The organism is Sutterella sp. KLE1602 (assembly GCF_001578585.1).
GTDB lineage: Bacteria > Pseudomonadota > Gammaproteobacteria > Burkholderiales > Burkholderiaceae_F > Sutterella > Sutterella wadsworthensis_A.
In genome coordinates this window covers 56908-112792 of the sequence record NZ_KQ968496.1, presented here as the reverse complement: position 1 = coordinate 112792, position 55885 = coordinate 56908, and the positions used below count along the sequence as shown (strand labels likewise).

57 protein-coding genes and 1 tRNA gene (2 of these 58 running past the window's edge) are annotated in these 55885 nt (G+C 62.9%); 39 read left to right on the top strand and 19 right to left on the bottom strand.

What is annotated here, in order from left to right; genetic code table 11:
- The 3 genes from fusA to aspS all read left to right on the top strand — a co-directional run.
- Positions 1–1562 carry the 3' portion of an elongation factor G gene (gene fusA, locus HMPREF3036_RS02295; protein WP_005433894.1) on the top strand. Its footprint begins 490 nt before the window's first position, so 1562 of the gene's 2052 nt are visible here — the last part of the coding sequence; its start codon lies off the left edge, out of view; it ends in the stop codon at positions 1560–1562.
- A 139-nt stretch (positions 1563–1701) separates the two neighbouring features.
- On the top strand, positions 1702–1932 hold the full coding sequence (locus HMPREF3036_RS02290; RefSeq protein ID WP_005433896.1) for an FmdB family zinc ribbon protein: 231 nt from the start codon (positions 1702–1704) through the stop codon (positions 1930–1932).
- Between the two features lie 331 nt (positions 1933–2263).
- Positions 2264–4075, top strand: coding sequence for an aspartate--tRNA ligase (gene aspS, locus HMPREF3036_RS02285; RefSeq protein ID WP_062331179.1), 1812 nt, complete (start codon positions 2264–2266; stop codon positions 4073–4075).
- A 101-nt stretch (positions 4076–4176) separates the two neighbouring features.
- Here aspS and HMPREF3036_RS02280 read toward each other — a convergent pair whose 3' ends face one another.
- Genes HMPREF3036_RS02280 through mtnA form a run of 5 tightly spaced genes read right to left on the bottom strand, consistent with a single transcriptional unit; the run spans position 4177 to position 7775 of the window.
- The gene (locus tag HMPREF3036_RS02280) at positions 4177–5217 is read right to left on the bottom strand and encodes a DUF7146 domain-containing protein (protein ID WP_062331176.1); all 1041 of its coding nucleotides are present in this window, start codon (positions 5215–5217) and stop codon (positions 4177–4179) included.
- Positions 5218–5226: 9 nt separating this feature from the next.
- Positions 5227–5736, bottom strand: coding sequence for an outer membrane protein assembly factor BamE domain-containing protein (locus HMPREF3036_RS02275; protein ID WP_062331173.1), 510 nt, complete (start codon positions 5734–5736; stop codon positions 5227–5229).
- 2 nt (positions 5737–5738) lie between these two features.
- A complete protein-coding gene (locus HMPREF3036_RS02270) occupies positions 5739–5993 on the bottom strand; it encodes a hypothetical protein (protein WP_062331171.1) in 255 nt (84 codons plus the stop codon).
- Positions 5990–6682: a class II aldolase/adducin family protein gene (locus HMPREF3036_RS02265; protein ID WP_062331168.1), complete on the bottom strand. Its 693-nt coding sequence runs from the start codon at positions 6680–6682 to the stop codon at positions 5990–5992. Before HMPREF3036_RS02265 ends, HMPREF3036_RS02270 begins: the two co-directional genes overlap by 4 nt.
- A gap of 4 nt (positions 6683–6686) precedes the next feature.
- Complete coding sequence (mtnA, locus tag HMPREF3036_RS02260) at positions 6687–7775, bottom strand: S-methyl-5-thioribose-1-phosphate isomerase (protein WP_062331165.1); 1089 nt, start codon at positions 7773–7775, stop codon at positions 6687–6689.
- A 162-nt stretch (positions 7776–7937) separates the two neighbouring features.
- Here mtnA and HMPREF3036_RS02255 point away from each other — a divergent pair, with 162 nt between their 5' ends.
- From HMPREF3036_RS02255 to rapZ, 14 genes are all read left to right on the top strand, one after another.
- Positions 7938–10634, top strand: coding sequence for a bifunctional acetate--CoA ligase family protein/GNAT family N-acetyltransferase (locus HMPREF3036_RS02255; protein WP_062331162.1), 2697 nt, complete (start codon positions 7938–7940; stop codon positions 10632–10634).
- Between the two features lie 46 nt (positions 10635–10680).
- Complete coding sequence (locus HMPREF3036_RS02250) at positions 10681–11439, top strand: enoyl-CoA hydratase-related protein (RefSeq protein ID WP_156469716.1); 759 nt, start codon at positions 10681–10683, stop codon at positions 11437–11439.
- A gap of 288 nt (positions 11440–11727) precedes the next feature.
- Positions 11728–12624, top strand: a complete 897-nt coding sequence (locus tag HMPREF3036_RS02245) for a transporter substrate-binding domain-containing protein (RefSeq protein WP_062331156.1) — start codon at positions 11728–11730, stop codon at positions 12622–12624.
- Positions 12625–12718: 94 nt separating this feature from the next.
- Positions 12719–13453 carry an amino acid ABC transporter permease gene (locus HMPREF3036_RS02240; RefSeq protein ID WP_005433912.1) on the top strand — a complete coding sequence of 245 codons (735 nt, stop codon included), beginning with the start codon at positions 12719–12721 and terminating at the stop codon, positions 13451–13453.
- Between the two features lie 15 nt (positions 13454–13468).
- Entirely contained in the window at positions 13469–14152 is a 684-nt protein-coding gene (locus HMPREF3036_RS02235) for an amino acid ABC transporter permease (RefSeq protein WP_005433913.1), read from the top strand.
- 34 nt (positions 14153–14186) lie between these two features.
- Entirely contained in the window at positions 14187–14915 is a 729-nt protein-coding gene (locus HMPREF3036_RS02230; RefSeq protein WP_038006417.1) for an amino acid ABC transporter ATP-binding protein, read from the top strand.
- 136 nt (positions 14916–15051) lie between these two features.
- The gene (locus tag HMPREF3036_RS02225; protein WP_005433915.1) at positions 15052–16041 is read left to right on the top strand and encodes a KpsF/GutQ family sugar-phosphate isomerase; all 990 of its coding nucleotides are present in this window, start codon (positions 15052–15054) and stop codon (positions 16039–16041) included.
- A 22-nt stretch (positions 16042–16063) separates the two neighbouring features.
- Complete coding sequence (locus HMPREF3036_RS02220) at positions 16064–16597, top strand: KdsC family phosphatase (protein WP_005433916.1); 534 nt, start codon at positions 16064–16066, stop codon at positions 16595–16597.
- On the top strand, positions 16597–17223 hold the full coding sequence (lptC, locus tag HMPREF3036_RS02215; protein ID WP_005433917.1) for an LPS export ABC transporter periplasmic protein LptC: 627 nt from the start codon (positions 16597–16599) through the stop codon (positions 17221–17223). The genes HMPREF3036_RS02220 and lptC overlap by 1 nt, the downstream gene beginning before the upstream one ends.
- Entirely contained in the window at positions 17220–17789 is a 570-nt protein-coding gene (lptA, locus tag HMPREF3036_RS02210; protein WP_005433918.1) for a lipopolysaccharide transport periplasmic protein LptA, read from the top strand. The genes lptC and lptA overlap by 4 nt, the downstream gene beginning before the upstream one ends.
- Positions 17790–17801: 12 nt before the next feature.
- Positions 17802–18575, top strand: a complete 774-nt coding sequence (gene lptB / locus HMPREF3036_RS02205) for an LPS export ABC transporter ATP-binding protein (protein ID WP_005433921.1) — start codon at positions 17802–17804, stop codon at positions 18573–18575.
- Positions 18576–18579: 4 nt separating this feature from the next.
- Entirely contained in the window at positions 18580–20013 is a 1434-nt protein-coding gene (gene rpoN, locus HMPREF3036_RS02200) for an RNA polymerase factor sigma-54 (RefSeq protein WP_062331152.1), read from the top strand.
- Between the two features lie 70 nt (positions 20014–20083).
- A complete protein-coding gene (locus HMPREF3036_RS02195) occupies positions 20084–20590 on the top strand; it encodes a PTS sugar transporter subunit IIA (protein ID WP_062331149.1) in 507 nt (168 codons plus the stop codon).
- 29 nt (positions 20591–20619) lie between these two features.
- Entirely contained in the window at positions 20620–21522 is a 903-nt protein-coding gene (rapZ, locus tag HMPREF3036_RS02190) for an RNase adapter RapZ (protein ID WP_005433927.1), read from the top strand.
- Between the two features lie 9 nt (positions 21523–21531).
- On the opposite strand, the gene HMPREF3036_RS02185 is transcribed toward rapZ, so the two are convergent.
- The gene (locus HMPREF3036_RS02185; RefSeq protein WP_062331146.1) at positions 21532–22608 is read right to left on the bottom strand and encodes an A/G-specific adenine glycosylase; all 1077 of its coding nucleotides are present in this window, start codon (positions 22606–22608) and stop codon (positions 21532–21534) included.
- Positions 22609–22683: 75 nt separating this feature from the next.
- On the opposite strand from HMPREF3036_RS02185, the gene HMPREF3036_RS02180 reads away from it, so the two are divergent.
- The 14 genes from HMPREF3036_RS02180 (at position 22684) to HMPREF3036_RS02115 (ending at position 37231) form a co-directional block, all read left to right on the top strand.
- A complete protein-coding gene (locus HMPREF3036_RS02180; RefSeq protein WP_082897317.1) occupies positions 22684–24402 on the top strand; it encodes a tetratricopeptide repeat protein in 1719 nt (572 codons plus the stop codon).
- Complete coding sequence (locus HMPREF3036_RS02175; protein WP_005433932.1) at positions 24399–24896, top strand: outer membrane lipoprotein LolB; 498 nt, start codon at positions 24399–24401, stop codon at positions 24894–24896. The genes HMPREF3036_RS02180 and HMPREF3036_RS02175 overlap by 4 nt, the downstream gene beginning before the upstream one ends.
- A 1-nt stretch (position 24897) precedes the next feature.
- Positions 24898–25764, top strand: coding sequence for a 4-(cytidine 5'-diphospho)-2-C-methyl-D-erythritol kinase (ispE, locus tag HMPREF3036_RS02170; RefSeq protein WP_005433934.1), 867 nt, complete (start codon positions 24898–24900; stop codon positions 25762–25764).
- An 11-nt stretch (positions 25765–25775) separates the two neighbouring features.
- Positions 25776–25853 (top strand) — tRNA-Gln (locus HMPREF3036_RS02165).
- Positions 25854–25999: 146 nt separating this feature from the next.
- Complete coding sequence (locus HMPREF3036_RS02160) at positions 26000–26950, top strand: ribose-phosphate pyrophosphokinase (protein WP_038006427.1); 951 nt, start codon at positions 26000–26002, stop codon at positions 26948–26950.
- Positions 26951–27026: 76 nt separating this feature from the next.
- Entirely contained in the window at positions 27027–27638 is a 612-nt protein-coding gene (locus tag HMPREF3036_RS02155) for a 50S ribosomal protein L25/general stress protein Ctc (protein ID WP_005433946.1), read from the top strand.
- A gap of 291 nt (positions 27639–27929) precedes the next feature.
- Entirely contained in the window at positions 27930–29780 is a 1851-nt protein-coding gene (locus tag HMPREF3036_RS02150; protein WP_062331140.1) for a DEAD/DEAH box helicase, read from the top strand.
- Between the two features lie 90 nt (positions 29781–29870).
- A complete protein-coding gene (gene pth, locus HMPREF3036_RS02145) occupies positions 29871–30497 on the top strand; it encodes an aminoacyl-tRNA hydrolase (protein WP_038006429.1) in 627 nt (208 codons plus the stop codon).
- Positions 30494–30988, top strand: a complete 495-nt coding sequence (locus tag HMPREF3036_RS02140; RefSeq protein ID WP_062331136.1) for a 2-thiouracil desulfurase family protein — start codon at positions 30494–30496, stop codon at positions 30986–30988. The genes pth and HMPREF3036_RS02140 overlap by 4 nt, the downstream gene beginning before the upstream one ends.
- Positions 30989–31051: 63 nt before the next feature.
- Positions 31052–32146, top strand: a complete 1095-nt coding sequence (gene ychF, locus HMPREF3036_RS02135; protein WP_062331133.1) for a redox-regulated ATPase YchF — start codon at positions 31052–31054, stop codon at positions 32144–32146.
- Positions 32147–32262: 116 nt separating this feature from the next.
- On the top strand, positions 32263–32634 hold the full coding sequence (locus tag HMPREF3036_RS02130; RefSeq protein WP_005433960.1) for a helix-turn-helix domain-containing protein: 372 nt from the start codon (positions 32263–32265) through the stop codon (positions 32632–32634).
- Between the two features lie 147 nt (positions 32635–32781).
- A complete protein-coding gene (gene ahpC, locus HMPREF3036_RS02125) occupies positions 32782–33345 on the top strand; it encodes an alkyl hydroperoxide reductase subunit C (protein ID WP_005433961.1) in 564 nt (187 codons plus the stop codon).
- A gap of 88 nt (positions 33346–33433) precedes the next feature.
- Positions 33434–34984, top strand: a complete 1551-nt coding sequence (gene ahpF / locus HMPREF3036_RS02120) for an alkyl hydroperoxide reductase subunit F (protein WP_005433966.1) — start codon at positions 33434–33436, stop codon at positions 34982–34984.
- Positions 34985–35086: 102 nt separating this feature from the next.
- Complete coding sequence (locus HMPREF3036_RS02115; protein ID WP_062331131.1) at positions 35087–37231, top strand: AsmA family protein; 2145 nt, start codon at positions 35087–35089, stop codon at positions 37229–37231.
- Between the two features lie 6 nt (positions 37232–37237).
- Here the strand turns inward: HMPREF3036_RS02115 and HMPREF3036_RS02110 are convergent, their stop codons facing one another.
- Genes HMPREF3036_RS02110 through HMPREF3036_RS02100 form a run of 3 tightly spaced genes read right to left on the bottom strand, consistent with a single transcriptional unit; the run spans position 37238 to position 38616 of the window.
- Positions 37238–37516 (bottom strand): YfhL family 4Fe-4S dicluster ferredoxin, encoded by a 279-nt coding sequence (locus HMPREF3036_RS02110; RefSeq protein ID WP_369818381.1) that lies wholly within the window; start codon positions 37514–37516, stop codon positions 37238–37240.
- Between the two features lie 12 nt (positions 37517–37528).
- Complete coding sequence (coaD, locus tag HMPREF3036_RS02105) at positions 37529–38020, bottom strand: pantetheine-phosphate adenylyltransferase (protein WP_005433975.1); 492 nt, start codon at positions 38018–38020, stop codon at positions 37529–37531.
- On the bottom strand, positions 38017–38616 hold the full coding sequence (locus HMPREF3036_RS02100) for an RsmD family RNA methyltransferase (RefSeq protein WP_197457919.1): 600 nt from the start codon (positions 38614–38616) through the stop codon (positions 38017–38019). Before HMPREF3036_RS02100 ends, coaD begins: the two co-directional genes overlap by 4 nt.
- A gap of 102 nt (positions 38617–38718) precedes the next feature.
- Between HMPREF3036_RS02100 and ftsY the strand changes: the two genes are divergently transcribed.
- From ftsY to trmL, 6 genes are all read left to right on the top strand, one after another.
- Entirely contained in the window at positions 38719–39669 is a 951-nt protein-coding gene (gene ftsY, locus HMPREF3036_RS02095; protein ID WP_005433978.1) for a signal recognition particle-docking protein FtsY, read from the top strand.
- 24 nt (positions 39670–39693) lie between these two features.
- Positions 39694–41163 carry a Ppx/GppA phosphatase family protein gene (locus HMPREF3036_RS02090; RefSeq protein WP_005433979.1) on the top strand — a complete coding sequence of 490 codons (1470 nt, stop codon included), beginning with the start codon at positions 39694–39696 and terminating at the stop codon, positions 41161–41163.
- Between the two features lie 8 nt (positions 41164–41171).
- Positions 41172–41849 carry a cell division ATP-binding protein FtsE gene (locus HMPREF3036_RS02085; RefSeq protein ID WP_005433981.1) on the top strand — a complete coding sequence of 226 codons (678 nt, stop codon included), beginning with the start codon at positions 41172–41174 and terminating at the stop codon, positions 41847–41849.
- Positions 41846–42736 (top strand): cell division protein FtsX, encoded by an 891-nt coding sequence (locus HMPREF3036_RS02080; RefSeq protein WP_005433983.1) that lies wholly within the window; start codon positions 41846–41848, stop codon positions 42734–42736. Before HMPREF3036_RS02085 ends, HMPREF3036_RS02080 begins: the two co-directional genes overlap by 4 nt.
- Before the next feature lie 104 nt (positions 42737–42840).
- Positions 42841–43767 (top strand): RNA polymerase sigma factor RpoH, encoded by a 927-nt coding sequence (gene rpoH, locus HMPREF3036_RS02075; RefSeq protein ID WP_005433985.1) that lies wholly within the window; start codon positions 42841–42843, stop codon positions 43765–43767.
- Positions 43768–43775: 8 nt separating this feature from the next.
- Positions 43776–44246: a tRNA (uridine(34)/cytosine(34)/5-carboxymethylaminomethyluridine(34)-2'-O)-methyltransferase TrmL gene (trmL, locus tag HMPREF3036_RS02070; protein ID WP_005433986.1), complete on the top strand. Its 471-nt coding sequence runs from the start codon at positions 43776–43778 to the stop codon at positions 44244–44246.
- A 91-nt stretch (positions 44247–44337) separates the two neighbouring features.
- Here trmL and HMPREF3036_RS02065 read toward each other — a convergent pair whose 3' ends face one another.
- The 3 genes from HMPREF3036_RS02065 to HMPREF3036_RS02055 form a co-directional block, all read right to left on the bottom strand.
- Positions 44338–45000, bottom strand: coding sequence for a response regulator (locus HMPREF3036_RS02065; protein WP_038006433.1), 663 nt, complete (start codon positions 44998–45000; stop codon positions 44338–44340).
- A 204-nt stretch (positions 45001–45204) separates the two neighbouring features.
- Positions 45205–45717 (bottom strand): protein-export chaperone SecB, encoded by a 513-nt coding sequence (gene secB, locus HMPREF3036_RS02060; RefSeq protein WP_005433990.1) that lies wholly within the window; start codon positions 45715–45717, stop codon positions 45205–45207.
- A 112-nt stretch (positions 45718–45829) separates the two neighbouring features.
- Positions 45830–46231, bottom strand: a complete 402-nt coding sequence (locus tag HMPREF3036_RS02055; protein ID WP_005433992.1) for a rhodanese-like domain-containing protein — start codon at positions 46229–46231, stop codon at positions 45830–45832.
- 207 nt (positions 46232–46438) lie between these two features.
- On the opposite strand from HMPREF3036_RS02055, the gene HMPREF3036_RS02050 reads away from it, so the two are divergent.
- Together HMPREF3036_RS02050 and HMPREF3036_RS02045 are read left to right on the top strand one after the other, a co-directional pair.
- Positions 46439–47701, top strand: a complete 1263-nt coding sequence (locus HMPREF3036_RS02050) for a murein hydrolase activator EnvC family protein (protein WP_005433994.1) — start codon at positions 46439–46441, stop codon at positions 47699–47701.
- A gap of 55 nt (positions 47702–47756) precedes the next feature.
- A complete protein-coding gene (locus HMPREF3036_RS02045) occupies positions 47757–49286 on the top strand; it encodes a S41 family peptidase (RefSeq protein ID WP_062331128.1) in 1530 nt (509 codons plus the stop codon).
- A gap of 70 nt (positions 49287–49356) precedes the next feature.
- Here HMPREF3036_RS02045 and slmA read toward each other — a convergent pair whose 3' ends face one another.
- The 7 genes from slmA to dapF all read right to left on the bottom strand — a co-directional run.
- Positions 49357–49968 carry a nucleoid occlusion factor SlmA gene (gene slmA, locus HMPREF3036_RS02040; protein WP_005433996.1) on the bottom strand — a complete coding sequence of 204 codons (612 nt, stop codon included), beginning with the start codon at positions 49966–49968 and terminating at the stop codon, positions 49357–49359.
- 45 nt (positions 49969–50013) lie between these two features.
- The gene (gene sppA / locus HMPREF3036_RS02035; RefSeq protein WP_062331125.1) at positions 50014–51792 is read right to left on the bottom strand and encodes a signal peptide peptidase SppA; all 1779 of its coding nucleotides are present in this window, start codon (positions 51790–51792) and stop codon (positions 50014–50016) included.
- On the bottom strand, positions 51755–52495 hold the full coding sequence (locus HMPREF3036_RS02030; RefSeq protein ID WP_005434004.1) for a pyrimidine 5'-nucleotidase: 741 nt from the start codon (positions 52493–52495) through the stop codon (positions 51755–51757). Before HMPREF3036_RS02030 ends, sppA begins: the two co-directional genes overlap by 38 nt.
- A 131-nt stretch (positions 52496–52626) precedes the next feature.
- Positions 52627–53046 carry an RNA polymerase-binding protein DksA gene (gene dksA, locus HMPREF3036_RS02025; RefSeq protein ID WP_005434006.1) on the bottom strand — a complete coding sequence of 140 codons (420 nt, stop codon included), beginning with the start codon at positions 53044–53046 and terminating at the stop codon, positions 52627–52629.
- A gap of 165 nt (positions 53047–53211) precedes the next feature.
- Positions 53212–54204, bottom strand: a complete 993-nt coding sequence (locus HMPREF3036_RS02020) for a CobW family GTP-binding protein (RefSeq protein WP_038006334.1) — start codon at positions 54202–54204, stop codon at positions 53212–53214.
- Between the two features lie 70 nt (positions 54205–54274).
- On the bottom strand, positions 54275–55498 hold the full coding sequence (locus tag HMPREF3036_RS02015; protein WP_062331122.1) for a class I SAM-dependent rRNA methyltransferase: 1224 nt from the start codon (positions 55496–55498) through the stop codon (positions 54275–54277).
- Positions 55499–55501: 3 nt separating this feature from the next.
- Positions 55502–55885 carry the 3' end of a diaminopimelate epimerase gene (gene dapF, locus HMPREF3036_RS02010; protein ID WP_005434026.1) on the bottom strand. It continues 492 nt past the right edge of the window, so 384 of the gene's 876 nt are visible here — the last part of the coding sequence; its start codon lies off the right edge, out of view — the gene reads right to left on this strand; its stop codon occupies positions 55502–55504.

The following is a 55885-nucleotide window of genomic DNA, read 5'->3' as shown; positions in this document are numbered from 1 at the left end:
TCCCGATCAACCTTCCCGCCAACAACCGCTCCATCGTCATCGACTGCTTCGACAAGGACGAAGGAGAAGCCGACATTCTCAGCGTCGGTGAAGTCCATCGCGCCTTCATTGAAAAGATCATCGAGCAGGACGACGAAATGCTCGAGCACTATCTCGAGGAAGGCAGCGTCGACCCTCGCACCCTGCACCCGCTCATCACGAAGGCCCTGCGTGAAGGCACGGTCATCCCCGTCTGCTTCGTCTCCGCGAAGAACCTGATCGGCATCCGCGACTTCATGAAGGTCATCATCCGCCATCTTCCGAGCCCGGCCGAAGCCAACGACGCTCTCTTCATCCATGCCGACGGCACGCCGTTCATCACGCGTCCGGAAAAGGATCTGCCCGTCGTCGCCCAGGTCTTCAAGGTCGTCAATGACCCGTACATCGGCAAGATCGGCATCTTCCGCGTCCATCAGGGCACAATCCAGAAGGACACCACGCTCTACGTCGACGACAACAAGAAGGGCGTGAAAGCCGCTCACCCGCTGCTCCTCCAGGGCAAGAACACGACCGAAACCGACTTCCTCAGCCCGGGCGACATCGGCGCCCTCGCCAAGATCGATGAACTCACCTACGGCTCGATCCTTCACTCGGATCCGAACCTCTGCGACGTGCGCATGCGTCCGATCAACTTCCCGAAGCCGATGTTCGGCCTCGCGATCGCACCGTCCCGCCGCGGCGACGAAGCCCGCATGGGCGAAGTCCTCAACAAGATGCTCTCCGAAGATCCGACGATGGCCGTCGACCATGACGCCGTGCTCAACGAGACCGTGATCCGCGGCCTGACCGAAATGCACGTCCGTTCGATCCTCGACCGCATGAAGGTCAACTTCAAGCTTGAAGTCGTCACCGGCACGCCGAGCGTTCCGTACCGCGAGACCATTACCGCGCCGGCCGAAGGCCATGCCCGCCACAAGAAGCAGACGGGCGGCGCTGGCCAGTTCGGCGAAGTCTACCTGCGCATCGAGCCGCTCGAACGCGGCGCGGGCTTCGAGTTCCACGACGAGGTCAAGGGTGGCGTGATTCCGTTCAACTTGATCCCCGCCGTTGAAAAGGGCGTCCGCGAAGTGCTCGACTCCGGTTACCTCGCCGGGTACCCGATCCAGGACGTCAAGGTCACCGTCTACGACGGCAAGAGCCACCCCGTCGACTCGAAGGAAGTCGCCTTCGTCGCCGCCGGCCGCAAGGCTTTCCTTGACGCGCTCGCCAACGCCCAGCCGAAGATCCTCGAACCGATCGTCCGCATCGAGATCACGGCGCCCGACATGTACATGGGCGACCTTGCAGGCGACCTCGCCAGCCGTCGTGGCCAGGTGTCCGGCACCGACTCCCTGCCCGGCGGCCTGATGGAAATCACCGGCGTCGTGCCGCTTTCCGAACTCGACGGCTACGCCACCCGCCTGCACGCCCTCACGCAGGGCACGGGCAGCTGGTCCATGGAGCTTGACAGCTACCAGCCGGTTCCGGCCCAGAAGCAGGCCGAACTTGCAGGCAAGTTCCACCGCGAGGACGACGAGGAATAATCCTCTTCGCTGAATCCGGCCACTGACAAGGCCGCCGTATCTTTGATGCGGCGGCCTTTTTCCCGCTTTTTCAAGCCTCTGCCGCCGTCACTTCCTTATAATCTGTTTCCTCCACGTTCACTTTCCAAACTTTCATACCATGCCTATCTACGCTTATCGATGCACGAACTGCGGCTTTGAAAAGGATTTTCTTCAGAAGATGAGTGACAAGCCTCTGACGAAGTGCCCTCAGTGCGGCAAGGATGCGTTGGTGAAGGAACTCTCCGCCCCCGGCTTCGAGCTCAGGGGCACGGGCTGGGCCGCCACAGACTTCAACGGCGGGCACAAAGCCCTTCCGGCCTCTCACCGCAAGCCTGACAGCTCGAAGTAAGCAGTGCGCCAACGCCGCCCGTCAAAACGATAAAAGGCCGGATGTCCAGGACTGTCAGTCCGAGGCAACGGCCTTTGTGCGTTTTCATGTGAGCGGTTCTAGATAAAATACCCCAAACTGCCGCGTTTTCTCGTCTTTCGACATTCTTTGGCAGTAAACTTAATCATTGTGCGCTTTCGCCCCCTTGAGGCGGCGCGGACTGATTCAGCAGCGGTGCGCCCGTCGCGCCGCCGCATGCACCATTGCGGCTCTGCAAAGCCATAGCATTGTCGTTGTAATCGTGTGGCCAACAGCTCTCGTATCGCGCGTTGGTCTTTTTCTCGGAGCTTATATGCGAACCGTATATTCTGGCCTGGTTGATGAATCCTTCATCGGTCAGACCGTGACTCTTTTCGGCTGGGCTCATCGTCGTCGCGACCACGGCGGCGTGATCTTCATCGACCTTCGCGACCGCGAGGGCATCGTTCAGGTCGTCTGCGACCCGGACCGTCCCGAAGTCTTCGCCACGGCCGACAAGTGCCGCAACGAATTCTGTCTCAGGGTCGTCGGCGTCGTGCGCGCCCGTCCGGAAGGCACGAAGAACGAAACGCTCGTCTCCGGCGGCATCGAAGTTCTCTGCCATGAACTCGAGATCCTCAACCCGTCGGTCACGCCTCCGTTCCACCTCGATGACGAAAACCTCTCCGAAACCACGCGTCTGACGTACCGCGTGCTCGACCTTCGCCGCGGTGTCATGCAGAAGAACCTCCGCACGCGCTATCGCGCTGCCATGGCCTTCCGCAAGTTCCTCGACAAGAACGGCTTCATCGACATCGAAACCCCGATGCTGACGCGCTCCACGCCTGAAGGCGCCCGCGACTACCTCGTTCCGTCCCGCGTTCAGGACGGCTGTTTCTTCGCCCTGCCGCAGTCTCCGCAGCTCTTCAAGCAGCTCCTGATGGTCGCCGGCTTCGACCGCTACTATCAGATCGTCAAGTGCTTCCGCGACGAAGACCTTCGCGCCGACCGTCAGCCTGAATTCACGCAGGTCGATATTGAAACGTCCTTCCTCAACATGGACGAAATCCGCGCCCTGATGGAAGAACTCATCCGCACGGTCTTCAAGGAAGTCCTCGACGTCGACCTCAAGAACCCGTTCCCCGTCATGAACTGGGACGACGCCATGGCCCAGTACGGCTCCGACAAGCCCGACCTTCGCGTCAACCTGAAGCTCGTCGAAGTGACCGACGTCGTCGAGAACTCCACGTTCAAGGTGTTCTCCGGCGTCAAGTCCCTGCACAACGGCAAGGTCGTCGCCCTGCGCGTTCCGGGCGCCGCCTCCATGCCGCGTTCCGAAATCGACGCCTACACCGAGTTCGTCAAGATCTACGGTGCCAAGGGTCTCGCCTACATCAAGATCAACGATCTCTCCAAGGGCCGCGAAGGTCTCCAGAGCCCGATCGTCAAGAACCTCTCCGATGAAGAGCTCAACACGATCATCGAACGCACCGGCGCCCAGGACGGCGACGTCGTGTTCTTCGGCGCCGACAAGGCCAAGATCGTCTGGGACAGCCTCGGCGCTCTCCGCCTGAAGATCGGTCACTCCGAATTCGGCAAGTCGCACGGCCTCTTCACCCCGGGCTGGCAGCCGCTCTGGGTCATCAACTTCCCGATGTTCGAGTACTCGGAAGAAGACCAGCGCTGGGTTGCCTGCCACCATCCGTTCACCAGCCCGCTCGACGGTCATGAGGACCTCCTCGTCTCCGATCCGGAACATGCCTACGCCAAGGCCTACGACATGGTCCTCAACGGTTGGGAAATCGGCGGCGGCTCCATCCGTATCCACCGCGAAGAAGTCCAGGAAAAGGTCTTCGAAGCCCTCAAGATCGGTCCGGAAGAAGCCCGTCAGAAGTTCGGCTTCCTGCTCGACGCCCTCCAGTTCGGTGCTCCTCCGCACGGCGGCCTCGCCTTCGGTCTCGACCGCATCGTCACGATGATGTGCGAAGCGGACTCCATCCGTGACGTCATCGCCTTCCCGAAGACGCAGCGCGCCCAGTGCCTGCTGACGCACGCTCCGGCTCCGGTCGACGAAAAGCAGCTGCGCGAGCTCCACATCCGCCTGCGCAACGAGCAGAAGAAGGAACTCGAAATCGCCGGCCAGTAATCCGCTGACCTGAACATTCGGTTCTGACACAGAAGGGCCGCTTCCTCACGGAAGCGGCCCTTCTTGTTCATGGGCACGCGGAGGTGCGGAGCGACCCGCCCTCAGGCCTTCGTCCCGGCCCCCGAGGGACGGCGGCTGCCCGTCCTGCGCCGCATCCACACGTCGCTCCAGTCCAGTCCTTCAGTCTTGGGAATCTCGACCTCGATCTCAAGGGAGGGATTGTCCCTGCGCAGCCTGGCGGCCAGCGCATACGCGCCCGCCTGCCCCGCAAAGCTCCTGTCGTTGTCTCCGAAGACGACGACCTTCCTCACCCCATCGGGCACCTTCGTGAAATTCTGAAATCCGCCGACGCTCACGGCGCTCCAGACGGGAATCTTGAAGAGCGTCCTCGCCGACAGCGCCGTTTCAATCCCCTCGGCGATGCCGAGCACGTCTGAGGGTTCGCCAAGCCTGATGAGGCCGCCGCGTGCGCCGCCCGCATAAAGCTTCTTTGGAGCCTCGACGGGCGCCTTGACGCCCTCGGGCGTCAGATAGGTCCTGTGCAGCGTGACGATCCGTCCCTCGTCGTCGGTGACGAGCGCGAGCATCGCGGGCCATCGCTTATGCGTTCTATCTCCGTCATCGAGCTCCTCCCAGTAGTCCAGAAGCGGATGACTGCGAAGCTCGCAGATCGAGCCGCAGTAAAGGCCGCGGGACGCAAGATAAAGCCTGACGGGATCGCTCGGCGGGACCTTGGAGAGCGCCTGCGCCTCCTTCCAGACCGCCTCGATCCTGTTCTGACGGCGCTTTTTCGCGGCCGCCTCCGCAGTCTGCACGGAGTCGGGCCCAGTGTCCTGCCGCTTGTATTCAGGAAGTCCGAGAACCCTCTCGAGATAGACGAGCGTGTCCGTGAAGCGCTCGCTGCGCCACTTCTGCAGAAGGCTCAGTCCGTCGCCGTAGCCGCATCCCCTGCAGAACCAGTGGCCGTCGGGCTTGTTCCTGTAGAAGGAGAAGCGGTCCCTGCCGCCGCAGAGCGGACACGGCCTGTTCAGGCGAAGAAGCATGGCCTCGGGCACTCCTGCGCCGATCAGTATGTCCAGCCAGCGGCCGGAGGCCGCCTCCTGAACGCGCTGCACTCTCGCCATGAACTGCGGGTCCCGCATGTCCGCCTCCTAGTTGAATCCCCAGAAAAGACCGTCCCTGTCCTTCCAGGGATCAGTCGTGAAGCCCACCTCGGTCACGACGCCGTTGACGTCGAACTGAACCCAGCAGGCCATGTCGAAAAGACCGTCGTCCTTGAACCGGTACATCCAGGCCGTCTGGTCAATGAGCGAAAAGGTGTACTCCTGAGCACACTTGCCGAAAAGGTTCCAGACGTCCTTCTTCGTGCTCACGCCCGGCTTGATGAGCGCCATGCGCGCCCTGTCGAGCACCTCCTCGCGCCGCACGATCCTGCCGTCCGCATCAAACTCGATCCACCAGACCTCCTGACCGAAGGGCTGCATGGAATAGACCCAGCGCTGCGTGCCCTCGCCCGTATCAACGGCCGCGTGCGGCGCGCCGAGCTCCGTCCTGACCTGTGACTCGGTCATGCCGGGATCCATGAGCTGAGGATGGCTGCAGGCCGTCAGAAGAAGACAGGCCGCTGATGCCAGCGCGTAGCCCAGTGCTCTGATTCTCATGGTCAGTCCCCCTTGACTCCCTTGGCCTCGACGGGCTGAAGGAGCTCCTTGTAGTCGCAGTCAAGGCCGTCGATCAGACGGCGGAACTCCGCCCTGAAGGCCTCCTTGCCGCAGCCGAGAAGCACGGCGTCCTCGAACATCTCCTGAAGCATGTCGCGGGCCTCGTGCCAGTTTTCATTGAGCACCTTGACGCTCTCCGTGCAGGAGACGACGGAGCCGTCGACCCTGAGCCACCTTTCGGGCGCCTTCGTCGTCACTTGGACTCTCCCTCAACGGACTGCTGCCCGTAGGTCCTGAAGCTCCTCAGCACTTCGTTCATCTCCTCGTAGGAAATGAGCTTCGGCTTGCCGAGCTGGCAGACGACGACGTACTGATGGGCCAGGTTCTCGACCTCGGTCGCAAGCGTGAGCGCCGCCTGAAGCGACTTGCCTGCGGCGAGTACGCCGTGGTGCGAAAGCAGGCAGGCGTTCTTGACGGCGAGCGCCTCGGCGGCGACGCGGGCAAGCTCGGGCGTGCCGAAGGTCGCGTAGGGCGCCACGTCGATCGAATGGCCGCCTGCCGCGGCCACCATGTAGTGGAAGGGCGGGATCGGCATGTCCTGGCAGGCAAGCGCCGTCGCAAAGCACGAATGCGTGTGCACGACCGCATCAATGTCGGGTCGGCGCAGATACACGCGCGCATGCATCTCCCATTCGGAGGACGGACGCCGTGCGCCGTCGGCATCGCGCAGCGAAGGCGGATTCACCAGAGGGATCCAGACCAGATCGTCGGGCGTGAGCGACTCGTACGGCATGCCCGTCGGCGTGATCAGGAAGCCCTCGGCGCCGTCGGCCCTGCAGGCGCGCGCCGAGACGTTCCCCGACTTGTTCACGTTGATCCCGCGCAGATTCATCCCGCGGGCGGTTTCAATCAATTCGGCGCGCAGCGCCGTCGTATCCTGCTTCATTTCTTCAGGCCTTGGGTAATAAGTCGGCAAATACCGTTGTCAGATCCGTCGGTTTCACGATGCCGCGCTCGGTGATGATGCCCGTCACGAAACGGTTGTGCGTGACGTCGAACGCGGGGTTGGCCACGGCGACTTCGGGTGCGGCGATCTGGACGGTGCGCGTTTCGCCGTCGCTGCCCACGCCGTTGACCACGAGAAGCTCGCTCGCGGCGCGATTTTCAATGGGGATCTCGCGCTTTCCGTCGTTGAGCGTCCAGTCGATGGTCGAGGACGGCGCGGCCACGTAGAAGGGGACTTCGTTGTCGACGGCGGCAAGCGCCTTGAGGTAGGTGCCGATCTTGTTGGCCACGTCGCCGCGGCGCGTGATGCGGTCGGCGCCCACGATCACGAGGTCGACGTCGCCCTGCTGCATGAGCTGGCCGCCCGCGTTGTCGGCGACGAGCGTGTAGGGCACGCCGTGCTGGCCGAGCTCCCAGGCCGTGAGAAGGCCCTGATTGCGGGGGCGGGTTTCATCGACCCAGACGTGCAGCGGAGTGCCCTGCTCGAACGCCATGTAGATCGGCGAGAGCGCCGTGCCGTAGTCGACGGTGGCAAGCCAGCCCGCGTTGCAGTGCGTAAGCACGTTCACGGGACGGCGCAGTCTGGTGTAGAGGTCGGAGATGAGCGTCATGCCCGCCTCGCCGATGGCGCGGCAGGTCATCACGTCCTCCTGCGTCATCGCCTCGGCCGTCTTCACGGCGGCCTCGAAGCGAAGCGCGGGGTCGCGCGGCAGAAGCGTGCTCATCATCCTGCGCACGGCCCAGGAAAGATTCACGGCCGTCGGACGCGCATTGGCGATGACCTCGGCGGCCTTGAGCAGGGCGTCGTTCTCGGGATTCTCCTTGACGGCGAGCACGACGGCCCACGCACCGGTGATGCCGATGAGCGGAGCGCCGCGGACGCGCATGGTGCGGATGGCCTCCACGCAGTCCCGCCAGTCGCCCAGCACCCGCTTTTCAAAGCGATACGGCAGGAGCGTCTGATCGACGATCTCGACGGCCGTGCCGTTGTCAAGGGAGCGGATGCTTCTTGTAGGTTCACCGTAAACTTTCATATGTCTTCACCTTTCTGACGGGACTGGCGGGTCGGAACGCACCTCGCCCTGATTCCTAGTGTACCGAATTTCGCATCAGCAGCCTCCTTTGCCTTCACCCGCCGGTTCGTAGCAAAATTGAACGCAAACGCATACGGATCAACCACCGCCCGGGAGGTCACCTTGAACCCCATCCGCCCCACGCTCAAGCGAGCCCTCTGTCCTGAAAACATCGCCGTCATCGGCGCAAGCGACAGAACCGCCAGCCGCGGCTCCTTCGTCTGGCGCGCGGTCGCCCGATCGAAGCTCCTCAAGAACGCCTGGGCGATCAACCCCAAGTACAAGTACATCGGCGAGCGCCCCTGCTTCTCAAGCATCAACGAGGTGCCGGGCAGCATCGATCTGGCGGTGATCTCCCTGCGCGCCGACCGCATTCTGAAGGCGCTCATCGACGCGGGCGAACGGGGCGTCGCCTACGCGCTCATCACGCCGGACGAAAACGCATACGCGAGCGACGCGACCTGGCTCACGAAGCTCCAGCTGGTGGCCGACCAGTACGGCATGCGTCTCATCGGTCCCGACTCCCTCGGGCTCATGAACCCGGGGCTCGGCGTCAACGCAAGCTACTGGCCCAACCTGCCCCGTCCCGGCAACATCGCGCTCATCACCCAGTCGGGCATGATCGGCACGGCGCTTCTCGACTACGCGCAGGGCGCCGAGCTCGGCTTTTCGGGCGTCGTCTCGACGGGCGCCGCCATCGACGTCGACATGCCTGAACTGATCGACTACTACGCGAACGACAAGAACACGCGCGTCATCGCCCTGCACATCGAGGGCATCCGCCGTCCGCGCGAGTTCTACTCGTCCCTCAGGGCCGCCTGTGCGCGCAAGCACGTCGTCATCCTCAAGGCGGGCAGCGGCTCGGGCTACGCCGCCGACCGCATCGCCTGCTTCAAGATGGGCACCGACGCGGGAAGCGAAGGTGCGCTCGCGGCGCTCGTCGAACGTGCGGGAGCGACGCTCGTCCCCTCCTTCGAGGAGTTCACCGCAGCCGTCTCGGGCTTTGCGACCAACCGCCTTCCCCGCGGCAACCGCATCGCCGTCATCGCCAACGGCTCGGGCTTCGCATCGCTCACCGCCTCCGCCGCCCAGGCCTGCGGCATCGACCTCCACGGCCTGAGCAACGCCACGATCAAGGACCTCAAGACCGCCTATCCCTCCCAGCAGATTGCGGTGAACCCCGTCAACGTGGGCGCCACGGCCTCGCCCGAGCGCTACAGGAAGACGCTGCAGATCGTGCTTCAGGACCCCATGATCGACGGCGCGCTCGTCGTGGCGCCGAGCCCCGTCACCACGATCGACCCGACGCTCAAGCTTCTCGCCAAGACGGCCGCAGGCTCCTACAAGCCCGTCATCACCGCCTGGGTGAGCGACAGGATCGCGCTGAGCGTGCGCAAGCAGCTGCGCTCCGTGCCCAACGCCCCGATCTCCGCCATCCAGTCGCCCGTGGCCGCCGCACTCGCCTTCGGCTATCTGGCGGCCGAGGCCCGCAGGCGTGCCGACAGGCTGAGCATTCCGCCCGAATGGTCGGTGGAACTCAACCCCGCCAAGCTCGCCGAGGCACGCGCCATCGTGAACGGCGCGCGCCTTGAGGGGCGCCATGCGCTCTCCCCCAGCGAGACGGGGCGCCTTCTCGCCTGCTTCGAGATCCCCGCCGTGCCGCTGAGGGAGGTCGGGACGCTTGAAGAGGCGGGCGCCGCCGCAGACGAACTCGGCTGGCCCGTGGCCCTGAAGGTGACCGCACCCGGCCTCAGGCACAAGTCCGACATCGGGGGCGTGGTGCTCGACATCAAGGACCGCGACGGTCTCGCCGCCGCATGGCACTCAATGGAGGAAAGCCTCGTCAACAACTCCCCGATGACGCCCATGGTGGGCGCCGTCGTGCAGAAGATGGTGCCGCACTCGTCCGTGCGCGAGCTTCATCTCGCCATTGCCTATGACAACGTGCTCGGTCCCGTGGTCGAGTTCGGCGCAGGCGGCATCGGCTCCGAGCTTTATCAGGACAAGAAGGCCGCGCTGGTGCCGATCACCCTGAGCGAGGCCGACCGTCTCGTGGAGAGCACCCGGATCGCACGCGCACTCGGGACCTACAGGGGGCTTGCGCCTGCTGACAGGACGCTCATCGCGCAGATGCTCTGCAGACTCTCCGTGCTCGCGGCCCTGATCCCCGCCATCAGGGACCTCACCATCAACCCGCTCGTCTGGACCGACGGCGGGGCCGCCGCGATCGATGCGGACGTCAATCTGAACGAGGCGCCCGTCGAATCCGAGCCCGGCTATCCGCACCTGACGGTCTGCGCGCCGCCCTGGGAGGAAGGCCGCGAGGTCGTGTTCGGCGGCGAGGCGCTCACGCTGCGCACGTTCGTGCAGAGCGACTTCCATCCGCTCAAGCGCTTCCTCGGACGCCTGTCCGAGAAGACCTTCTACCTGCGCTTTCACACGTCCGTCCACCTCTCCGACGAGCGCATCTGCGAGCTCGCCTCGCTTGACTACGCCCGTGAGGCCGCCTGGGCGCTCGCCAAGGACGGTGAAATACACGCCGTCGCGCGCTGGCGCCTGACGGGCGAGCCCGGCGAGGCCGAGTTCGGCATCGTGGTCGAGGACGCATGGCAGCGCCGCGGCCTTGCACGCGTGCTCATGGCGCACATCGAGACCACGGCGTCCGAACGCGGCGTCACCCGACTTGTCGGCCACGTCCTCAAGGGCAACGAGGCCATGCAGGGCATGATGACGGCCATGGGCTACACCCTCGGCGAAGGGGACAGCCGCGACACCGATCCGTGGGTGAAGGACATCTCCATCCCGACGAATCTCCTATAATGGCGCGCCTCAGACACTCTCACTCTTCTTCATGGAAAACACAGCAATGGCCATTCTGTCCAACACCGATTTCGGCATTCTCCGCCTGACGATCAGCCGCGCCCAGAAGCGCAACAGCATCAACGCCGAAATGTTCGACACCATGACGGAGGCCCTCTCCCGAGCCGCCTCCGACGACGCCGTTCGCGTCGTGCTCCTGCAGGGCGGCGAGCAGATCTTCTCCGCCGGCGCCGATCTCGAGGAAATGCGCTCCCAGCCCGAAGTGCTCGACCGTGCCATGACGAACTTCTTCGCCGCGCTGCGCGCCTTCCCGAAGCCCGTCGTCGCCCAGGTGATGGGCCCGTGCGTGGGCGACGCGCTCTCGATGCTGCTCTACTGCGACCTCGTCTACGCTTCCGAACGCGCCCTCTTCTCCCTGCCCTGCGTCGCGCTCGGCCAGACGACCCGCTTCGGCTCCGCCTTCATCATGGCAGCCGCGGCAGGCCTGCCCCGCGCCACCGAGAAGCTCATGCTCTCCGAGCCGATCACCGCCGCCGAGGCCCTCGAGATGCGCATCATCACGGGCATCGCGGATGACGAGTCCCTCGACAACCTCGTCGCCTCCAAGGTCGCGCGTCTCGCCGTCCTGCCGCCGGGCGCCGTCCGCGCCATGAAGGCCCTTCTCACCGGCCCGCGCAACAAGGCCCTCGAAGTCGCCGCCGAAGAAGAGGAAGCCGTCTGGCGCCGTCAGGCGGGATCCGCCGAAGCGGCCGAAGCGCTCGCAGCCTTCCTCGAAGGCCGCAAGCCCGCCTTCCGCCCCGAATAATCCCCGCCCTTTTTCGGCACCTCAAGCGCGCACCATTTTGGTGCGCGCTTTGTTTTGGTGCATCCCGTTCCGCCCTCCTTTGGACCCCGCCCGCCACCGTCTCCTCCTCCCTCACGGAACGCTCCCGGTCGCATTCTGCTCATCGACTCTGCCGCAGTCGTTTCAACGATCTAATTTATTTACCTTAGCGGTTTTGGCACGCTGATTGCTACGTAGAAGGACAACACCCCTGCGACCGTTCGACTTTTCACGGTCCCCCGTCAGACACAAGTTTTCAGGAGTTCCACCATGAAGCTTTCCCTCCCGCTCACCGGCCTGCTCTGCGCAGGCATGCTTCTCACTTCCGCCGCCTCCGCCGCCGAACTGACCGGCACGCTCAAGCGCATCCAGCACTCCGGCACGATGACGCTCGGCTACCGCGAAGCTTCCGTTCCGTTCTCCTACCTGCAGGCTGACGGCACGCCCACGGGCTACGGCTTCGAAGTCTGCAAGGCCGTCAGCGAGGCCGTGAAGAAGGAACTCAACATGCCGAACCTGACGATCAAGTATCAGGCCGTCACGAGCGCGAACCGAATTCCGCTCATCCAGAACGGCACGGTTGACATCGAATGCGGCTCCACGACGCACTCCAAGGCCCGTCAGCGCGAAGCCGGCTTCGGCATCAACTACTTCGGCGTTCAGGTCACTGCCGCCGTGTGGAAGGACTCCGGTATCAACTCCATCAAGGATCTGAACAACAAGAACGTCGCCGTCACGTCCGGCACGACCGCCGTCGCCCTGCTCAAGAAGTTTGAAAAGGACAACGGCATCAAGATCCGCTACCTGATGACGAAGGACTTCGCCGAATCCATGCAGCTTGTCGCCAAGAAGCGCGCCGCCGCCTTCGTGATCGACGACGTGCTGCTCGCCGGCCAGATTTCGAACCTGCCCAACCCGCAGGACTTCAAGATCGTCGACGCCTCGCTCTCCGTCGAACCGTACGCCCCGATGTTCGCCAAGGACGACCCCGCCTTCAAGGCTCTGGTTGACAAGACCATCGTCGGCATGATGAAGGACGGCACGCTCGACAAGCTCTACAAGAAGTGGTTCGAATCCCCGATTCCGCCCAAGAACGCCAACCTCAACTTCCCGATGAACAGCGTCACGAAGGAACTCTTCGCGAACCCGAACAGCGACGGCATCTAAGCCCAAGCCTTTACGGTCCCCGGGACGCCAGCTAGCAATCGCGTCCCGGGGACCCCTTTTAGATTTAATTCCCGAAAACAAGAGGAACCCCGCCATGGCACTGAACATGACCCTCAACACTCTCTGGGAAACCTCCCTGCTGAGTGATGATCCCTGGTGGCTTTATCTCGTCTACGGCGCAGGCTGGACCATCAGCCTTGCCGTCGCCTCCTTTGCGCTCGCCCTGACGCTCGGCACCATCGTCGGCACTCTCCGCACCGTCGACAACAAGTGGATCCGAGGCATCTGCGAAGGCTGGATCGAGCTTTTCCGCAACATTCCCCTCATCGTCCAGATCTTCATCTGGTACTTCGTCGTCCCCGAACTGATCCCGCCCTACAAGGACTGGATGATCGAGGCCGACCCCGTCCTCAGCCAGTTCCTCTCGGCCTTCCTCTGCATGGGCCTCTTCACGTCGTCCCGAATCGCCGAACAGGTTCGCGCCGGCATCACGTCCATTCCCTCCGGTCTTCCCTACGCCGCCAAGGCCCTGGGCTTCACGGTCATTCAGCGCTACCGCTTCGTCATCCTTCCGATGGCCTTCCGCCTCGTGCTGCCGCCGCTCACAAGCGAAGCGATGAACCTCATCAAGAACACGGCCGTGGCCATGACGATCGGCCTGCCGGAACTTACGATGCGCGCCAATGAAATGGGCGAGGCGACCTTCCAGTTCTTCGCCGCCTACCTCTGGGCGACGGTCCTCTACATCGCCATCGCGCTGTGCGTCAACCGCCTGATGGCCTGGATGGAAGCGCGCTGCGCGATCCCCGGCTTCATCGCCGCCAAGTAAGCAAAGGAGTCGGTCATGGATTTCACTTCGATTACGAACAGCTGGGGCTACATCCTTTCGGGCGCCGCCTACACGGTGCAGCTCACTGCGATCACGGCTGTGGGCGGCCTCTTCCTCGGAACGCTGCTCGCCCTCTGCCACATTTCCGAAAAGCGCTGGCTCTCCGCCCCCGCAAAGCTCTACATCAACCTGATGCGTGCGGTGCCTCTGGTGCTCGTGCTCTTCTGGTACTTCCTGCTGATGCCGGAAATTCTGCGCATCATCCTCGGCCTCGACCACCCCGTGAAGATCGGCGCCGAAATGACCGCCATCATCACCTTCGTGCTCTTCGAGGCGGCCTACTTCGCCGAGATCATGCGCGCGGGCATCCAGTCCGTGAAGAAGGGACAGATTCAGGCTGCATACGGACTTGGGTTATCCTATGCTCAGACCATGCGGCACGTCGTGCTCCCGCAGGCCATCCGTCACATGCTGCCCGTGCTTCTGACGCAGACGATCATTCTCTTCCAGGACACCAGTCTCGTCTACGTCATCAGCGGCAATGACTTCATGGGTTCGATCTCCAAGATCGCCCAGCGTGACGGACAGCTTGTTTTGATGTACTCTTTTGCTGCTGTCTGCTATCTTGCCGTCTCCTTGTCCCTCTCCCTGCTGATTCGTCGACTGCAGACGAGAATGCGAACGGCTCAGGCTCACTAAAAAATTTGAACAGGATATCCCCCCTATCATGGCAATGATCGAAATCAAGAACATCAGCAAGTGGTACGGCAACTTCCAGGTGCTGAAGGACTGCTCCGTTGATGTTGAAAAGGGCGAAGTCGTCGTGGTCTGCGGACCGTCCGGCTCCGGCAAGTCCACCCTCATCAAGACCGTCAATGCTCTCGAACCCTTCCAGAAGGGCGAAATCATCGTCGACGGCATCTCCGTTGGCGATCCGAAGACGAACCTTCCCCAGCTGCGCAGCCGCGTCGGCATGGTGTTCCAGCACTTCGAGCTCTTCCCGCACCTCTCCATCCGCGAGAACCTCGTTCTCGCCCAGATGAAGGTGCTCGGCCGCGGCCGCGAGGAAGCCACCGAGCGCGGTCTGAAGCTTCTCGACCGCGTCGGCCTTCTCAAGCACGCCGACAAGTTCCCCGGCCAGATGTCCGGCGGCCAGCAGCAGCGCGTGGCCATCGCCCGCGCCTTGGCCATGGACCCGATCTGCATGCTCTTTGACGAACCGACGTCCGCCCTCGACCCGGAAATGATCAATGAAGTGCTCGACGTGATGGTCCAGCTCGCCAAGGAAGGCATGACCATGATGGTCGTGACCCACGAAATGGGCTTCGCCCGCAAGGTGGCCGACCGCGTGATCTTCATGGACGCAGGCGAAATCATTGAAAACCTCCCCGCCCAGGAGTTCTTCAACTCGCCGCACACCGAACGCGCCCAGCAGTTCCTCTCCAAGATTCTGCAGCACTGATTTTTCAGCGCTCAGGCCTCGAAACCCCGCCGCTTCCCGGCGGGGTTTTGTCTTTTTCCGAACCCCCTCAGGGTCATGCCACGGGTTATCATTAGCAGGTTGTACAGCTTTTTTTCCCGCAAAGAAGGACCGTCAAATGAGCAACACTCATGCATTCGATGCCGCAGCAGCTCTCCAGCTCGGGCAGGAAGTTCTGACCCAGGAAGCCGGGGCGCTCACGCACCTCGCCTCGACGCTCGGCAGCGAATTCACGGACGCCGTTTCGCGCATTCTTTCCTGCAAGGGCCGTCTGATCGTGTCCGGCGTGGGCAAGTCCGGCCACATCGGCCGCAAGCTCGCCGCCACCTTTGCCTCCACGGGCACCCCCGCCTACTTCGTCCATGCCGCTGAAGCCGCCCACGGCGACCTCGGCATGATCACGGCCGACGACGTCGTGCTCGCCATCTCGTACTCCGGCGAAACCAACGAGCTTCTCACCATCGTCCCCACGCTCAAGCGCGAGGGCGCGACGCTCATCGCCATCACGGGCAACCCGAACTCCAGCCTCGCCCAGCACGCCGATGTGCATCTCAACTGCCACGTCAGCCGCGAAGCCTGCCCGCTCAATCTGGCGCCGACCACGTCCACGACCGCAACGCTCGCCCTCGGCGACGCGCTCGCCGTTGCGACCCTCTCCGCCAAGGGCTTCACGAAGGAGGACTTCGCGCGCAGCCATCCGGGCGGAGCCCTCGGCCGCCGCCTGCTCATCCACGTTCAGGACATCATGCGTACGGGCGAGGACATTCCCGCCGTCCGCGAGGAGGTCGGCGTGCTTGAGGCGGTCCGCGAAATCACGAAGAAGCACATCGGCATGACCGCCGTCGTCGACGACCAAGGCCGCGTGACCGGCATCTTCACCGAAGGCGACCTGCGCCGCCTCATCGAGCGTCTCGGCGACATCCGTCCGTGCGTCATGAAGGACGTGATGATCCGCAATCCGAAGACCATCCGCGCCCAAGAGCTCGCCGCCTCCGCCGTCAAGCTCCTCGACACCTTCCACTGCAACCAGCTTCTCGTCGTCGACGAGGACAACAGGCTCATCGGCGCCCTGCACCTGCACGACCTGATGGGTGCCAAGGTCCTTTGATCCACTTTTCGGGAGACCCGACATGACCACAGTGAACGAGCGCGCGGCCCGCATCAGAATGGTCGTACTCGACATCGACGGCGTGATGAGCGACGGCACGATCAACGTCTCGGGCACGGGCGAGCTCTACAAGAGCTTCTACGTGCGCGACGGACTCGGCATCAAGATGCTGCAGAAGCACGGCATCGAGATCGCGATCATCACGGGCCGCACCTCTGCGATCGTCGCCGAGCGCATGAGGGAGCTCGGCGTCACCCGCATCGCCCAGGGCCAGCGCTTCAAGACCACCGCCTACGAGGCACTTCTTGAGGAGACCGGTCTCACCGACGAGCAGGTCGCCTACATGGGCGACGACGTCCCCGACCTGCCGCTTCTGATGCGAGTGGGCCTCTCCACGACTCCCGCAGACGGGAATCCGGAGGTTTTGAACTATACTCACTGGCAGTCCCGCTTCCCCGGCGGCCGCGGCGCCGTCAGGGAGTTGTCCGAACTCATCCTCAAATCCCAGGGCGCATGGGATACACTCGTGCACAACACCTACGTCCTCGGCAAATAATGATCCACCGCAGCCTAGTCCTCCGCGAACGCATCACCGCCATCGTCGGCGCGGCCCTGCTGTTGCTGCTCGTCGGCGCAAGCTACTACTACTCGGTCCAGACCCGCATCGAGGCCCTGAAGTACGTCCCCAGCGAAACGAGCCCCGACTTCACGGCGCGCCGCGTCACGCTGACCGACTTCGACGAACGCGGCGTCGCAACCGCACGCCTCTCCGCCAGCACGATGGAGCACTTCTCAGACGAGCGCATGCGCGCCACGGACGCCAGCTATCACTCCCTCGATCCTGCGAAGCCCCAGCTCGCCCTCACGGGCGACCGCGCATGGAGCAACGACAGCCTCGAGACCGTCGAGCTTGAAGGCAACGTGCAGCTGAGCCGCGCACCCTTCAAGGACGAGCCCGATCTCTTTTTCACGACCGAATACATCAAGGGGTATCTCGACACCTACAGGTTCGAGACGGACAGGAAGGTCTACATGCGCCGCGGCATCGACACCACCGAAGCCTCCAACGGCATGAAGTACGACAACATCCTGCACACGGTCGAGCTCGACGGCAGCGTCGTCTCGGTCTTCCATCCCAACGCGCAGTCCACTGACACATCCGCCAACGCAGCCCAAAAATGAAGAAGTCAATCGTTTTCAGCATCCTCGCCGCCATCGCAGCGCCGACCTGGGCCCTGAGCACCGACAAGAGCCAGCCCATTGAAGTCCATGCCGACCAATTCAACGGTGACGAAGTCAAGCAGACCGCCGTCTACTCCGGCAACGTCGTCGTCGATCAGGGCTCGATGAACCTGACGGGCGCTCGCCTCGATCTTGCAATCACGCCCAAGGGCTACCGTCGCGCCACGATCACGGGCTCTCCCGCACGCTTCAAGCAGCAGCGCGATCCGAAGACGAAGGGCGTTGAGGAATGGGTGCACGCGCATGCGAGCCGCATCACCTACGACGAGGAGACCGACAAGGTCACGCTCGAAGGCAAGGCCCAGCTCTCGCGCAGCGAAAACGGCCAGCAGAAGGACATGACGAGCGGCGAGCGCATCGTCTACGACATGCGCAACGCCCGTTCCGAAGTCAACAGCGGCGAAGGCAAGCGCGTCACGACGATCATCGCGCCCCGCTCCAAGACCGACGCGGGCACGCAGCGTCAGGGCACGTCCCTCTCCAACTCCACCAAGCTTCAGCAGTAACAGGACTTCAGCGTGACCGAAAACGCAACAGTTAGCCATTCCCACACCCACGCGCTCGAGGCGACCGGCCTCAAGAAGCACTACGGGCCCCGAAACGTCGTCAAGGGCGTCAGCCTCGCCGTCAAGTCGGGCGAGGTCGTGGGACTGCTCGGCAAGAACGGTGCAGGCAAGACGACGACCTTCTACATGGTCGTGGGCCTTGTCGTGGCCGACGACGGCCAGATCCGCCTCGACGGTCAGGACATCACGCACATGCCCATCTACAAGCGTGCGCGCATGGGGCTCTCCTATCTGCCCCAGGAGGCAAGCGTCTTCCGCAAGCTCTCCGTCGAGGACAACGTCCGCGCCATTCTCGAGCTTCAGGAGGGAGAGGACGGCAAGCCGCTTTCCAAGGACGTGATCGAGGAGCGGCTCGACCAGCTGCTCGAAGAGCTGCAGATCCAGCACCTTCGCACGAACCAGGCCATTTCGCTCTCGGGCGGCGAGCGCCGCCGCACGGAAATCGCCCGCGCCCTTGCCGCCAATCCCCGCTTCATTCTGCTCGACGAGCCCTTCGCGGGCGTCGACCCGATCGCCGTGATCGAGATTCAGCGCATCGTGCGCTTCCTCAAGGAGCGCAACATCGGCGTTCTGATCACCGACCACAACGTCCGCGAAACCCTGTCGATCTGCGACCACGCCTACATCATCAACGAAGGCGAAGTGCTCGCCTCGGGCACGCCCGACGAGCTCGTCAACGACCAGGCCGTCCGCAAGATCTATCTCGGCGAAAACTTCCGGATGTAGCCAAATGGAAAATCATCTCCTCGCCACACTCTCCCAGCAGCAGGTTCTCTCCCAGGAGCAGCAGCAGTCGCTGCGCATTCTGCAGATGCCCACGCAGGAGCTTCTCGGCGAAATCGAACTCATGCTCGAATCCAACCCCCTGCTTGAAGTGGAGGAGCCTGCACAGGCCTCCGACGACCCGCAGGCGCGCGCTCAGGAGCATGACGACGACAGGCGGGACGACCGCGGCGAGGATGATTCCGAATTCGACGCAGCCCAGGCGGAGACGCCCGTCGACCAGCCCTACGAGGCCTGGCAGGGCGCCTCCAGCGACGAAGCGCCCTTCGAGCGCATTCCCGCCCCCGAATCCTTCAGGGACGAGCTGCTCGCCGATCTCGGCTGCCTGCCGCTCACGCCGCGCCAGCATCTGCTCGTCGCCTGCCTTGTCGAGGAGCTCGACGACAGGGGCTTCTTCACGTCCCCGTTCGAGACGCTCATGCGCTACTACGCGCGCATCCTCAAGGAGGAAGGCGTCGAGAACGTGACCGCCGCCGAGTGGCGCGAAGCCCTCGCCACCCTTCAGAGCATGGATCCTCCGGGCATCGGCACCGCCGGCCCCGTCGAGGCCCTCATGAAGCAGATCGAGCGCATCGAGCCCTCCATCATGCATGCCGCCGCGCTTGAAACCCTCAAGCGCATCGTCTCCAAACATCTCGACAAGGTGGCCGCCGACAACCGTCCTGCGCTTCTCAAGCTCGCCAACGGCAAGTCCTCCATTCTCGACGAGGCGCTGCGCGTGCTCAAGACCCTCTCGCCCTATCCGATCGCCAGAGAATCCAGCACGCTCTACATCGTTCCCGATGTCATCGTCAGGACGCAGAACGGCGTGAGCACAGCGCACCTCAACGGCTCCTTGCAGCTGCGCCTTCGCCTTCGCATCAACGACGCCAGGAGCGAGGCCGATCCCTCGACCCGCCGCGTTCTTCTCGGCGAAGCCAAGACCTTCATTCAGCGCATCGAGGCCAGACGAGCCACCCTGCAGCGTCTGGCCGACGCCATCGTCACGCGCCAGCAGGCCTACTTCGAGCACGGCCCCGCCGCCCTGCGTCCGATGACGCTCAGCCAGATCGCCGAAGAACTCGGCCTGTCCGTTCCCACGGTCTCCCGCGCCGTTTCCGGCAAGTTCATCGCCTGCAGCCAGGGCACGGTCGAGATGCGCTCGCTCTTCAGCGCCGTCTCCTTCAGCAACCAGGGCAGCGGCGCCGAGGAGCAGGGAGCCTCCGAAATCCAGGCCATGATCTGCAAGCTCATCGAGACCGAGGACCCCAGAGCCCCCCTTTCGGACGAAATGCTCTGCGAAATGCTTCAGAAGCAGGGTGTGCCCATCGCCCGCCGCACGGTCGCCAAGTACCGCACCTGCGCAGGCATTCCCTCGGCTCGCTCCCGCCGCAGGCTCTGACTTCTCCACCCCTTTGGTACACTGAACGAAGTTTTCGATTCGACGGTCCCACAAGGCCGTCCGACGCGTCATGAATCTACTCGCACCTCTGCTTACTCTTGAAACCGTTCGCCTTAACCTCGACGTCGTGAGCCGCAAGCGCCTCTACGAAGAGGCGGGCCTCGTCTTCGAAACCTCCGCTGGTCTTTCCCACACGGAGGCCTTCGACGCGCTCTTCGCACGCGAAAAACTCGGTTCCACCTGCCTCGGCAGCGGCTGCGCGCTTCCCCACGGCCGCGTCGAGGGCATCACCGAACCCGCCGCCGTCTTTCTGAGGACCGCCGCGCCACTCTCCCTTGATGCGCCCGACGGCCGTCCCGTCCAGCTGTTCCTCTGCCTGCTCATTCCCGAAAACGACGACGGCATGTACCTGAAGATCCTGCGCGAAGCCGCCTGCCTCTTCGGCAACAAGCCGCTGAGAAACGCGCTGCTTCACGCGGAGTCGGAGGTCAAGATCTGTGAACTCATTCACAACTGGACGCCTCCCGCCGACCTTCACTACGAGCCCGACTTCTCCGAAGACGACGAAGACGCCTGAAAAAACTACGCCAATACGGAGGCAACGCCATGCAACTCATCATCGTGACCGGCATGTCCGGCGGCGGCAAGTCCATCGCCATCCGCCAGCTTGAGGACTGCGGCTACTACTGCATCGACAACCTGCCCGCCGCCTTCCTGCTCCCCGTGGCGCAGGACCTCCGCACGCACGGCATCAAGTCCGCCGCCGTCGCCATCGACGCGCGAAGCCAGAGCACCTTCGACGGCTCCCTCAAGGCAATCCGACAACTCGAGGAGGCGGGCTTCGACGTGCGCATCCTCTTTCTCACCGCCTCGGATCAGGAGCTCGTCAAGCGCTTCTCCGAAACCAGGCGCCGCCATCCGCTCTCGACGCTCGCCGCCAGCCGCGACCAGCTCGTCACGCTTCAGGAGGCCATCAGCCGCGAACGCGACCTGCTCGCCCCCATTTCTGCAGGCGCGGCTCTGATGGACACCACCGGCATTCTTTCCTCGCAGCTTCGCGAATGGGTGAAGAAGTTCGTCGGCCAGCCCCAGGCCATGATGACGCTCACGTTCGAGTCCTTCGCCTTCAAGCACGGCCTTCCCGTCGCCAGCGATCTGGTCTTCGACGTGCGCTGCCTGCCGAACCCCTACTACGATCCTGCGCTGCGCCCCCTGACGGGACGGGACAAGCCCGTCGCCGACTACCTTCGCACCTTCCCGACCGTCATCAACATGGTTGACGACATTGAAGGCTTCATCCGCAAGTGGCTTCCCGCCTACATTGCTCAGAACCGCCACTATCTGACCGTCGCCGTCGGCTGCACGGGCGGACAGCACCGCTCCGTCTTCGTGGCCGAAGAGCTCGGCGCCCGCTTCAGGGACACGGACGGCGTCGTCGTGCGACACCGCATCATCGAGCAGAAGGCCCTGCTGTCGGGCGAGAAGTCCGTCCAGAACGAAGGCAGCTGATTCAGAAGATCAGAAAAGCAGGGGACGGAAGTCCCGCTCCTCCCTGCAGATCGTCAGCAGCTTCACCACCGGCGTCGGCATTCCCACCGACGCCGTTTCCTTTTCTCCGAGAAGCTCGAAGCCCTCGGGGGCGAACCCCTGCGCCAGATCGACGGCCACGGAATGAATGATGAGGCGGTAATGCGTGAAGTCGTGCACGAGAGGCTCGAGCCTGATCGTGCGGAGAATTCCGCCCTCAAGTTCAGGACAGACGGAAAGCGGATCCGCCGACTCCACGGGCTCGTCCTGCTGCCTCAGGGGCGGCGTCCAGAGGCCGTGCCAGACGCCCTTTTCCGTGCGGCGCCTGAGCCAGAGGCCGTTCTCGGCAAACGCGAACACCATCACCGCATGCCTCACGGGACGCTCGCGGCGGGGCTTGCGACCGGGAAAGTCGGCCACCCTGCCCGCCAGACGCGCGCCGCAGCAGTCCGCCAGAGGACAGGCCCCGCAGTCGGGATTCCGCTTGCAGAGCATGGCGCCGAAGTCCATCAGCGCCTGAGTATATGTCGGCATAAGCTCCGAAGAAGGCAGCAGGGAGGCGGCGAGCGTCCTGATCTCCTTCACGAAGCCGGGCTGTGCGGCGTTGCCCTCGACCATGAACACGCGCGCGAGCACGCGCTGTGCGTTCCCGTCCGCCATGACGGCCCTCTCGCGGAAGGCGAAAGCGGCCACGGCGCCCGCCGTCGAGGGGCCGAGTCCCGGAAGTTTTTCAAGCTCGGCCGCGGTTTCAGGGCATCTCCCGCCCATTTCGTTGACGATGATCCGGACCGCCTTGAGCAGGTTGCGGGCGCGCGAGTAGTATCCGAGGCCCGCCCAGAGCGCCATGACGTCGTCGTCGGGCGCAGCCGCCAGACACTCGGGCGTCGGAAAGGCGGTCATGAAGGCCTCGTACTTGGGAAGCACCGACACGACCTGCGTCTGCTGCAGCATCACCTCCGAGACAAGTCTCGGATACCAGTCCTCGACCTGCCACGGCAGGTCGTGCCTGCCGCAGGCTTCGTGCCAGCCGATGATTGCATCTGCAAATAACTTCTCGGGATCCCGCATGCCGCATTCCTTTAGTTTTCGAGGTAAAGTACGGAGACACTCTACACCAACGGCTTCCCAAGCTTTCACTCTTTCATGACCGGAAAACTATTCAAAAAAGCGGCCGTGCTCGCCGTCTTCGCCGCAGCCGCAGGCTGCGCGGCGGCCTTCCCCGGCGTGGACGCGCATTCCTCAGAATCGCGCGATGCCGCCCAGTCTCTTTATGAAGTCATAGCCGCCGAGATCGCCGCGCACAGGGAGCAGCCCGAGGTTGCTCTGGCGCTCCTCGACCAGACGCTCGCGCGAACGAAGTCCTCGGAAGTGGGCGAACTCGCCTGGCGCACCGCCCTTCAGACCCGCAATCCCGACATCGTGCTTGAACAGGCGCGCGCCTGGGCCGCGATCGATCCGAAAGCTGGCCTTGCCCGGCGCACGATTCTCCTCAACGCCGTCGAAAAGGGCCGTCAGTCCGAATACGTCGAGCTGCTCTCCCGCATGTACGCAGACGCGGAGGACAAGGCCGAGCTGATCACGGACGTCACGACGCTCCTCGCCCAGCCCGAAACCGCCTCCGCCGCTCTTGAAACAGTCCTCTCCCCCTATTGGGAGAAGCAGGCGAAGAACGCCAGGGTCCAGTTGGCCGTCGGCCTCTTCCGCCAGGCCCGCCGCGACATTCCCGGCGCCTGCCGCGCAGGCAGAACCGCCGTCAGGCTCTCGCCCGACAGCGAGCCCGTGCTCACTGCGGCGGCCGACCTCTGCTGGCAGGCCGACAGGGCCGGAACGGAGAACATCCTCAAGAACTTTCTGGCCCGACATCCCGACGCCTCGGCCGTGAGGCTCATTCACGCCCGCGTGCTTTCCCGCACGGGCAGGCTCGATGAAGCCATGGCTGACGTCAAGCGCGCCGTGAAGACCTCTCCCGACAAGCCCGTCATCCTGCTCAACGCAGGCCAGGTGGCGACCGACTGCAGGGACTTCCCGAAGGCCGAGGAGTACCTCACCCGCTACATCGATCTCGTGGCCGAGCAGAATCCCGACGCAGACTTCTCCAGCAACGACATCTGGCTCAAGTTGGCGGGCGTCCTGCATGAAAACGGTCGTCACGAGGAAGAGGCCGAGGCGCTCGGCTCCCTCACCGACGGCGAGCTTGCGCCCCAGGCCAGACTTCGCGAGGCCGCCGCGCTTGCCGAATCACAGAGATTCGACGACGCCCGCGCCGTTCTGCAGGGTGCCGCCGAAGACTACCCCGAGCACCTGAACCTGTTCATGACGGCCGAGGCCCGGATGCTCATCGAGGCAGGCAAGCCCGAGGACGCCCTTGGCGTCATGAAGACCGCCCTCGCCGAGCAACCCGACGACGTCTCCCTCGCCTACGATACGGCGATGATCGCCCAGAACGTCGGTCACTTCGAAGAGACCGAGTCCATTCTCAAGGACATTCTCTCCGACGATCCCGACCACGTTCAGGCGGGCAACGCGCTCGCCTACCTGTGGGTGACCAGAGACATGAACCTTCCCGAGGCGCGCCGCCTTCTTGAACACGCCTACCGTCTGTCGCCCGTCGATCCGTACGTGCTCGACAGCATGGGCTGGCTCTGCTTCAAGGAAGGACGCTACGACCAGGCGGCGGAGTTCACGCTCGCCTCCCTCAAGCGCCTCTTCGACGTCGAGGTGGCCTGTCACCTCGTCGAGATCCTCGCCGTCTCGGGCCGCGACCACGAGGCGGAGAAGCTCTTCCGCGAGCTCGAGCAGCGCGCGGGCTCGGACGCCCTCGTGCTTGACCTCGCCAAGCGCCTCAACTACAAGACCAAATGAAACGTCGAATCCTTCTGGCGCTTCCCGCAGCGGCCGCAGTGCTGACGCTCGCAGGCTGCGTGACGGGACAGCCCCCGCTTTTTGAGAGATACGGCCGCTTCGCGCTCGTCTCGACGTCCGCCTCGGGCGAACGAGAGGCCGTGAACGGGCGCTTCAGCCTGCGGCGCACGTCCGCAGGCCTGCGCCTCAATCTGATGACGCCCCTCAACGGCATTCTGGCAAGCATCGAGGTGACGCCCTCGGGCGCCGTGCTCGAAACCTCGCAGAACGAGTCTCCCCTCAGGGCGGCCACCGCCGAGGAGCTCATGCTCCGCACGACGGGCGTCGCCGTTCCCGTCGAAACCCTCGAGCGCTGGCTCACAATGAAGGGCGACCGCGCCTCCGAATACGGTTGGAGCGTCCGCGTGCTCAAGCGCAGGGACGACGGCATGCCCGGCACGATCCGCGCTTCCTCCACAGGCGTCTCACTCACACTCACCATGGACGAGGACTGACATGTTGTCCGACAGCGCCCTGCTCGGCCTGCCCGCGCCGGCCAAGCTCAATCTCTTTCTGCACGTCGTGGGCCGCCGCCCCGACGGCAAGCACCTGCTCGAGTCCGTCTTCACGCTCATCGACCTGCACGACACGATCGACCTCTTCAGGCTTGAGGAACCCGTCGTCGAGCGCACGGGCGACGTGATCGGCAACGTCGAGAAAGACCTCTGCGTGCGCGCGGCCCGCCTGCTCATGGAGACCTTCGACGTCAGGAGCGGCGTGCGCATCCATGTTGAAAAACGCATTCCCGCGGGAGCGGGCATGGGAGGCGGCAGCTCCGACGCCGCGACCGTCCTCATCGGCCTCAACAGGCTCTTCGGACTCGGCCTTTCGCGCAGCGCCCTGATGGAGCTCGGCGAGAGGCTCGGCGCCGACGTTCCCTTCTTCATTTTCGGCCGAACGGGCTTCGTGGAGGGCATTGGAGAGATCATCACCCCGCTGGAAATCCCCCCTGCCTCATACGCCGTCATCTGGCCCGGAAGGGGCATTTCCACGGCCGAGATTTTTGCTGCGCCAAACTTGACAAGGGATACCAAATCACTGAAAATAGACATCCTTTCAGGCAAGGCACTGGAAATCTGGCCGAATCTGTACGGGCACAACGACCTGCAGAATGTGGCGCAAGAGCTTGAGCACAGGGTGACGGAAGGTCTCGGAATGCTCGCCTGCGGCACGCACGACGCCAGAATGACAGGGTCCGGCAGCGCCGTCTTCGGCGTCATCGCCGATCCGTGCAGCTACAGGCTGCCGCAGCTGCCCGACGGCTGGAAAGGATTTGCCGCAAAGTCGCTCCGGGAGCATCCGCTCTCGGCTTGGCTTGACTAGAAACAATCGGTAGGGGTATAGCCAAGCTGGCCTAAGGCACCGGATTTTGATTCCGGCATTCGAAGGTTCGAATCCTTCTACCCCTGCCAGCACAAAAACGAAAGAGGATGGGAGGCAACAAATGCGCTCCCTTTCTTTTTTCAGGGCCGTCTTTGTGTTACTCTGACGGCTTCCCTGTTGTTAACTGCGAGAGCGCAAGCCCCCGCCCACGAAAAGAGCTTAAGTCATGGATCCCATGGTTCCGGAAAGTATGATGGTCTTCACGGGCAACGCCAACCCGAAACTTGCCCAGGCTGTCACGAAATATCTCAACATTCCCCTTGGCTCCGCCACCGTCAACCGCTTCAGCGACGGCGAAGTCATGGTTCAGCTGCTCGACAATGTGCGCGGCAAGGACGTCTTCATCCTTCAGAGCACCTGCGCTCCGACGAACGACAACCTGATGGAACTCATGATCATGGTTGACGCCCTCAAGCGTGCGTCCGCCCGCCGCATCACGGCTGCGATCCCCTACTACGGCTATGCCCGTCAGGACCGCCGTCCGCGTTCCACGCGCGTGGCCATCTCCGCCAAGGTCGTCGCCAACATGCTTCAGGCTGTCGGCGTTGACCGCGTCCTCACGATGGACCTCCATGCCGACCAGATCCAGGGCTTCTTCGACATCCCGGTCGACAACATCTACGCCACCCCGGTTCTTCTCAACGACCTCGTCGAACGCAAGTACGACGACCTGATGGTTGTTTCCCCGGACGTCGGCGGCGTTGTCCGCGCCCGCGCCATGGCCAAGGCTCTCGAAGTCGACCTCGCCATCATCGACAAGCGCCGTCCGCGCGCCAACGTCGCTGAAATCATGAACATCATCGGTGAAGTCAAGGGCCGCACCTGCGTCATCACCGACGACATCGTTGACACGGCCGGCACGCTCTGCAACGCCGCCGGTGCCCTGAAGGAGCGCGGCGCCAAGCGCGTCGTCGCCTACATCACGCACCCGGTGCTTTCCGGCGCCGCCGTTGAACGCATCATGAATTCCGCTCTCGACGAGCTAGTCGTTACGGACACGATTCCGCTGTCTGCCGCCGCCGAAGCCTGCCCGAAGATCCGCCAGGTCTCCTGCGCCGCGATCATCGGCGAAACGCTTTCGCGCATCGCCCGCGAAGACTCCGTGAGCAACCTGTTCACGGAATAAGGAACAGTTTTTTCCTCGTTCCCGCAGTTGGTCGCGACCGCGGGAACCTTTTTTCTTAACTTTTAGGAGTAATCCAATGAACATCATCGCCACCACGCGTAACGTGCAGGGTACGGGTGCGAGCCGCCGCCTTCGCCGCGCGGACAAGCTGCCGGGCATCGTCTACGGCGGCAACCTCCCCGCTACGCCGATCGAGCTCGAACACAATCCGATCTTCTACGCTCTGCGCAAGGAAAAGTTCCACGCCTCGATCCTGACGATGGAACTCGACGGCAAGGAAGAACTCGTCGTTCTCCGCGCCTTCCAGATGCACCCGTACAAGCCGCAGGTCATGCACATCGACTTCCAGCGCATCAACCCGAACGAAAAGGTCACGATGCGCGTGCCCCTGCACTTCCAGGGTGAAGAAGAATCCCCGGCCGTCAAGGTCTCCAAGTGCATCGTTTCCCATGCCGTGTCCGCCATCGAAGTGACCTGCATGCCGAAGGAACTGCCGGAATTCATCACCGTTGACCTCTCCAAGCTCGAAGCCGGCCAGACGTTCCACGCCTCCATGCTTCAGCTTCCGGAAGGCATCGAAGTCCACGCCAAGTCCGGCGAAGACATCGTGCTCGCCACGGTTGCCCTCCCGGTCGAGGAAGAAGTCCCCTCCGCTGAAGGCGAAGCCGCCGAAACCCCGGCTGCCTAATAAGTTTCTGATCTGATTCAGTTGCTTTGACAGGATCCGCAGGGACCTACTCCCTGCGGATCTTTTTTGTACGAAGGGCCCGCCCCTTCCGAAGACCGTCTCGCGGTCTTCCACACCTCCGCGGCCGCTGCCTGAAGCGCCGCCACAAGCCGTTTGCCCCTTTCAGAAAGTTCGCGTCGTTCGTTATGTGCGGGGAAAACGGATCCATTCCCTTCTCCCGACGTCCGCCATGTCCGTCTTGCTTCCCTGCATACCTGCGGGCGGCCGTCAGAACATTTTCAACACGAACTCATGACGACTTTCTCCGAACTCGGCCTGTCCGACTCCATCGTTTCCTCCCTGACCGAACTCGGCTTCGAGGAACCCACCCCCATTCAGAACGAGGCCATTCCCGCCCTCCTGACCGGCGCCGACGTGCTCGGCCGCGCCGCCACGGGCACGGGCAAGACCGCCGCCTTCTCGCTTCCGCTCCTTGAGCGCCACGTGCTCGGTCAGGAAGCCGATGCGCCGCTCGTCCTCGTTCTCACCCCGACCCGTGAACTCTGCCTGCAGGTGAGCGAGGCGTTCCACAACTACGGCCGCAAGGCCGGCGTGCTCGTGACCCCGATCTACGGCGGTCAGGACTACAGCCGCCAGATCCGTGCCCTGCGCCGTGGCACGCACGTCGTCGTCGCCACGCCGGGCCGCGCGCTCGACCACATCGGCCGCGGCACGCTCGACCTCACGAACATCAAGGCCGTCGTGCTTGACGAAGCCGACGAAATGCTCGATCTGGGCTTTGCCGACGAGCTCGACGCCATCTTCGACGCCCTTCCCGGCCACGTGCAGACGGCTCTCTTCTCCGCCACGCTGCCCCCGAAGATCGCCCGCATCGCCGAAGCCCGCCTCGTCGACCCGGTCCGCATCACGATCGCCAAGGAAAAGACTGCCGAAGGCGAAACGCCCCGCGTCCCGCAGATCGCCTACGTCGTGGGCCACAACTACCGCACGACCGCGCTCGGCCGCATCCTCGACCTCGAGGCCCCCGAGCTCGCCATCATCTTCACGCGCACCCGCATGGAGGTGGACGACCTCACGGAATCGCTTCGCGCCCGCGGCTTCAGCGTCGAGGCCCTTCACGGCGGTCTTGACCAGCCGACCCGCGACCGCGTCATGAAGCGCGCCCGCTCCGGCCAGATCGACGCCATCGTGGCGACCGACGTCGCCGCCCGCGGCATCGACCTTGAAAACCTTACGCACGTCATCAACTTCGGCATTCCCGCCTCCTACGAGACGTACGTGCACCGCATCGGCCGCACGGGCCGCGCCGGCCGCACCGGCACCGCCATCACCATTCTCGAGCCGCGCGAACATCGTCACCTGCGCGCCATCGAGGGCATCACGAAGGCCCGCATCGAAGTGCGCTCCGTGCCGTCCGCCACGGACGTGCGCGCCCGCCGTCTCGAAATGATGCGCGGCTCCCTCGCCGAAATCCTCGAGGCGGGCGACCTCGACCGCTTCCGCGTCGTCGTCGAGTCCCTCTGCGAAGAGTACGACCCGTTCGACGTGGCTGCCGCCGCCATGAAGCTCGCCCAGGAAAACGAAGGCGCGAACGACGACGATACGGAAATCCCCGCCTACTCGCCCTTCGAGCGTCCCCGCCGCGAACGCGGCGACAAGCCCGTGCGCGGCGAACGCGCTCCGCGCCGTGAACGCCGCGAGGCTCCCGAAGAAGGCATGACGCGCCTCTTCGTCGGCGCCGGCCGCGACCTCGGCATTCGTCCGTCCGACATCGTCGGGGCCATCGCCAACGAAGCCGGCGTTCCGTCCAAGTGCATCGGCGCCATCGACATCACCGACCGCTTCACGATCGTTGAAGTCGACTCCGACCGCGTCGAGCAGATCATCGACGCCATGGAAGGCGTGCGCTTCAAGGGCCGTGAAACCACGGTCAAGCTCGACCGCCCGCGCCGCGAGCCGCGCGAAGACCGCGGTGACTTCCGCATCGAAGGTCGTGGTGAAGGCCGAGGCGAGTACCGCCGTGAACGCGGCGAAGACCGCGGCTGGCAGCAGCGCGACGACTCCCGCGAATACCGCGGCGCCAAGACCAAGCGCGACTTCCGTCGTGAAGGCGGCTACGACAAGCGCGGTCCCCGCCGCTAAAATGACGCAGGTCCGGACAGTCTCCTTCGAGACGCTCCGGACCCAGTTTTCCACGGCCGGCTCTGCCGGCCTTTTCACGCATTGAACGTCATGACCGAACAAGGAATTCGATTGATCGTCGGCCTCGGCAATCCGGGCAGCGAATACGCCCGCACCCGCCACAACGCCGGCTTCTGGTTCGTCGACGAGCTCGCGCGCAAGACGGGCGCCTTCTTCCGCGACGAGCGGAAGTTCCAGGGCGAGGTCTGCAGGACGCGGATCGGCGACAGCGACGTCTGGCTTCTCAAGCCCTCGACCTACATGAACCGCTCGGGCGACGCCGTGGTGGCGCTTGCGCTCTACTACAAGATCACGCCCGATCAGATCCTCGTCGTTCACGACGAGCTTGACCTGCCTCCCGGCTGCATGAAGATCAAGCAGGGCGGCGGCAATGCCGGTCACAACGGCCTCAAGGACATCTCCGCCAAGCTCTCCACGCCGAACTTCTGGCGCCTGAGGCTCGGCACGGGGCATCCGCGCACGCTCGGCATGGCCCAGCAGGTGGCCGACTTCGTGCTCTCGGCACCGTCCTCCGAACACGAGGCCGCCATCGAAGACTGCATCGGCATTGCCCTCAAGGAGGCCGGTCCTCTTGCAGAAGGCGACTTCACGGGTGTCTCCCGCCGTCTTGCCAAGTACGGCAATCCGCCCAAGCCGCCCAAGAAGGCCGCCGAATGAAGCTGCTCGTGAGCCGCTGCCTGCTCGGCGAGCCCTGCCGATACGACGGCAGGGTGAAGACGGACCTCAGGCCCCCCCTGCGCGCCGCAGGCATCGGAGACGACTGTTGGATCAGCGTCTGCCCCGAGAGCGACGGCGGACTTCCCACGCCGCGCACGCCCTCCGAAATCCGGGGCACGGCCCGCGGCGTGCTTGAAGGACGCGACCACATCATGGCCGCGGACGGCAGGGACAACACGGCCTGCTTCATGAAGGGCGCCCGCATTGCGGCCGACCTCTGCCGCGAGAACGGCGTCAGGCTTGCGCTCCTCAAGGCCAAGAGCCCCTCCTGCGGCTTCGGCCAGGTCTACGACGGCACCTTTACGGGCACCCTCGTCGCGGGCCGCGGCCTCACCGCCGAACTACTTTCGGATGCAGGCGTACGCGTTCTCACCGAGAACGACCTCGATCTTCTTGCCTCTCTCAAGACGCAAGAAGATCCCGCTTGCTAAAATAGAATGATTTTCCGGACGATTTTGTCTGCAACTTTTTTTTGATTTCAACAGAGATTCACCATGGGTTTGAAGTGTGGCATCGTAGGCCTTCCCAACGTCGGCAAGTCGACGATCTTCAATGCGCTTACCAAAGCCGGCATTGCTGCCGAAAACTATCCTTTCTGCACCATTGAACCGAACGTCGGCGTCGTTGAAGTTCCCGATCCCCGCCTGAAGGCGCTCTCCGAAATCGTTCATCCCGAACGCGTCGTCCCGGCCGCCGTCGAATTCGTCGACATCGCCGGCCTCGTCGCCGGCGCCAGCAAGGGCGAAGGCCTCGGCAACCAGTTCCTCGCCAACATCCGCGAGTGCGACGCCATCGCCCACATCGTCCGTTGCTTCACCGACGACAACATCGTTCACGTCTCCGGCAAGGTCGATCCGCTTGACGACATCAACGTCATCAACACCGAACTCGCCCTCGCCGACCTTCAGACCGTCGAAAAGGCCCTCAACCGCTACAGCAAGCAGGCCCGCTCCGGCGGCGACAAGGAAGCCCTCAAGCTCGTGCTCGTGCTCGAGAAGCTCCTGCCCGCCCTCAACGAAGGCCGTGCTGCCCGTTCCGTGAAGCTCACGCCCGAAGAGATCGCCGTCGTGCGCCCGCTCTTCCTCCTCACGATCAAGCCGACGATGTACGTCGCCAACGTCGAGGACCACGGCTTTGAAAACAATCCGCTGCTCGACGCCGTGCGTGAATTCGCCGCCTCCGAGCACTCCCCCGTCGTGGCCGTCTGCGCCAAGACCGAGGCCGACATCGCCGACCTCGACGACGAGGACAAGGAAATGTTCCTCGCAGACATGGGCATGACCGAACCTGGCCTCGACCGCGTCATCCGCGCGGGCTACGACCTGCTCGGCCTGCAAACCTACTTCACGGCCGGCGTCAAGGAAGTCCGCGCCTGGACGATCCACAAGGGCGACACCGCCCCGCAGGCCGCCGGCGTCATCCACACCGACTTCGAACGCGGCTTCATCCGCGCCCAGACGATCGCCTACGAAGACTTCATTGCCTTCAAGGGTGAAAAGGGCGCTCAGGAAGCCGGCAAGATGCGCGCCGAAGGCAAGGACTACATCGTTCAGGACGGCGACGTCATGAACTTCCTCTTCAACGTCTGATCGTCGAAGACGCATCATGAACTTCAACGGGAGGCTGCCTTCGGGGCAGCCTCCCGTTTTCTTTCCGTATGCCGTTATACTGAACGGCGTCCCAACAACTCCACAACCACGCTGTCATGGCCACGACCTCCACAAAAAAGCGTCAGGAAATCGGAGAACGCCTCCGCCACGAACGCGAACGACTTGGCTATACGAAGCAGCAGATCGCACAGCTGCTCGGCGTTCCAATCCCCGCCTACGAACGCTTCGAAAACGGCGACGACGATCCTGGCGTCTACCGCCTGCCCCGTCTTGCCGCCTGCGGCTTCGACGTCATGTTCATCATCACGGCCGAACGTCACGTGCCCGTGGCTGAGGAAAACGAACTTCTCTCGCGCTTTCGCGACCTCTCGCAGCGCGGCCGCGCGTCCATCTTCTCCACCATGGACGCACTCGAAAGGCTGGCGCCGAACCTCAAGCAGGAATTCCGCCGCCGCTTCAAGAACTGAACGACTCCCGCCCCTCCAGGGCGGGATTTTTCGATTCATCGCAATAGTTTTTTACTTATTCTGTTGACACAGGTATAAAAGTTAGCTAAGATAACCCCATCAACAAATGAGACTCCTTCTCACACGTCTCATACCGGAGTTAACAAAATGTCCCTTCTGAACACTGAAATCCTTCCCTTCAAGGCCCAGGCCTACGCCAACGGCGAATTCGTCGAACTAACCGAAGCCTCCCTCAAGGGTCATTGGTCCGTCGTCTTCTTCTACCCGGCCGACTTCACGTTCGTCTGCCCGACGGAACTCGAAGACCTCGCCGAAAACTACGCCGAATTCAAGTCCCTCGGCGTTGAGGTCTACGCCGTCTCCACGGACACGCACTTCACGCACAAGGCCTGGCATGAAAGCTCCGCCGCCGTGGGCAAGGTTCAGTTCCCGATGATCGGCGACCCGACCGCCACGCTCGCCCGCAACTTCCAAGTGCTCATCGAGGCCGACGGCCTTGCCGAGCGCGGCACGTTCGTGATCAATCCCGAAGGCAAGATCGTGATCATGGAACATCACGACGGCGGCATCGGCCGCGACGCCTCCGAACTCCTCCGCAAGGTGAAGGCCGCCCAGTACGTCGCCGCCAACCCCGGCCAGGTCTGCCCGGCCAAGTGGCAGCCGGGTGCCGCCACGCTGACGCCGTCCCTTGACCTCGTCGGCAAGATCTAATCCAGCGATCGGCTGAAACAGACAGGCCGCAGACCCATACGGTCGGCGGCCTGTTTCCTTATCCTCAAAGCGAATGCCCTCATCCATCATGCTTGACGCCAACATCAAAGCCCAGCTGCAGAGCTACTTCACCAAACTCCGCCGTCCCATCGTGCTCAAGGCCGCCCTTGACGGCTCGCAGGACGCCACCAACATCGAGGCGCTCCTCAAGGAAGTCGCCGAGCTTTCGGACAAGATCTCCTACGAGGTCGAGTCCGACGCCTCCGTTCGCCGTCCCAGCTTCACAGTCGCCCCTCAGGGCGGTCACGAAGGCATTCGCTTCGCCTGCCTCCCGATGGGCCATGAATTCACGAGCTTCGTGCTCGCCCTTCTGCAGACGGGCGGCCATCCCGCCAAGATCTCCGACGAGGAGTCCCGCCAGATCGCAGCCCTCAAGGGCCCGCTCAACTTCGAGGTCTTCATCTCGCTCTCCTGCCACAACTGCCCTGAAGTCGTGCAGGCGCTTGACCTCATCTCGATCCTCAACCCGAACGCCACCGTCACCGTGATCGACGGAGCGCTCTTCCGCGAGGAGGCCGCAGGCCGCAACGTGATGGCCGTTCCGACGGTCTTCCTCAACGGCCAGTCCTTCCTCTCCGGCCGCCGCGAGCTCTCCGAAATCCTCGCCAAGCTCGACACGTCCGTCGCCGAAGCGGCTCAGGCCTCGATCAGCGCCAAAGCCCCTTTTGACGTACTCGTTGTCGGCAGCGGCCCGGCGGGCAGCACGGCCGCCATCTACGCCGCCCGCAAGGGCCTGCGTACGGGCATCGTTGCCGACCGCCTCGGCGGCCAGGTGAACGAAACCGCCGACATCGAGAACTTCACGTCCATCCTCAAGACGGACGGCACCGCGCTCGCCGGCAACTTCACGGCGCATTTGAAGTCCTACGACATCGACATCATCACCCCGCACTCCGTCGCAAAGATCGAACGCGAGGGCGACATGTGGAGGCTCGTGCTCGAAAACGGCTCCGAACTCCGCTCCAAGACCATCATCGCCGCCTCCGGCGCCCGATGGAAGCAGCTTGAAGTGCCCGGCGAAGAGGAATTCAAGGGCCGCGGCGTGGCCTACTGCCCGCACTGCGACGGCCCGCTCTTCAAGGGCAAGCGCGTCGCCGTGGTCGGCGGCGGCAACTCCGGCGTCGAGGCCGCCATCGACCTCGCCGGCATTGCCTCCTCTGTCGTGCTTCTGCAGCGCGGCTCCGAGCTCACCGCCGACAAGGTGCTTCAGGAAAAGCTCCTCTCGCTCCCGAACGTCACCGTCAAGTACCGTGCCAGCACCTCCAAGCTCACGGGCTCGAACAAGCTTGAAAAGCTCTTCTACCTCAACAGGGAAACGGGCGAGACCGAATCCATCGACGTCGACGGCTGCTTCGTGCAGATCGGCCTCAAGCCCAACACCGAATGGCTTGACGGCGCTGTCGAGCTCAACGCGTACGGCGAAGTCGCCGTCTCCGACCGCTGCACGACGTCGGCCCCCGGTCTCTTTGCCGCCGGCGACTGCACCTCGGTTCCCTACAAGCAGATCGTCATCGCCCTCGGCGAAGGCGCCAAGGCCTCTCTGAGCGCCTTCGACTACCTGATCCGCCAGGGCGCCTGACGACACGATCACTTTCTCCCTGAAAGGGGACGGGCCTGCGCCCGTCCCCATTTCTTTTGTGGCACACTTGTTCGCGCAAAGACTCAAAGAGAGGATTCCGCCATGCGCTATGTGCGCTCATTCCTGCTTGCCCTCACCACGCTCGCCTTCTTCCTGCTGGTGCTCGTCGCCGGCCTTTACGTCTTCATCACGCCCGAACGCGTCTCCGCCCGTCTGGCCAACACGCTCTCGCATCATCTCGGGCTGAAGATCGAAATGGCCAAACTGCACATCGACACCCGCCTGCCGAGCCTGAAGTTCACCGTCAAGGACGCCGTTCTCACCAGCGCCGACGGCGCCGTCCGCGGCAGCGTGCCCTCCGCCACGATCAGGCTTCATCCGCTTGCACTCTTCACGCGCAGCCCCCGCATCTCCGAGATCACGACCGCCGACGGCTCGCTCACCTTCGGCAACACGTCTCCCGAAGACGTTCGCGCCTGGATCGAAGGCACGGTCAAGCCGCTTGCCTTCAACGTCGACCACCTCGTCGTTCACAGGGGCGCCGTCTACTTCTCCGATCCCCTGACGGGACCCGAACCCTGGGCATACGTCAACAACGCCTCCGTCTCGATCAGCAACCTGAGCGAAGCGGGTGCCGCCTACAGCCTCAACGGCGTCATCAAGCTTCCCGAAATGCTCGGCAGCGCCGAACTCCGCGGCATCACCGACTGGTCCCGAGGCCTTCTTGAAGCCAGAACCGAACAGCTCGACGCCTCCTTCAAGGGTGAAGTCCGCGGCCGCCGCACCGAATTCGCAGGGCACGCCGACAGGATCGCACTGACGCGCGAAAACGCCTCGCTCTCCAATGTCGCCGCCTCCCTGAAGCGCGGTGAAGAGACGCTGCTCGAGCTTTCCTCCCCCGCCGTCACGCTCGACAGGCACACGCTTGACACCCCCGTCCTGACGACGGCCCTCACCGTCATGTCCCCCGAAGGCTCCCTGACCCTTTCCGCCTCCTCGGCCCTCAAAGCCGACTTCGGTGCACGTCGCCTCGAGGCTCCGTCCATCACGGTCGCCGCAAGCGAAAGGGCCGCAGGCGCAACGACCGCCTCGAATGCCGGCTCCCTTACGGGCAGCCTTCTCTGGAACGCCTCTTCGGGCGAGGGACGCGCCGAATTCGACGGCACTCTTCAGGGCACGCCCGTTACGCTGGACCTGTCCGTCTCGAACGCCGTGCCCTTCACGGCCGACCGTGCATTCTTCCCGCACAAGTTTGCGGCAATCCCCCGTCTCACGGGACGCGTATCCCTTGGAGAAATCGCCCTCAAGACAGCCGTCGGCCTGATGTCCTCCGAAACGCTCCTCAAGGACGTCGAGTCGGCCGTGGACTTCAACGTCATGCTCAAGTCTCCCCATGCAGGCAGGCATGAAGCGACCGGACGTCTCGTCACCGCCGCAGGCAAGGCCTACGTGGTCGACGGCAGCCTGAAGCTTCCCTCCGCGCCCGTTCCCTTCGACGCCGACCTTGCCGCAGACGGCACCTGGCACATCCGCAGCCAGTGGAGCGGCGTTGACGCAGGAGACCTTCTCCCCTCCATCCTGAGCGGTCCTCTCTCGGGATCGCTCGACGCCTCCGGGCAGCTCAAGGACGCCTCGAAGAGCGTCGCCGAAGTCAGGCTTGAGGCACGCGACGGCGAGTTCCTCGGCGCCGACCTCGAGCAGGCCTCGAAAATCATGCGTGAAGTCCAGCCCGAGGCCCTTCCCACAAGCGCCTTCCTGCGCGCAAGCCGCACGGCCTTCACCGCGCTATCCTGCGAACTCTCCCTCAACGGCGGCGCTTGGACCGTCAGGAACGGTTCGGCCGAAGGCTCGAACTGGAAGGCCGCCTTCACGGGCGCCTACGGACACATCGACGGCCGCGTCGACTTCACCACCGACAATGGCTCCGCCTTCTTCACGATGCCCGCCCGCATCCAGGCCGACCCCGTCCTCTGGACGCCAGACTGGACGGCCGCCCACGCCTCCGCCCGCGAACACGTCGGCGAGCTACCCTGGACGGCCGGCAACTTCAAGGACCGCCTCCGTCAGGGACTTGAAAACTGGTGGAACAACCTCGATGCGTCCGAGCTGAAGCTCCCCGAATTCAACACCGAGGACTTCAGCCTCCCCGAGTTCAGGCTGCCCGACATCGAGCTTCCCGACTGGGCGAATGAATTCATCGGCAAAGAAAAGGCGCCGGAAAACTCCGACGCTCGCAACCCCGTCTGACGAACGTTACAAGCCCGTCACCTTCATCGCCGCCTCCACCCGCTTTCTGAGCTCGAGGCGGCGATGCTTTTCAAGCAGCATCTCCCTTGTTTCAGGACGGCGGGGATTGGGCACGATGCACTCGCTCACAGGGCAAAGCTCCCTGCACTTGGGCTCGTCAAAGAAGCCCGCGCACTCCGTGCAGCGGCCGCCGCGGATGCGAAAGACGCCGTTGTCCTCCACAATGGCCTCGTTGGGGCATTCCGGCAGGCAGACGCCGCAGGAAATGCATTCGTCAGTAATCATCAGCGCCATCATCTACTCCTTCTTGTCAGCGCATGCCTCAATCAGTGCCTCGAGCACCTCGGGCGTCACGAAGCGGGCCGCATCCTTCGGCGAGAGCTGTGCAATCTCCCTGACGAAGGTCCCACTCACGAACTGGTACTGATCCGAAGGCGTCAGAAAGATCGTCTCGACGTCCGGCATCAGCTGCCGGTTCATGCCAGCCATTTGAAATTCATACTCAAAGTCACTCACGGCCCTCGCGCCGCGAATAATCACGCCTGCACCGCAGGCGGCGACGAAGTCCTTGAGCAACCCGTCGAAGGGCTGCACCGTCACGTTTTCGAACTCCCTGCAGATCCCGCGGGCAAGAGCCACGCGGGTTTCGAGCGAAAGCATCGGACGCTTCTTGCGACTTTCCGCAACGCCCACCACCACATGATCGAAGATGCGGGAGGCGCGCCTCACGAGATCAACGTGCCCGTTCGTCATGGGATCGAACGTACCCGGATAGACTGCCGTCGTCATTTCCTGCTCCTCTTCTCTTCCTTGGACAGGCGTACGAGCCCCGCCATGCCGCTTCCCGCTTTGGCAAGCAGCTCGAAGCGCACGGCGCCCGCACTGCCCGAGCGCACGCGGACGACGCCGAGGGACTCGAGCGCCTCGTCGGAGAGCAGCTCCGTCGGCGACTCCACGTAGAGAAGGCCCTCTTCCTTGAGCGCCCCGAACGCGGCGCGTGCGGCCTTCACCTGCATGTCGAGACTGAAGGGCGGATCGATGAAGATCACGTCATAGCTTCGGGGCGCGTCCTGCAGAAAGCGGAAGGCATCGGCCACGCGCGCCTGCTTGTGATCGTCGGCACCGAGTCGCGTGAGCGCCTGGCGGATTCCCGCAATGCCCTGACGATGGATATCAAGCCAGTCGACGTAATCCGCACCCCTGCTCGCGGCCTCCAGCCCCATGGCGCCGGAACCGGCAAACATGTCGAGCGCATCGCATCCCTCGAGGGTTCCGAAGAGGTGCGTGAGCCAGTCGAAGACGGTCTCCCTCACCCGCTCGGAAGTGGGGCGAAGCCCTTCGGCACAAGCAACGGGAACGACGCTGCGCTTCCACTTGCCTGACACAATTCGTACGCTTCCCGCTCCCCGAACGGGCGCGGGCGTTGCTAAACTTGAGTTACTTGCGCCCAGGCGCCTTGAATTCTTTCGAACTGCCATTAGAGAAATATGACTGGATCTTCCGAGGGATGGTTTTCCCGATTAAAAAATGGTCTTGCCAGAACGCGCGTCAATATCGTCGGCCTGTTTTCGGGCGGCGTGATCGACGACGACTTTCTTGAAGAGCTCGAATACGCACTGATCACGGCCGACGTCGGCGTGCAGGCGTCGACTCGTATCCTACAACGTTTGCGCGACACCATTAAGCTCAAGGGCCTCAAAACGCAGGACGAAGTTCGCCTTGCACTTCGAGATGAAATCGCCCGCATGCTCGCGCCGGCGCAGCGCGAGCTCGACATCGAGCAGGCGCATCCCCTCGTCATCATGATGACGGGCGTCAACGGCGCAGGCAAGACCACCTCCATCGGCAAGATCTCCAAGTACCTGAGCCAGCGCGGCAAGAGCGTCCTACTCGCCGCAGGCGACACGTTCCGAGCCGCCGCCCGCGAACAGCTCGCCGTCTGGGGCGACCGCAACCAGATCGAAGTCATCGCCCAGCAGGGCGGCGATCCTGCCGCAGTCGTCTTCGACGCCGTGAGCGCAGGCAAGGCGCGCGGCACCGACGTCGTCATCGCCGACACCGCCGGCCGCCTGCCCACCCAGATCAACCTCATGGAAGAGTTGCGCCGAATCCGCCGCGCCCAGGACAAGGCCATGACCGGCGCTCCGCACGAGGCGATTCTCGTCGTCGACGGCACCAATGGTCAGAACGCGCTTACCCAGGTGAAGGCCTTCGACGCCGCGGTCGGCCTGACCGGCCTCATCGTCACGAAACTCGACGGCACCGCCAAGGGCGGCGTGCTCGTCGCCATTACACAAATGCGTCCCGAAAATCCCCTGCCGATCTACTTCATCGGCGTGGGCGAAGCCATCGACGACCTGCAGCCCTTCAATGCGGTGCAGTTCGCCAATGCGCTCGTCGGACTCGATCCCAACACTCCCGCTACAGCCCCGGAATAATCAATTAAAAATGGAGCACACAAGATGCTTTTAGGTGCAGTTGATCTTGGAAGCAACAGCTTCCGCGTAGAGATCGGCCGTGTTGACGGCGACCGCATCGTCACTCAGAGCTACTGGAAGGAAACCATTCGCATGGCCGCGGGCTTCGACAAGAACGGAGCCCTCACGCCCGAGATGCAGGAGAAGGCACTCGCCGCACTGAGCCGCTTCCACGAAAAGCTCGCAGGCCTTCCCGCCACCCAGGTGCGTGCCGTCGGCACGCAGGCGTTGCGCGAGGCCGCGAACTCCTCCGAATTCCTTCCCAAGGCTGAAGCTGCGCTCGGCTATCCCATCGGCATTCTGAGCGGCCACGAAGAGGCCCGCCTCGTCTTCAAGGGCTGTGCACGCACGTTGCCCCCGTCCGACAAGCGCCGTCTCGTCGTCGACATCGGCGGCGCGAGTACGGAGTTCGTCGTCGGCCAGGACCTTGAGGCCCAGGAATACGAGAGCTACCACGTCGGCTGCGTGAACACGTCGATGAAGTTCTTCGCCGACGGCGTCATCACCGCCGAAAAGCTCGACAAGGCAATCGTCGCCTGCTGCGCCGAGTTCAGCGAAGGCGAGCACAAGTTCAACGACACCAAGTTCGACGAAGCCTACGGCTCCGCCGGCACCTTCGGCGCCGTTTCCGACATCTGCGTTGCGCAGGGTTGGAGCGACGGCGAAGTCACGCCCGAGCATCTTGAAAAGATCCGCGCGCTTCTGCTTCGCGCCGGGAACATCAACAACATCCAGTTCCCCGGCCTCAAGCCCGACCGCCGCGAAGTCATCGCTGGCGGCTATGCCGTCCTCACCGCCGTCTACCGCACCGCAGGCATCAAGTCCATGCGTCCCGCCAGCGGCGCCCTTCGCGTGGGTCTTCTCTACGAACAGCTCGGCATCGTCCAGAACCGCGACACCCGCGACATCAGCGTCGACGCGATCATCCGCACCTGCGGCGTGTCCCGCGAGCAAGCCGACATCGTCGCAGGCTACGCCGTTGAATTCCTCCGCATGCTCGACCCCGGCATCGATCCCGCCGCCCTCAAGCGCCTGCGCTGGGCCGCGCTCATGCATGAAGTCGGCACGACGATCTCGACGAGCCGCTACCACCGCCACGGCGAATACATCGTGAGCAATGCGGACCTGCCCGGATTCACGCGCACCGACCAACAGTACATGGCTAAGCTGATCCTCGCCCAGCGAGGCGGCCTCGGCAAGGCCGAAGACTTCCTCAAGTCCCAAGCCAACACCCGTCAGGTGCTCGCCATGCGCCTTGCCGTCATCTTCGCGCATGCCCGCAAGCCCGCGCCGCTTCCGCTCATCACGATCACCCGCAGCCTCAACAACTCGGTGCTCAACATCGCCATCGACCGCACCTGGCTTGAACAGCATCCCCTCACCGCCTACATGCTTCAGCAGGAGGCGGATGACTGGAAGAAGGTCGGCCGCGTGATCACCGTGACCACCTTCTGAGAGGTCTCATGTCCGAAACCGAAGCACCCCTCCTGCAGCTGAACGGCGTGAGCGTCGTCTACGACGGTCATGCCGTCATCGACGACCTCAGTCTTGAAGTCGGACGCGGCGAATTCGTCGTCATTCACGGCAGCACGGGGTGCGGCAAAAGCACCATCCTCAGGCTCTTCGCCGGTCTCATCGACCCGACGAAGGGCGAAGTCGTCGTTGCGGGAGACCGCATTGACGAGTTCGACGAGGCCCAGCGCCGATGGCTCAGGCGCTCCATGGGCCTCATGATGCAGGAGGAGCTTCTACTTGAGGACAGGACCGTTCTCGAAAACGTCATGTTGCCTGCGCTCGCAGCGGACGAAACGGCACAGGAAGCGCGCCGCAGGGCGCTTCTGGCCCTCAACAAGTGCGGCGCCGCTGATCTCGCCGACCTTCGTCCCTCGAGCCTCTCAGCTGGCCAACGCCAGATCGCCTGTCTGGCCCGCGCCGTCGTCAACCGTCCCGTGCTCATCCTTGCCGACGAGCCCGCGACGCACCTCGACAAGACGAACGCCCAGACGCTCATCAACCTTCTGAGCGCCTTTGCCCTCGCGGGCGTCACCGTCGTCGCCGCCACGCACCAGCATCTGACGCCGGAGGGCTGCCGTTCGCGCGAAATCACGCTCTCCGCGTCCAACAGGGGAGGCGCCGCATGAGCTACGCCTCCTCGCGCGCCTGGGCGCTCAAGGAAACCTTCAGGGGCTTCCGCCAGAACTTCAGCCTCTTCTCGCTCGCGACCTTCCTGTCGGCGCTTGCGCTTTCCATTCCGCTCTTCATCTCGACGATCTTCTACGAGCTCGCCGAGCCCATCAGGCAGATTCCGACTTCCGTCGAAATCACCGTCTTCACGAAGTCGGGCACGGACATGGAGAAGCTCTCCAAAGCCGTGGCCGAAATCGAAACCATCGAGCGCGTCTCGCTCGTGCCCAAGGACGAGGCCATCCGAAGCCTGAATGAACATCTCGGGCTCAAGGACAAGGCGGTCAAGCACAATCCCCTTCCCGACATCCTGATCGCCACCGTCAGCAGCAGCACCTCGCCCGCAGGCGTCGACGCCGCCGCAGGCCGCATCGAAAAGATCGAGGGCGTGGACATGCTCGCCTACGAGACCGACTGGCGCGAAAAGCTCGACGCGCTCTCCAACGCGGCGCGTCTTGGCCTCCTCTGCCTCGGCATCGTCGTGCTCACGCTCGTCATGCTGGTTGTCGCCGCCTCCATCAGGCTCACGACTCTTTCCGTTCAGCCGCAGATGAAGGCCCTCTATCTTTTCGGCGCCTCTCCGTCCTTCGCCATGCGTCCGATCGCCTGGCGCGGCTTCATCCTGATGATGTCGGCAAGCCTCGGCGCCATTGCCATCACGTACGCAGGCCTCGCAGTCCTCGGCCACCCGATAGCCACCGTCGCCCGCCTCTACGAGGTCGAGCTCGCGCTTGCGCTTCCTCCCGTCGACTGGTGCGCTGGCTTCGTGATCATCTGCAGCCTGATCGGCTACATCATCGCCCTTCTTTCGGCTCAGGACGCCTGGCGAAAGGCCCGCCGCTGACCCTGTTTCGAGAGACCGAGCATACGATTTTTTTCCGGATTGGGCGCGCCGATCGGTGCTACCATACAGTCTTTTCCGAATTTTCGGCTCCGACTCACCCACAAATGACTGAGAAACCCAAAGGCACAGCCCTCGTCGCATACAAGGCACCCTCCGTACCGGCGCTCGTCGGTCCGCTCGGAGACCTCGAAGCCTTCATGCACGCAGCCGAGCGTGCTCCGATCCTGACGCCCGAGGAGGAACGGTCCCTGGCCGTCCGTCTTCGCGACGACGGTGACGTGGAGGCCGCCCAGCGGCTCATTCTCAGCCATCTCCGCCTAGTCATCTCGATCGCCCGAGGCTTTCTCGGATACGGCCTGCCCTATGCGGACCTCATTCAGGAAGGCAACATCGGCCTCATGAAGGCCATCCGCCACTACGATCCGGACCGCGGCGCTCGCCTGATGACCTTTGCCGTGCACTGGATCCGCTCGGAAATTCAGGAATACATCATCCGCAACTGGCGAATCGTCAAGCTCGCCACCACGAAGAACCAGCGCAAGCTCTTCTTCAATCTGCGCCAGATGAAGGAGGATCCTCAGACGGCCCTCACCAACAGTCAGGCCGAACACATCGCGCTCGCGCTCGACGTCAAGCCCAAGGAGGTCCTCGAGATGGAGGAGCGCCTCTACGGTCAGGAGACGAGCCTCGACACGCCTTCGAACGCCGACGACGATTCCGACAACGCGTTCACCCCGTCCGACTGGCTCACGCGCGAAAGCGACGAACCCGAAGCCATCCTCGAGGAAAAGGAGCACCAGCGCCTTGAAGGCGAAGGCCTGCAGATGGCCCTGCGCTCGCTCGACGAGCGCAGCCGCCGCATCATCACGGCCCGCTACCTGAATCTCGACAAGGAAGGCAACAGCAAGGCCGTCACGCTGCAGGAACTTGCCAACGAGTTCGGCGTCTCGGCAGAGCGCATCCGCCAGATCGAGAAGCTCGCCATCCAGAAGATGCGTCAGACTCTTGAGCAGGCCCACTATTCGGAATAGTCTCCAACATGTTCAACGTCGTTCTGGTTCATCCCGAAATTCCGCCCAACACGGGCAACGTCATCCGCCTCTGCGCCAACACGGGCTGCACGCTTCACCTTGTGAAGCCGCTCGGTTTCTCCCTTGACGACAAGCACATGAAGCGCGCGGGGCTCGACTATCACGAGTACGCGACGATCCGCATCCACGAATCGTGGGAGGCGTTTCTCGAGTCCGAGCATCCCGACGTCTCCTGCATGTACGCCATGACGACGCACGGCTCGCATCCGTTTGCGGACTCGAGCTTTACGCCGGGCGACTGGTTCGTCTTCGGCTGCGAAGGCTCCGGCCTTCCCGAAGGCATCCGCAACTCCTTCCCCGAGGCGCAGCGCATCCGCCTGCCTATGCGGCCGAAGAACCGCAGCCTCAACCTGAGCAATGCCGTTGCCGTCACCGTCTTTGAGGCATGGCGTCAGAACGGCTACGACGGCGGCATCTGAACCCGCCGTCCAAGAATCGGACAAGAAAAAAGGGCATCCCACGCGGGCGCCCTTTCTCTTGAGCGGTACAGCAGGCGTCAGCCTGCCTGCATCAGTCGAGTTCCTTGTCGAGACCGTGCTCGACCGCGTAGATGGCGGCCTGAACACGGCTCGAAAGGCCTAGCTTGCGCAGGCAGCTCTGAACATGGACCTTGACCGTGCTTTCGGCAAGATTCATGGCGCGGGCGATCTCCTTGTTGGAGACGCCGCGGGCAAGCCAGGCGAGCGTTTGGCGTTCGCGACGCGTGAGCGCCGTCATTTCCATGTCCTGCGCGTTACGCGGTTCAGGATCGGCAAAGCGGTTGACGAACTTCGTCATCATCTGCGGCGCAATGATGCTTTCGCCGTTGTAGGCGGAGCGAATGGCGCGAAGCAGGTAGTCCTGATCGATCTTCTTGAGCAGATAACCGCGGGCGCCCAGACGCAGGCATTCCGCGAGGGTCTCGCAGTCCTCGCTCACCGTGAGCATCAGAACCGCCAGGCCGGGATGGGATTCATGAATCTGGGCCATGGCCTCGCAGCCGTTCATGCTCGGCATGTCCACGTCAAGCAGAACAACGTCAGGATCCAGCTGTTCGACAAGCTTGACGCCTTCCAGACCGTCGCTGGCCTCGCCAATCACCTCGAAGTCAGGCTGCCTCTGAAGAAGGGCCTTGACACCGCTGCGAAACAGCGTGTGGTCATCGACCAAAATAATGCGGATGCTTTGAGTCATTTTTTTCAATCCCGAGAGCGGCTCCGACTCAAATGCGGCAAGGCGGGGCTGCTTGGCAAATTCGGAGTCGAACAATTTTTGAACAGTCTTTCCATTGTACCAACATCACCCGCCGCATTTTGCTTAAGAACGCCTGCTCGCCAACACCTGAAAAAACGAAAGGCAGCCCGAAGGCTGCCTTTCGCCGGCGAATCAAAGTACCGATCAGGCCTGAGCGGCGCCTTCGGCTTCAGCCTGAGCCTGGGCGAGACGCTGCTGGTAAAGAACTTCAAAGTTCACTTCAGGCAGATGGACCGGCGGAACATTGGCGCGGTTCATCAGGTCGGCGAGGTTGGCGCGGAGGTACGGATAGACCATGGCCGGGCAGACGACATTCGTGACATGCTGCAGGGCCTCGACCGGAATGCCGTGGATGGCGAAAAGACCAGACTGCGTGCCTTCGACGAGGATAATCACCTTGTCGGCGGCCTTGACCGTGATGGTGCCGCGGACGGTCACGTCGTAAAGGGCTTCGGCAACCGTCTTCTGGCTGACTTCAAACTTGATGTCGACCTGCGGCTGTTCCTGCTGGGCCTGCAGAAGGATTTCAGGAGCATGCGGCATTTCAAGGGAGGCGTCCTTGAGGTAGCAGCGCTGAAGCTGGAACACGGGTTCCGGAGCGGCTTCCTGCTGGGGCTGCTGATTATCCTGGTGCTGGGCGTTTTCGTTTTCTGCCATTTTGGATTCCTTGCCCGGCGGCCTCGCGGGCAACCGGAATTAAACAACTGACGAGAATGCCCGGCGAACCCTTTCGTCAGGCACTTTATTTGGATATGGGGATGATTTCGAATTATTCAAGCGGCATCTTGGCCTGCAGCCAGCCGACGATGCCTCGCTCGAGGATGGTCACCCGTTGGAAGCCCACGCCGCGAAGCAGTCGGGCGACGGGACGGGAGCCCGCGCCGGTCTGGTCAACGAGGATCACGGGGCGCTCGCGCTTGAGCTTGCCGAATTCGTTCTGGATCTGGTCGGCGGGAATGTTGCGGCTGTTGGCGATGTGTCCCTTCGCGAAGTCGGCCGCCTTGCGGACGTCGACGATCTGGGCACCCTGGCGATTGATGAGCTCGGTCGCCTGAGCGGGCGAGACTTCGGGAGCGTAGCGGCGGGTGTTGATGACGGGAATGAGAAGACCGAGGACGGAAACCGCGATCACGACGATCAGCAGGCTGTTGTCAATGAGAAACTGCGACATGTTTATTGCGTTCGATTATGGATCGGAAGCCCCCTGATCCCCGCACTCTGACGAGTGCCGCCGGAGCAGAGGCGAATCCAATGATTGTAGACGAGATGCACACTCATCGGGCTCTTTTGCCGCTATGATGAGCATCATGGAAAGCGCGAACTTTCCTTTTGTTTTGCTTTTGTTTTTGCCTAGCCGATCCACGCCGTACTTCGCACCGTGAAGCCCTTCCGTCTGAAATTCCTCTGCACCGCCTGCCTTGCCGGCGCATTGTGGCTCTCCCCGATGCACGACGGCTCGGACGCGCTTGCCGCCTCCGCCCAGCAGAAGGCTGCCCAGGAAAAGAAGCGCGTCGAGGGCCAGCGCGCCAACATCGAGCAGAAGCTGCAGAGCCTGCAGGCCGAGCTCGATGCACGCGAAGCGCGCAGCGAGGAGGCCAGCCAGGCGCTCAAGACCGCCGATCAGGCCATCTCGCAGGCCAACCGAAAGCTTCGCGACCTTCGCGAGGAAAAGCGCGGGGTCGAGGACGAGCTAGCCAAGCTCCGCAAGAGCGGCAACAACGTGGCCGACAATCTCAAGGACGCTGAAAACACCGTCGCCCAGATCGCCAAGGCTCAGTACATCAACAGCAGGCGAAGCCACTGGCAGAACCTGATCGGAGGCATCAACCCGAGCACGCTCGCCAGTGACAAGGGCAAGCTCGAGTATCTGGCCCGCACGCAGCAGGCGGCTATCGACGATCTTGAAGAGCGTCAGAGCAACATCCGCAACCTCTCCGAAAAACACCTCAAGCAGCACCACGAGCTCGCACGCATCCAACAGGAGGAGGAAAAGGAGCGCAAGTCCCTTCTCAAGGAGAAGCAGGAGCGCCAGCAAGCCTACGGCAAGCTTCAGTCCGAGATCAAGTCGCGTCAGGCCCGCATCGACAAGCTCAAGAAGGATCAGGCGCGCCTGAGTTCACTTGTGGCCGCAATCGACGCGCGCCTCGAAAAGGAACGCCGTCAGGCGGAGCAGGTCGCCAAAAAGCAGGCCATCCGCCCGCCGTCCAAAAAGCAGAACGCCTCCTATGCGCCGCAGGTCGGCAGCTTCGGCAAGCTCAAGGGACGCCTGACCCGTCCCGTCAAGGGCACCGTGGTCGGCCGCTTCGGCACCGAGCGTCAGGATCAGCCGGGCACCACCTGGCAGGGCATGCAGTTCCGGGCACAGGAAGGCTCGGAGGTTTCCGCCTGCGCAGCCGGCAAGGTCGTCTTCTCCGACTGGCTTCGCGGCTTCGGCAACCTCATCATCATCGACCACGGCAATACATATATGTCGATTTATGGCAACAATGAATCGATCTTCACGAACGTGGGCGACACCGTCAAACAAGGCGAAACAATTAGTTCCGTAGGCATTTCGGGAGGCCTTGGCGAGCCGGGCTTATACTTTGAGCTCCGCTACAAGGGCAAGCCGATCAATCCCCAGCCCTGGCTGAAACCGTAACCCATCCCGCCCCATGAGGAAGCCCTCCTCTCCAGTCGGGCACCTAAAAATCATCATGCACAAGCTTCGATCCGTCACCCTGCTGTGCGCAGGCATCTGCGCCGGCGTCCTCTCCACCGTCGGCATTACCGCGTACGCCGAAAAACAGTCGGCCGCGCCCCTGCCCCTTGCAGAGATCCGCCAGTTCACGAGCGCCTTCAATGCGATCAAGGACTTCTACGTTGACGACGTCTCAGACGCCAAGCTCCTTCAGTCCGCCGTCGACGGCATGGTGAGCGGTCTCGATCCTCACTCGAGCTTCCTCGACGTCGAGGGCTACAAGGACATGACTGAAAGCACTCAGGGCTCCTTCGGCGGCCTCGGGCTTGAAGTGACGAAGGACCCCGCGGGCGTTCGCGTCATCTCCCCGATCGACGACACGCCCGCCGCACGCGCAGGCATGCGTGCAGGCGACATCATCACGCGCATCGACGGCAAGTCGGTGGCGGACATGTCCCTCAATGCGGCCGTCAAGCTCATGCGCGGTCAGCCCAACACCAAGATCGAGCTCGTCGTGGCCCGCAAAGGCGCCAACAAGCCGCTCAACTTCTCGCTCGTCCGAGCCCTCATCAAGACGCAGTCCGTCAAAATGAAGAAGCTCGACGAAAAGGTGGGCTACATCCGCATCTCACAGTTCCAGGAGCGCACGGCCGAGGATCTCTCGAAGTATCTCGACGAACTGGCCAAGGACGGTCATCTCGAAGGCCTCGTGCTTGACCTGCGCAACGACCCGGGCGGCCTGCTCCAGGCAGCCATCGGCGTCTCCGCCGCCTTCCTGCCGAAGGGCTCCGACGTTGTTTCCACGAAGGGACGTCAGGCGCAGTCCGACTACACCTTCAAGGCGGTCGAAGCCGACTACCGCGCGGGCAACGCCGTCAGGGCGCTCTCCGACCTGACGCCTGTCGCAAAGAAGGTGCCCATCGTCGTCCTGATCAACTCCTCGTCCGCCTCCGCCTCCGAAATCGTGGCGGGCGCCCTGCAGGACCACAAGCGCGCGACCATCATGGGCGACCGCTCCTTCGGCAAGGGCTCCGTGCAGACCATCATGCCGATGAAGTTCGGAGACAAGACCGTCGCCGTGAAGCTCACGACAGCACGCTACTACACGCCGTCGGGCCGCTCGATTCAGGCCAAGGGCATCATCCCCGACATCTATGTCGACGACACTCCGAAGGGCAACTACCCCTCCTTCCAGATCCGCGAGGCCGACCTCACGCACCACCTGATCAATCAGGATGAAAATAAGGATGAGAAGGACCTGCTCAAGGATCTGCCCTACGATGACGAGGAAGGCGAAATCCCCGACTACCAGTACATGTTCGGCGACGACAAGGACTGGCAGCTCCAGCAGGCCGTCAATTTCCTCAAGAACAAGCCCGTGGCCGAATCCAAGTACCGCGGCAAGTCCCGCGACCTGGTGAAGAAGCTCAAGGCCGAAGCGGCGGCCGAAAAGCTCAAGGCTGATCGAGCCAAGGCCTCCAAGATGGAGAAGAAGGCCGAGGACGCCAAAGCTGACAAAGCTGAAGACGCCAAGACCGAAAACTAAGTCGCACTGACCAAAAAAGGAGGCCGCGAAACTATCCGCGACCTCCTTTTTCCATCTTCTGTCTCCCTGCTCAAGGCTTCAAGAAGAGCTCCGTATCGGAGCTGCTCTTGAGCCCGGGGCGCACCTTGAAGCCCGTCAGCACAAAACGCTGCCACTGGCCGAGCACGGACGCCATCAGGAGGGACGCCCTGCCGGACGCATCGAAATCGGCAGGAAGCGCACCTTCGGCAACGGCCGTGCGGTAACTCAGCTTCAGCCCCGCCTCAAGGGCGAGATGCAGTCGGCTGACGCGTTCGATGAGCCTGGGATCCTCGTAGATGAGAACCTGCCCCGTCATGACTCGCGTGATGCCGGGATTGGCGTCGGCAAACTGCAGCATCACATTCACGCTGGCCCTCACCTGATCGAGGCCGGACATGCCCTCCGACGCACGGATCTGCCCCGTCAGCCCCATCAGGCTTTCCTCGGCAAAATCGATCAGTGAGTCAAACATGTCCGCCTTGTTCTTGAAGTAGCGGTAAAGAAGGCCCTCGCTGATGTCCATCACCTCGGCAATGCGCGCTGTGGTGATCTTTTCAAGCGTTGCTTCGTTGAGCATGCCTGCAAGGTGCTGCAGGACTTTCTGGCGGCGCTCTCCCTTCGTGCGTCGATGGGAGAGCGTAACTTCGACGGCATCCGTCATGATGTTCTTTCTTCTACAGTGCTGAAGTCTCGGGAAAGCGTAAGTTTACAGCGTCGGCTCGAACGGAGCCCAGGCCAGCGGTCGGTTCGACTGAGCGGCAAGCGCATCAAGCGCCTGCCTCACCTCGAGGACCTTTCCCACGGCCGCCCCCGCCCTGCTCTGCAGGAACGCACGCAGCGCCCCCCGCCAGGACGTGTCGACAGGCTCCCACAGCACGGATGCAGTTTCGGCCGGCAGCTTCGCCTCACGGCACGCAAGCTTCAGGGCCTCATCCATTCCGCCCTGAGCATCCGCCAGACCGAACTTGACGGCCTGAGCACCCGTCCAGACGCGGCCTTGGGCGACGCGCTCGACCTCCTCAACGGACATGCCGCGGGACTCGGCCACCAGCTTCTTGAAGTCCGCGTACGTACGGCTTACGCCTCCCTCGATGAGTCTGCGTTCCACATCGCCGGGCGCCGCAGCAGGATTGCCGAAGTCCGCAAGCGGCGTCGTGCGGTAGCCGCCGCGTCCCACCTTCAGCTCCTCACGAAGTCCCTCGGCGTGCACGCTCATCGCAAAGACGCCGATCGAGCCCGTGATGGAAAGCGGATCCGCCACAATGCGGTCCCCCGCCGTGGCGATCCAGTAGCCGCCGGAAGCCGCGGTGTCGCCCATCGAGATGATGACAGGGTTCCCCGTCTTCTTCTTGTACTCAACCAGACGAGCACGAATCAGTTCCGCCGCAACCGCATCACCGCCGGGACTGTTGACGCGCACGACGAGGGCCTTGACCTTGGGATCCGTCTGAATTTCATCGATCACGCCATTGATGCCGTCGGGCGTCATGCCACCAAGCTCGGGCATGCCCGTGATCTCACCCTCCGCAATGAGGACGGCCACTGTGTCTCCCGCAGAAACGGTCTCTGTCGCGGCCAGATAGGCCGTGGCGTCAATGGCCTTGAGGTCCTTCACCTGACCGCCTGCATACTTGTCGGCAAGCTTCTGAAGATAGGCATCTCGCGTCTCAAGCTCGTCGATGAGTCCCGCCTCCCTGAAGAAAACGGAGAGCGACTTTTCCGCCGTTCCGTCCTTCGCAATCCCGGCGATGAACTTCTCGACCGTGCCGTTGACCAGACCACGACGAGCCTCGAGACGGCTCACAAGCCCCGCCCAAGCGTCGTCCATGTAACTCTTCTGGGCTGCAAGACTTTCCGCCGAAGGCCTGCCCGACGTAAAGATCTCGGGAGCGCTCTTGAAGGCGCCCGCCTTGTGCACCTCGACCTCAAGCCCCGCAGCGTTCAGAAGCGGTCCCCAGTAGAACGTCGTGGCGGAAAGCCCCTTGACGATGGCATCCCCCATCGGATGAATGCCGACGTGATCGGCATGCGCCGCGACCAGATACTGCGGTTGCGTGTACGAAATACTCCATGTCCAGACCTGATGCCCGCTCGTCTGACGATAGCGGTCAATCGCGGCTCCGATTTCACGAATGGAGGCCATGCCCGCTCCCGCCAGATCGTCGACACGAAGCACGACGCCCGCGATGCGGTCGTCATGCGCCGCCCTGTCGAGCGCATCAACGACGTCCGCAAGCCTCGTATTCTCTTCAAAGGAATCCTGCCCGAACATGGACAGCATGAACGACGGCTCTGCAGGACCGCTCTCCTTCACTTCTCCGACCAGGTCAATGCGAAGAAGCGTTCCCTTGGGCAGGTTCGGCGCCTCCGAGGCCACCCAGAAGACGACCGCCAGCGTGACGAGCGTCAGGAGAAAGAGAAGGTTCACCAGAAGACGGCGTACCCCGTCAAGCAGCGCATAGGCTGCGGCGATGCGTGAGAACATTCAAACACCCATTGCTAAAAATTCTGTCGTCCGGCGTTCCGAACTGAAGGCGGGAAAGCTCCCTGATGTGCCCGATCGTAAAGTCCGCACAGGGACGCACGATGCGGTTGGCAAGCTTGCCGTTCTTCTTGCGGTACCCCGTGCACCAGACCGTCCGGATCCCCTCGGCGTGCGCAGCCATGAGGTTCATCGGACTGTCGTCAACAAAGACCGTGTCGGCGGGAGAAACGCCCCAGCGCCGGCACGTCATCAGAAACATCAGGCGACTCGGCTTCGGACGCCATTGGCCCAGCGCATGCATGTCAGTGCTGGCCACCAGGCCGTCCACAACATGGTCAAGCTCCAGCGCTTCAAGCACGGCCCGGGCATAGTTGCGCGGACCGTTCGTAAAGACGACCTTGCGTCCGGGAAGCCTCTTCACGTCCTCTGCGGGACATCCACTGAATTGGATGTAGAGACGCGGATCAAAATCGTGCGCAAAGCTCAGGAAGTCCCGGGGATCGATGCCATGATGCCTCCAGAGCCCCAGGAACGTGGCGCCGTAAACGCTCCAGTAGTGCCGGCGAAGAGCCGAAGCCTCCTCCCATTCCATGCCGAGCTCTCTGCACATGTATTCGTTCATCAGCAGATGAATCTTGTGGAGCATGCCGCCCGACGCCTCAAAGAGCGTGTCATCGAGATCAAATAGCCACAACTTCGGCATAGGTTTCCTTCTGTTCGAGTCGCAAATACAAAAAACTCGGCAACCGTCCGTCATTTTACGGACAACGATTGCCGAGTTCATGGGAGCGCCCGGGTTTCGGGCGCATCCAGCAGGGTTGACTCCCCGCAGCATCAGTCTCCGTAGAGCTTCTGCTTGAGTTCGCGACGCTGCTGGGCCTCGAGAGAAAGCGTGGCGGTCGGGCGGGCGAGCAGACGGGCGACGCCGATGGGATCACCGGTTTCCTCGCAATAGCCGTATTCGCCGTCGTCGATGCGCTTGATCGCAGCCTGAACCTTCTTCAGAAGCTTGCGCTCGCGGTCACGGGTACGCAGTTCAAGCGCGTGCTCCTCTTCGATCGTGGCGCGGTCGGCCGGATCGGGCACAACCGTCGTTTCGCGAAGATTCACCGTCGTCTGATCAGCATTTGCACGAAGCTCCGCTTCCATCGTCTGAAGGCGGTTCTTGAAAAATGCAAGCTGGCGCTCATCCATGTAGTCGTCTTCCGACATCTTCAGGAGCTCGTCAACCGTCAAAAGTTTAGTCGTGCCCATAACTTCTCGTCTTTGTATTTAGATTGGCATTGTGTGGCCGAACAAAGCGGTGCGGCCGTCAGAAATATGGCTTTATACAGGAAAACTAGACCCTTTGCCAACTGCCCAAGGCCGTTTTATTTCAGTAACTTCCCTGAGAGTCAATCCCGCACCTGCTCCACGCTTCTAGTCCAAACAGGTGGCGAGGCCGCGCTTGATGGCCTCCTCGGGAAGATTGCGCCCGATGAACACAATCTTCGAGAAGGGCTTACGGTCTCCCCACGTATCAAGCACGTCGCTCACGGCAAGCATGTGCACGCCCTGGAAGACGACTCGGCGGTCGGTGCCGCTCAGATAGAGAACGCCCTTGTAGCGAAGCATGTCCTGACCGTAGACGCTCGTGAGCGAAGCGATGTAGCGTTCGAGCTTCATCGGATTGAACGGTCGATCGGACTCATACACAAACGAGTGGATGTCGTCGTTGTGATGGTGCATGTGATGATCGTTGTTGAAGAACGCAGGATCAACATCAAGCACGTCGTTCATGTTGAAGCCCGTGATGTTAAGCACTTCGTCAACAGGGCATTCGCCCATGTTGACGCGGCGGATCGGGGCGCGGGCGTTCATCTGACGAAGACGCTGCTCCATGGCCGCAACTTCCTCGGCCGTGCAGAGATCCGTCTTCGAAAGCAGGATTCGGTCTGCAAAGCCGACCTGATCGCGCGCAGCGGCCTCCTCGTCAAGCGTGGCGGAACCGTGCTTGCAGTCGACGACCGTCACCACGCCGTCAAGACGGAAGAAGGCGGCGACGGCATCGTCCATGAAGAAGGTCTGGGCGACGGGGCCAGGATTGGCAACGCCGCTAGTCTCGATGACGACGTAGTCGAACTTGATCTCGCCCCTGCTGCGACGCAGGCGCAGATCAGTGAGAACCTTGGACAGGTCGCCGCGGATCGTGCAGCAGACGCAGCCGTTGTTCATGTTCACAATCTGTTCCCTGTCCGTCTGAACAAGCAGATCCGTGTCGATGTTCTCCTTGCCGAATTCATTTTCGACAATGGCGATCTTGTAGTTGTGGTTCTCGCTGAGGATGCGATTCAGCAGCGTCGTCTTGCCGGCACCGAGAAAACCCGTAAGAATCGTCACCGGAATGTCCGGCTGTTGTTCTTCAACCATCATTTTTTTATCCTCGTCAATAACGAACCAACCACGGGCGAGCCCGTGGTTATGCATGCAATCAGTCTACGCCTCAAGGCCTCACCAGGAGATGAAGTCCCTTCAGGTATTCGCCTTCGGGGTAGGTCATCAGAAGCGGGTGGTCAATGCCGCCGCCGAAGCGGCCGACGGCCCAAGCGTCCACCTTGGCGTCAAAAACGGCGCCCGCAACGATCTTCTGGAAGAGATCGACGTCCACCGCGCCCGAGCACGAGAACGTGAAGAGCTGGCCGCCGGGCAAAAGGAGCTTCAGACCGTTGAGGTTGATGTCCTTGTAGGCACGGGCCGCGCGTTCGACATGGCGATGGTTCGAGGCGAACTTCGGAGGATCGAGAATCACCAGATCGAACTTTTCGCCCGCATCACGAAGCTCGCGCAAATACGTGAAGACGTCCTTGCAGACAAACTTGGCGCAGTCACCCTCAAAACCATTGCGCCTGGCATTGGCGGCGGCCATGTCGAGGGCCTCCTGAGAGGAGTCAACGGAGACGACTTCGGCCGCACCGCCCTTGAGGAGTGCAAGAGAGAAGCCGCCCGTATAGCAGAAACAGTTGAGCGCGCGCATGCCCCTGCCGTGGACGCGGCGGAACTCCTCCGCGACCTTCTGGGCCGTCAGGCGGCTTTCACGCTGGTCGACATAGAAGCCGGTCTTGTGACCGACGCGCACGTCAACGCCATAACGCACGCCGTCTTCCACGACTTCAATCGCGGCAGGCGGCTCTTCGCCGCGCAGCAGTTCGCTGCGGATCGACAGACCCTCACGCTGGCGCGTGGCCGCGTCGGATCGGTCGAAGATCGTCTTCGCACCCGTGATCTCCATCAGCAGGTCGGCAATCAGCTCGCGATGAGCCTCAACGCCTGCAGACTGGAACTGAGTCACGAGGCAGTCGGCGTACTGGTCGACGATCAGGCCGGGCAGACCATCCGCCTCGCCGAAAACGAGACGCACGGCACTCGTGCGGTCACGCAGACAGGCACGAGCCTCGACGGCGTGACGAAGCTTCCTCTCGAACCAAGAGGCATCGATCACCTCCTCTTCCTTGAAGGACCAGCAGCGTGCGCGGATAGTCGATTCGGGCGAATAGGCTGCCCAAGCGAGGAAACGGCCGTCGAAAGAGACGACGCGAACAGTCTCGCCGCTTGCGGGAGCAGTCTTCTTGGAGTCGAGAACCACCTTTTGAACCGCCGTGTCGTAGACCCACGGATGGCGGCGCAGAAGGGAGCGCTCCTTGGATTTCTTCAGAACCAGATCAATCATGACTTAAATGCCTTCAGGAATAGTGATGACACCTTTAAAAACGGTCGTCGCCGGCCCCGTCATCATGACGGGAGCGTCCGGCGTCTTGAGGCCTTCCCAACGGATGGTGAGCTCGCCGCCACGGGCCTGAAGCGTCACCTCTTCGTCAAACCAACCGCGGCTGATACCCTCGACTGCGGCTGCACAGGCGCCGGTGCCGCAGGCGAGCGTTTCACCTGCACCACGCTCCCAGACGCGGAGCTTGCCGCGTGTACGGGAGACGACCTGCAGAAAGCCCACGTTAACACGGGCGGGAAAGGCAGAAAAATATTCCATCCTGGGGCCGACCTCCGCCACAGGAGCGGCGTCAACATCCTCGACGCGGATCACGGCGTGCGGATTGCCCAT

Coding starts and splice junctions, on each gene's coding strand:
- rpoN (WP_062331152.1), top strand. CDS start 18,580: ATGGAAAATCATCTCCTCGCCACACTCTCCCAGCAGCAGGTTCTCTCC.
- ispE (WP_005433934.1), top strand. CDS start 24,898: ATGTTGTCCGACAGCGCCCTGCTCGGCCTGCCCGCGCCGGCCAAGCTC.
- HMPREF3036_RS02065 (WP_038006433.1), bottom strand. CDS start 45,000: ATGACTCAAAGCATCCGCATTATTTTGGTCGATGACCACACGCTGTTT.
- HMPREF3036_RS02045 (WP_062331128.1), top strand. CDS start 47,757: ATGCACAAGCTTCGATCCGTCACCCTGCTGTGCGCAGGCATCTGCGCC.
- ychF (WP_062331133.1), top strand. CDS start 31,052: ATGGGTTTGAAGTGTGGCATCGTAGGCCTTCCCAACGTCGGCAAGTCG.
- lptC (WP_005433917.1), top strand. CDS start 16,597: ATGATCCACCGCAGCCTAGTCCTCCGCGAACGCATCACCGCCATCGTC.
- HMPREF3036_RS02030 (WP_005434004.1), bottom strand. CDS start 52,495: ATGCCGAAGTTGTGGCTATTTGATCTCGATGACACGCTCTTTGAGGCG.
- HMPREF3036_RS02180 (WP_082897317.1), top strand. CDS start 22,684: ATGACCGGAAAACTATTCAAAAAAGCGGCCGTGCTCGCCGTCTTCGCC.
- HMPREF3036_RS02160 (WP_038006427.1), top strand. CDS start 26,000: ATGGTTCCGGAAAGTATGATGGTCTTCACGGGCAACGCCAACCCGAAA.
- HMPREF3036_RS02080 (WP_005433983.1), top strand. CDS start 41,846: ATGAGCTACGCCTCCTCGCGCGCCTGGGCGCTCAAGGAAACCTTCAGG.
- HMPREF3036_RS02245 (WP_062331156.1), top strand. CDS start 11,728: ATGAAGCTTTCCCTCCCGCTCACCGGCCTGCTCTGCGCAGGCATGCTT.
- HMPREF3036_RS02090 (WP_005433979.1), top strand. CDS start 39,694: ATGCTTTTAGGTGCAGTTGATCTTGGAAGCAACAGCTTCCGCGTAGAG.
- HMPREF3036_RS02020 (WP_038006334.1), bottom strand. CDS start 54,204: ATGATGGTTGAAGAACAACAGCCGGACATTCCGGTGACGATTCTTACG.
- rapZ (WP_005433927.1), top strand. CDS start 20,620: ATGCAACTCATCATCGTGACCGGCATGTCCGGCGGCGGCAAGTCCATC.
- secB (WP_005433990.1), bottom strand. CDS start 45,717: ATGGCAGAAAACGAAAACGCCCAGCACCAGGATAATCAGCAGCCCCAG.
- pth (WP_038006429.1), top strand. CDS start 29,871: ATGACCGAACAAGGAATTCGATTGATCGTCGGCCTCGGCAATCCGGGC.
- trmL (WP_005433986.1), top strand. CDS start 43,776: ATGTTCAACGTCGTTCTGGTTCATCCCGAAATTCCGCCCAACACGGGC.
- HMPREF3036_RS02275 (WP_062331173.1), bottom strand. CDS start 5,736: ATGAGAATCAGAGCACTGGGCTACGCGCTGGCATCAGCGGCCTGTCTT.
- sppA (WP_062331125.1), bottom strand. CDS start 51,792: ATGTTCTCACGCATCGCCGCAGCCTATGCGCTGCTTGACGGGGTACGC.
- HMPREF3036_RS02225 (WP_005433915.1), top strand. CDS start 15,052: ATGAGCAACACTCATGCATTCGATGCCGCAGCAGCTCTCCAGCTCGGG.
- dksA (WP_005434006.1), bottom strand. CDS start 53,046: ATGGGCACGACTAAACTTTTGACGGTTGACGAGCTCCTGAAGATGTCG.
- HMPREF3036_RS02235 (WP_005433913.1), top strand. CDS start 13,469: ATGGATTTCACTTCGATTACGAACAGCTGGGGCTACATCCTTTCGGGC.
- rpoH (WP_005433985.1), top strand. CDS start 42,841: ATGACTGAGAAACCCAAAGGCACAGCCCTCGTCGCATACAAGGCACCC.
- HMPREF3036_RS02220 (WP_005433916.1), top strand. CDS start 16,064: ATGACCACAGTGAACGAGCGCGCGGCCCGCATCAGAATGGTCGTACTC.
- HMPREF3036_RS02130 (WP_005433960.1), top strand. CDS start 32,263: ATGGCCACGACCTCCACAAAAAAGCGTCAGGAAATCGGAGAACGCCTC.
- HMPREF3036_RS02015 (WP_062331122.1), bottom strand. CDS start 55,498: ATGATTGATCTGGTTCTGAAGAAATCCAAGGAGCGCTCCCTTCTGCGC.
- HMPREF3036_RS02155 (WP_005433946.1), top strand. CDS start 27,027: ATGAACATCATCGCCACCACGCGTAACGTGCAGGGTACGGGTGCGAGC.
- HMPREF3036_RS02230 (WP_038006417.1), top strand. CDS start 14,187: ATGATCGAAATCAAGAACATCAGCAAGTGGTACGGCAACTTCCAGGTG.
- coaD (WP_005433975.1), bottom strand. CDS start 38,020: ATGACGACGGCAGTCTATCCGGGTACGTTCGATCCCATGACGAACGGG.
- slmA (WP_005433996.1), bottom strand. CDS start 49,968: ATGACGGATGCCGTCGAAGTTACGCTCTCCCATCGACGCACGAAGGGA.
- HMPREF3036_RS02185 (WP_062331146.1), bottom strand. CDS start 22,608: ATGCGGGATCCCGAGAAGTTATTTGCAGATGCAATCATCGGCTGGCAC.
- HMPREF3036_RS02290 (WP_005433896.1), top strand. CDS start 1,702: ATGCCTATCTACGCTTATCGATGCACGAACTGCGGCTTTGAAAAGGAT.
- HMPREF3036_RS02175 (WP_005433932.1), top strand. CDS start 24,399: ATGAAACGTCGAATCCTTCTGGCGCTTCCCGCAGCGGCCGCAGTGCTG.
- HMPREF3036_RS02240 (WP_005433912.1), top strand. CDS start 12,719: ATGGCACTGAACATGACCCTCAACACTCTCTGGGAAACCTCCCTGCTG.
- mtnA (WP_062331165.1), bottom strand. CDS start 7,775: ATGAAAGTTTACGGTGAACCTACAAGAAGCATCCGCTCCCTTGACAAC.
- HMPREF3036_RS02140 (WP_062331136.1), top strand. CDS start 30,494: ATGAAGCTGCTCGTGAGCCGCTGCCTGCTCGGCGAGCCCTGCCGATAC.
- HMPREF3036_RS02085 (WP_005433981.1), top strand. CDS start 41,172: ATGTCCGAAACCGAAGCACCCCTCCTGCAGCTGAACGGCGTGAGCGTC.
- HMPREF3036_RS02265 (WP_062331168.1), bottom strand. CDS start 6,682: ATGAAGCAGGATACGACGGCGCTGCGCGCCGAATTGATTGAAACCGCC.
- HMPREF3036_RS02280 (WP_062331176.1), bottom strand. CDS start 5,217: ATGCGGGACCCGCAGTTCATGGCGAGAGTGCAGCGCGTTCAGGAGGCG.
- aspS (WP_062331179.1), top strand. CDS start 2,264: ATGCGAACCGTATATTCTGGCCTGGTTGATGAATCCTTCATCGGTCAG.
- lptA (WP_005433918.1), top strand. CDS start 17,220: ATGAAGAAGTCAATCGTTTTCAGCATCCTCGCCGCCATCGCAGCGCCG.
- HMPREF3036_RS02250 (WP_156469716.1), top strand. CDS start 10,681: ATGGCCATTCTGTCCAACACCGATTTCGGCATTCTCCGCCTGACGATC.
- HMPREF3036_RS02150 (WP_062331140.1), top strand. CDS start 27,930: ATGACGACTTTCTCCGAACTCGGCCTGTCCGACTCCATCGTTTCCTCC.
- ftsY (WP_005433978.1), top strand. CDS start 38,719: ATGACTGGATCTTCCGAGGGATGGTTTTCCCGATTAAAAAATGGTCTT.
- ahpF (WP_005433966.1), top strand. CDS start 33,434: ATGCTTGACGCCAACATCAAAGCCCAGCTGCAGAGCTACTTCACCAAA.
- HMPREF3036_RS02055 (WP_005433992.1), bottom strand. CDS start 46,231: ATGTCGCAGTTTCTCATTGACAACAGCCTGCTGATCGTCGTGATCGCG.
- HMPREF3036_RS02195 (WP_062331149.1), top strand. CDS start 20,084: ATGAATCTACTCGCACCTCTGCTTACTCTTGAAACCGTTCGCCTTAAC.
- ahpC (WP_005433961.1), top strand. CDS start 32,782: ATGTCCCTTCTGAACACTGAAATCCTTCCCTTCAAGGCCCAGGCCTAC.
- HMPREF3036_RS02115 (WP_062331131.1), top strand. CDS start 35,087: ATGCGCTATGTGCGCTCATTCCTGCTTGCCCTCACCACGCTCGCCTTC.
- HMPREF3036_RS02110 (WP_369818381.1), bottom strand. CDS start 37,516: ATGATTACTGACGAATGCATTTCCTGCGGCGTCTGCCTGCCGGAATGC.